This is a genomic window from Moorena sp. SIO3E8 (assembly GCF_010692445.1).
In the GTDB taxonomy this organism is placed as follows: domain Bacteria; phylum Cyanobacteriota; class Cyanobacteriia; order Cyanobacteriales; family Coleofasciculaceae; genus Moorena; species Moorena bouillonii.
The window spans coordinates 157,066-214,736 of sequence record NZ_JAAHHM010000018.1; the positions used below are offsets into that span (position 1 = coordinate 157,066).

The window sequence follows — 57,671 nt, forward strand, 5'->3', positions numbered from 1 at the left end:
TCAGCAGCACTTGACTCCAACAATTGGCCAGTATAGTCTTCAAGCTCCTCTTGGGTGAAGTCATAGCCAGCGCTTTGCACGATTTGGCGACATTCATCTTTACTGTTTACTCCTTGAATTTGGGCACGGAATGCTTGATCAGTGCCTAGCCTTTCGTAGAAGGCTTTAACATTTTCTAAAGACATAGTTTTCTCCTGAAATTACTGAAATACTGTTCGTAGCATCGGTAAAAAAACAGAGCTAAAAACTGGTGTTTTTTTGGCTACTCCCTTACCGACTAACTATCTGTAGCATCCATAAACTGAAATGCTATGATCTGTGTGTGTCGGAATCAACCTGAGCTTATTGCTCAAACTTCCTTAGATAGTATCGTCTATGACAACGCCATACATTGGCTGAGGCCACCAATCTTTAGGCGGCCAAAAAACCACTCCATACATTGGCTGAAAAATAGGTGGTTTTATGCCCATACCTGTAGTAGCTCCACCAAAAACAGCTTCTAGTTCTTGTTGATCAAGATCCCTCAGACCATCCTCAGCAGCACTTGACTCCAACAATTGGCCAGTATAGTCTTCAAGCTCCTCTTGGGTGAAGTCATAGCCAGCGCTTTGCACGATTTGGCGACATTCATCTTTACTGTTTACTCCTTGAATTTGGGCACGGAATGCTTGATCAGTGCCTAGCCTTTCGTAGAAGGCTTTAACATTTTCTAAAGACATAGTTTTCTCCTGAAATTACTGAAATACTGTTGGTAGCATCGGTTAAAAAACAGTACCGTAGCTAGGGCAGTATTTTCTGAAATAGATGAAGTTTTCATCGATAATAAAATTTTATTCAATATAAAAATTAATTAAGTAGGCTTTTAAAATTTTGTTGCGACAAAACTTTAAAATTATGTCCCAAACCTTGCTGTATGGGATAAGAAAATTATTTCCTTAGGGGGAGGATAGCAGCATCATTACTATGGCAGCAACACATGACGATAGTGATCAGGACTTACCCACAACTGCATCATCAATAATATATTAAGTAATAATACCCATTATTAAAAGTATAAGGACAGCTCCAGATGGGAAGATGGGCTGAGGGGGTGACAAGCAAGGTAAAACCGTTACTGGGTAATAATTTCAGGCCATCTGTAACAAAAAGATACATGCTGTTTTGGGCTGACGTTGGACGTAGTTATAAAGGTTTGAGCTTGCCATTAAATCATTCGTAGGGTCAATTTGGGAGTTTATCTTTACTGATATAATTGGCATCAAAGTCTTATATAGTAAGCTTTTCAGGGCTCATGTCACCCCCTCAGGAAGATGGGGAAGCTTTTTATTAAGGGGAATTATACGGAGATGAGATGACAATAAAAACAACTAAATTTCGAGATATAACTAAAACAATTATGTCCCTAAAATCTGTGGCAATCAAATTTTCGATTGGCGAGTTAGCCCCAGGGGGAAGCGATCGCGTAGCGTGGCCAAACGCGCCCCGCGTGGCCAATAGGCCAAGGCCAATCGCATTCGATATCTGTGTGGAAACTTCCACCTCTTCCGCTAAACTAGCTAATATAGCGTTTCTAAATGAAATCTAAACCTAGGAAGTCTTTTTTTCTTGTTCAAGAAAAGTCTGTATATCTTTCCCCTATTGCCTTTTGCCCGCCCCCCTTATTAAGGGATTCCTCTTGCCTTTTTCAGCAATTCGTGTGTTTACAACCCAGATACAAACGCCCTTATCATTGACCAGTGTTTCCTCCTGCACCTCTGACTCGTCTATCCCAAGGACAGCTGAACGTATTAGAAACCTGTCCCCGTAAGTTCCAACACATTTACTTTGACCAGCTGGGAACACCGGTGTCTCCCGAACAACAAGAGCGTCTTACTTGGGGAAGCCGCTTTCACCTATTAATGCAACAGCGCGAACTTGGGTTACCAGTGACATCCTTAGTAGAAGAGGATACCCAACTCGACTACTGGCTGACTGGTTTAGTCAATGCCGCACCAGAACTTTCCCACCCAGAGCCTGAAAGCTTCCGGGAAGCGGAACATTGCCGAACCCTGTATTTCCAAGGTTATCTACTTACAGTTATCTATGACTTATTGATTGCAGGGGAAGACTCAGCCCAAATTCTTGATTGGAAGACCTATCCTCAACCTAAAAATCGGGATTGGTTAACCCAAGACTGGCAAACACGCCTGTATCTCTACATCCTAGCGGAAACTAGCGATTATTGGCCAGAACAAATTTCCATGAGTTACTGGTTTGTGAAATCCCAACCCTCTGCCCAGAGTCTTAAATTTACTTACAATAGCGCACAACACCAGAAAACTAGGGAGGATTTGACTCAGTTGTTGACCCGGTTGGCTGGGTGGCTACAAGGGTACCAAGATCAAGGTTTAGGTTTTCCTCAAGTAGCAGCATCCCTTGGTCGATGTGGTGATTGTACCTTTGCAGTGCGTTGTCAGCGTTACGGGAATAGGTTGAGTAACGATAGTACGGAATTACTACCCAATTTAGCTGATATCCAAGAAGTTTCCCTTTGAGCTACCACCCCTGACTGGGTTTGCTAGTAGCACGAGTAAGAGTTACAAAGAGTTAAGCAGAGATCCCTGGGGAACCTCTGCTGTAGCTAGTGCGCTAACCAGCCCATAGGCTACAAAGTCTGGTCGAACTAGATTTAAGCAGGCTCAGTGCCGCTGGCTTCTTTGCGTTTCCTAAGGTTATAATAACACAAAATATCTAAATAACACAAAAAACTTAAAATACCTATTGAATTGTTTACCCCTTAGTAGGATAATTGGGAGGTCAAAGTTGTCAAAAGATGTGTCAGAAGAAAAACAAGTTAGCTATAAACTATTTTTGCCTGAATCCTTACGGGCAAAATTCAAATCTATGTGCGCTCTCAAGGGAGTCACCATGAATCATATCTTATTGGAGTTGATTGAAGAATGGATAGAGGAAAATAAACCTGCTTCATCCCCTAAGCAGAAGAAGAGTTAATCCGCTGATCTAGGTTGAACAGTGCTGAATGCGAAATGGTAAGTACTAAGTGCTGAGTTATTTATAACCAGCTCATAGTCTATTATGATAGCGCTGCTCTTCCTGACGGTCACACCGTAAGCCTATGCGCTACTTGAGGGGCTACTTGAGGTGCTATCAGCCTATGGGCGTAGCGCATAGGCTTACAGGAATAATTAATGCGATTGGCCGTAGGCCACGCTACGCGAACGCTAATGAAAGACAATTCTAAATTATTTGAGGAACTGAAAGATCAAGCCATTGATTCAGACCATGAGCAAGGGTTGATAGCCCTTAGTGAGGAATTGCTCAAAGAGTTTGATAGCGGTTCATCACAAGCGGTGACTGGTATGGCTCGTTATCGGTTGGAAAAACATCGAAGTGCTTACAAAAAAGCCTACACAAAACTGATGGCTACCATTGGTCTATGAGGAAGGGTTTCTATGGAAAACTATCGACTGGTATCAGTCAAGGTAAAGGGGTTTAGAGGCTTTCCTGAACAAGCCGGAGAACGGGAATTTCGGTTTGATCAAGCTTGCACATTAATTGTAGGAGCTCAGGGGGGAGGCAAAAGTAGTACCCTGAATGCCATTGAGTGGTGTCTATTTGGCAAAGATGTCGCTAATAAAAGTGCTACTAAAATTGAAGAGCGCAAGAATTGGTTAGTGAAAAACCAATCGTCAAGGGAGACTAGTGTCGAAGTTATCTTTGAAGGGAATGGGGAAATCCTAAAGGTATATCGGAGTGACCGCAAACGTCGTGGTAATCCCAAGTTTTACTATCAGATTAATAATGGCTCGTATCATGAAGATGAAGCTGAATTGCGGGTGCTGCTGGGTGTAGAATTGTCTGACTACATGAGTTGTGTGTATCTACATCAAGAAACTATCAGTGCGCTACTGATTCAGGAACCAAAAGAGCGCAAAAATGCTCTGGATCGCCTCATGGGGTTGACGGATTGGCGCAATCTATTGGATGGAATTAAGCGAGCTAAAGCCCAGGAAGAGTTTAAGAAAGTTGATCAAGAGTTTAGTCAGATTATCAGCAAAATTGAGACGGCAAAAGCGATTAAGGAAAATGACTTAGGTCTAGCAGAAGAAGAAGCTATCTTTCATGATATTCCCCTGAGCAAACTATCCCTCAATGGAGCAAAAGCTATTTGCCAAGGGGTTGAAAATGCAGTTGAAAATTTTGCCAAAGACTATGGATTGCTGGTGCCCTCTTTACCAAGATACCAAACTACTGATGATTTGGAACGATTTGTAGATGGTGGTAAGGAGGCGATTAAGCAATTACGTAATGCGCAGCCCGACTGGGAACGGCAGAAAGAATTGCTGAATCAGCAAAGTGAATTAAATCGTTTGAAAGCTAACGTTGAGACCAAGGTTATGGAACTCAACCAAAAAGAAAACGAAATTCAGCAACTCGAAGATCAATACGGAACGCTATCCGAAATTTTGGCAGAAAAAAATCAAATTGAACAAGAAGAGTTACCGGCAAAGCAAGGGAGTATAAACACTATCAACAATCGTGCCGGTATCATTATCGAAACCATAAAATTTCTGAAGTCAGTACAGGAAGATAAAGCCCAGAATTGTCCCGTTTGCTCTACACCAATTAATCCAGTTCAGTTGCGTCAAGAATTAGAATCCTGGCAGCAAGACATGGCGTTACAGCTAAAACCGATTCAGAAGGAGATTCGGGAATTAGAAATAGCAGTAGAGGAGTTCCAGAGACTGATTAAAACCTTGGAGCGGTTGCAACGGGAACGATTAGATAAGGATAAGGGATTACAACAAGCAAAAAATGCGATCGCAGTAGCTTTAGAAACAGAAATTAATGACTCTGCTCACGCTCTGGCTCTGCTCAATCAAGCCATTACTGACGTAGATCAGGAATTAGGTAGGATTCGCACCGCAGTTGAGCAAAGTAATCAGCGTATCGATAGCATTGATCAAGACTTAGAAAACATTAAACGGATTATTACTGTCCTCCGTTATCGCCAAGAAGTAGATAATTTGTTTGCGATTCAAGATTGCCCTGAATATAAAGAGGTTGAAGGAGCAAAAGCTGACTTGGAAGCCTTCTGTGACCGATTGTTGACTATTGGTGAAGCCGTGCAGGAGGTGCTAGGAAACTCAGCTAAAGAAAAAATCGATGCTACCAGAGCAGCAATTTCTAGTATCTATCGTCAGCTAGCCCATCGCAGTGACTTTCCAGATATTGAGATTGACCCAGACAAATATGAAGTGATGGCGGTGGGATATGGAGAGTCAGAAGTTGCATTACGACTGTTGAACAAGGGTGATATTAATTGTGCTGCTTTGAGTATATTTCTAGCCCTAGCAACTTCAGAGCAATTGACTCATAATATCGGTTTCATGGTGCTAGATGACCCGTCGCAAAATCTAGATCCAGTCCATAAAGAACGCTTGGCTGAGGTGTTGGATCAGGTATTGGATAAAAAGCAATTGATTATTGCCACTTCAGAAGATGATTTCGTCGAGCAGCTAAGTTTCAAGCTAACTAAGCCCAACACACTCTACCGATTGGGACAGTGGACACCAACTCGTGGACCAACTATCGAGGGTAATGGGTAATAGAATGTAGAATTAAGAATGTAGAATTAAGAATATGGATGCATCAACATTAAACCATTTAACCAGCATTAAACAACACCTGAATAGTCGCTCTAGAAAAGATAATGGGTTTGGTAAAACTTGCCAGATTTTCCTAGCGATTACCTTCTGTCGCTTGGGTTTTCAGGTAGAAAACTATTCCTCTCAAGGTGTAGATATTGATAGTTGGAATCACCCCTACTTTCCTAATCTTTCCATTGAAGTTAAGACCACCATTAAACATACGGTGACACTAGGACAGAAGGATGTGGATGGTTTGAAGAAAAAAGCGAGAGAAGGATATGAACCTATCTTTGCGGTTTTGAGATTAGAGTTATTGTCCAATTGGATTATTGCCAAAGCCAAGGGAATTAAGGCAGGTAATCATCCTGTAGGGAGACTACAAACCTCAGTAAGGGCAATGCCGGAACTGCAAGATCAGGTGAATCAGGAATTCTCTAGGGTTGTCAATGACTATGGCGCTATAGTATCAAGTATTCCAGCTGAGGAAATTCTCACTGATTTGGATAAGTATTTGGATAGGGAGAAACTAAAAGTAGTACCAAAAGGAAGTGGTATGGCACTGCGCGCAGGGTATAGGTTTTAGGGTTAGGGTGTGTTTTTTGCCCTAAGCATTCAGCTGATAGCTAATCACTGAATGCTTAGGGGTTTAGCACAAAATACCCTTCAACCTTTCTACGCTTCAATTGGACTCACTGAGCAACAACTGAGCAGGCAATCGCTGAAAGGAAAGCCGTTCATTGTTCACATCCACAAAGATAGTGTCCCCATCATTAAATTCACTCCTGAGAATTCCCTTAGCAATAGGAGTTTCCAACTCCCGCTGAATAGCTCGCTTCAGGGGTCGTGCTCCAAAAACTGGATCATACCCTAATTCTGCCAAAAAGTCAACAGCTGCATCGGAGAGTTTCAGGGACATCTTGCGCTCTGCTAACCGTTGCTCTAAGCGCAGGGTTTGCAGCTGGACAATATTGCGCAACTGATGTTTTTGCAAGGTATGGAAAATAATCACCTCATCAATCCGATTGAGGAATTCAGGACGGAAACTAGAGCGCATCGCTTCCATGACCCGACTCCGCATTTCCTCATACTTGGAGTCATCCCCAGCTACATCCAGAATATACTGGGAGCCAATATTGCTGGTCATGATAATAACGCTATTCTTGAAATCTACGGTATGCCCTTGAGCATCAGTAACTCGACCATCATCAAGGATTTGCAGCATGACATTAAAGACATCCGGGTGTGCTTTTTCGATTTCGTCAAATAGAATTACCGCATAGGGACGTCTACGGATGGATTCGGTTAACTGACCTCCTTCTTCGTAACCCACATAGCCTGGAGGAGCACCAATCAGTCGGGAAACGGTATGCTTTTCCATATACTCGGACATATCGATTCGCACCATAGCCTCTTCGGTGTCAAACAGATAGGCTGCTAAGGCTTTTGCCAATTCTGTCTTACCCACACCGGTAGGACCGAGGAAAATAAAGCTAGCGGTGGGACGATTGGGGTCAGCTAATCCAGCACGCGATCGCTGAATAGCATCGGCAACAGCAGTAACGGCTTCCTCTTGGCCAATCACCCGCTTGTGTAGTTCTTCTTCCAGGTGCAGTAGCTTCTCTTTCTGAGACTCTACCAGCTTACTAATCGGAATTCCAGTCCACTTAGAGATAATTTCCGCAATGTCAGCTTCTGTAACTTCTTCCCGCAGCAGGGATTGACTACTGGTTTGGTTCTCGGCTAGCTGTTGCTCAACAGTTTCCAGGGATTTTTGCAACTCGGCTAACTTGCCGTATTTTAGCTTAGCGGCTCGGTTGAGGTCATAATCCCGTTCTGCCTGTTGAATTTCTACATTAACTCGATCAATCTCTTCCTTAATCCCCTGAATCCGGTCAATCACATCTTTTTCTGATTGCCACTGGGCATTCAACGTACGCTGTTCTTCTTTTAGATCAGCCAGTTCTTTTTCCAGTCTTTCCAGTCTTTCGATGGAGGCGAGATCAGTTTCTTTTTGTAAAGACAACCGTTCCATTTCCAGCTGGATAATTTTGCGGTCAATTTCATCGAGTTCTTCTGGCTTGGAAGTAATTTCCATTTTTAGCCGTGCTGCCGCTTCATCCATTAAGTCAATGGCTTTGTCTGGTAAAAAGCGATCGCTAATATACCGAGTAGACAAGGTCGCTGCTGCCACTAAAGCACTATCGGCAATTTTAACCCCGTGGTGAACTTCATACCTTTCTTTGAGACCTCGTAGAATCGAGATAGTATCAGCTACACTAGGCTGGTCAACATAGACCTGCTGGAAGCGTCTTTCGAGTGCTGCATCTTTTTCAATGTACTTGCGGTACTCATCGAGAGTAGTAGCACCAATACAGCGCAATTCACCCCGAGATAACATTGGCTTGAGCAAATTTCCCGCATCCATTGCTCCTTGAGAAGCACCAGCACCGACGACGGTATGGATTTCATCAATGAACAGGATAATTTTGCCTTGGGAATCCGTAACTTCTTTTAGTACCGCTTTCAGGCGTTCTTCAAATTCTCCCCGAAACTTAGCCCCAGCAATCAATGCGCCCATATCCAGAGCAATCAATTGTCGGTCTTTGAGGGATTGAGGCACATCACCCGCTATAATCCGTTGTGCCAAGCCTTCAGCAATAGCAGTTTTCCCAACACCAGGTTCCCCCATCAGCACTGGGTTATTTTTAGTACGGCGCGAGAGAATTTGAATCGTGCGCCGAATTTCATCATCTCGGCCAATAACTGGGTCAAGCTTTCCCTCCCGCGCCGCCTCTGTCAGATCACGTCCATATTTTTCCAGTGCAAGATATTTGCCCTCTGGATTTTGGTCGGTCACTTTCTGATTCCCTCGAATGTCAGCAATGGTAAGTTTAAGCCTATTTTCATCTAGTTTAAACTCCTGGAATAATGACTTACCAAAGCGGTCATCTTTCAGATAAGCCAGGATCAGATGCTCAATGGAGATATAATCGTCTTGGTATTCTTTACGATAGGACTCTGCTCGGTCTAGCAAGCTATTCATGCTGCGTCCTAGGTAAACGGAGTCGCTATTACCAGAAACCTTAGGTTGTTTTTTGATAAAGGATTCCGTTGCTTCCCTTACCCCTGGCACAGAGACTTCCGCTTTGTTCAGAATACTGGTAGCGAGTCGATCTTGATCCAGCATCGCCTTCATCAAGTGTTCGGTTTCGATTTGTTGTTGCCGTGCGGCTTTAGCAACATCTTGGGTTTGTGCGATCGCTTCCCAGGCTTTTTCGGTAAACTGGTTAGGGTTACTTGGTTGCATCTCTAATCACTCATTCCTCTAACTGTTCACAATTCTAAAAAACCCAGTGCGATCGCATAGATCGGTCTTCACGTCTTCTTTTTGGGATATTGCCGTCCTCAAAGCCAGGTAATACCAATTCTTAAAAGTAGGACGTAAGCTATCAGCTATCAGCCATTAGCTGATAGCTGATAGCTTAACTTCCGGTTCATAGCTTAACTTCCGGTTAATTGTCTTCCAGTTAATTCTTAAGTGGTTAATCTTAAGTGGTTAATTGCCAATTTTACATTTTCCATTTTCAATCCTTGACTTTTTCAGCAAGCTTGGGATTGTCTGAATTCTGTTCAATCCAACAAAGCCTCAGCATGATGGCGGATATGGTCTTCTATAAAGGTGGCAATAAAATAGTAACTGTGGTTATAGCCGACCTGGAGACGGAAAGTCAGGGGCTGATCTGCCTTTTCACAAGCCTTCTCAAACACCTCAGGGAGCAACTGTTGCTTCTCGTAAAAGGGGTCAGCAGTGCCTTGGTCAATCAGAATTGTATGGTTATAGTTGGCTACCAACACCAGTTCGCTGGCATCGTAAGCTCGCCATTGCTCTTGGTCTGTCCCGAGGTAATTGGTGAATGCCTTCTGACCCCAGGCGCTGCGCATGGGAGCAGCAATGGGAGCAAAAGCAGAGACAGATAGGTACTGCTTTGGGTTTCTTAATGCACAAATTAATGCGCCATGACCACCCATAGAATGACCAAATATACCTTGTTTCTCAACTTGCGCGGGGAAATGTTGGGCAATTACCTCCGGTAACTCGTGGACAACGTAGCTATACATTTGGTAGTGAGCTGACCAAGGTTCAAGGGTGGCATCTACATAAAAACCGGCACCAGAACCCAAATCCCACTCATCGTCCTCACCTGGAATTCCTGTATTTCGAGGGCTGGTATCTGGAGCAACCAACATCAATCCATGCTTGGCAGCAAATCGCTGAGCAGCTGATTTTACCATAAAGTTCTCTTCTGTGCAAGTCAGACCTGACAGGTAATATAGAACTGGAACGGATTGGACTTTCGCCTGAGGGGGTTGGTATACGGAAAACCCCATCTGTGTCCTACAATTCTGAGAGTGATGAGTGTAAAAACCTACTGTACCGCCAAAGCAACGGTTTTCTGAGACGAGGCGAAGGTCTGTGGACATGGGGCTGGTTCAAATGGACGTACCATGAAGGCGAATGTAGCTGTCCAGCATTTTAGCGTTTCTTCAGGTATGTTTGCCGAAGCTGCTCTTAACTTTATTAAACTATCGTCTAAATTAACAATTTTCAACTAACTTGCCTGATGGAATTAATTCTTTACAGTAAACCCGGTTGCCATCTTTGTGAGGGATTACTTGAAAAGCTAGAGATGATTGAAGGCTTAAACTTTAAGCTAGAGGTTCGAGACATTACGAGTCGAGAGGATTGGTTCCAATCCTATCAGTATGAGGTGCCAGTACTATGTATTAACCACTGTAGTCAGGAAAAGCTCCTGCCTCGCCCCTCTCCTCGTGCTAGCGTTGAACAATTGCAGCGAATGTTACGGAAATATTTCCCTGTTAGTGAGTCAAAATAGGCGATACATCAGGTTGACGGTTTGACGGTTGACGGTTTGATGGTTGACAGTTGACTGGTGGCTGTGATGATTCGGTAGATCTTATAGTGTCGTTTGGTGCGATAAATATGAAGCTAAGGGAATTATTAGCCAAAATTGCCAATAGTGTGAAAATGCCTAGCTCCGAGGGTCTTGATTTGGTCGTTACAGGCATCTGTACCAATTCCCACGCCTGCCAACCGGGGGATTTATTCATCGGGATGCCAGGCACTAGGGTAGATGGTGGAGAGTTCTGGGAAAGTGCGATCGCATCTGGGGCAGTGGCAGCGATAATTTCTCCCCAAGCGGCTGCCAAACACCCCCCCAAGGAACTTTCACCAGAAACAGGAGTTTGTGTAATTGCCGCCGATGACATGACCACCGTGTCTGCTCAAACTGCAGCAGCCTTCTACGACTACCCAGCACAGCAGCTAAGACTGATTGGAGTCACTGGTACCAATGGCAAAACTACCACTACCCATCTGATTGAATTTCTGCTCGCTCGTAGCTCTAGTCCTATCCCCACAGCACTTTTGGGTACCCTCTATGCCCGTTGGCCAGGTTTTGAGCAAACAGCAAGCTACACTACACCATTTGCTGTTGAATTGCAACAACAGCTCCAGTTAGCGGTCAAAGCAGGTGCGCAAATGGCAGTGATGGAAGTTAGTTCACACGCCTTAGCCCAAGGTCGAATCCAGGGCTGTCCGTTTGAGGTGGCGGTGTTTACCAATCTCACCCAAGACCATTTGGACTACCACCAGAACATGGATGATTACTTCAGCGCTAAAGCTAAGCTGTTTAGTGCTGACTATCTCAAAGGTAGGGCAATTATTAATGCTGATGACTCCTATGGAGAGCGGTTAATCCAACAGTTACCAACTGAGCAAGTCTGGAGCTATAGTATCCAAAACCCATCCGCTGATTTCTGGACGAAGGACTTAAGCTATGAGCCAACAGGGGTTAGAGGAATTATGCATACTCCAGTAGGAGAGGTTAGCTTTAATTCGCCCCTAGTGGGTCAATACAATCTGTCTAACTTGCTCGCAGCAGTAGGAACAGTTTTAGAGCTGGGTTTGGATTTAGAATCAGTAGCAGCAGCCTTGGCTCAATTTCCAGGAGTGCCAGGGCGGATGGAACGGGTGCAAATTCAACCGGAACAGGATATTAGTGTAATTGTCGATTATGCCCACACCCCAGATAGTTTAGAAAACTTACTCAGGGCATCACGACCCTTTATTGAAGGCAAGATGATTTGTGTATTTGGCTGTGGTGGTGATCGCGATCGCACCAAGCGTCCTAAGATGGGTAAAATAGCGGCTGAGTTAGCTGATGTTGCTGTAGTAACTTCGGATAACCCTCGCACCGAAAACCCAGAAAGCATCTTAGAGGATGTTTTAGAGGGGATTCCTCAATCAGTGGAACCAATGGTAATTTGCGATCGCGCTACCGCCATTCGGACTGCCATCTTGCAAGCAAAACCGGGGGATGGAGTGTTAATTGCTGGTAAGGGTCACGAAGATTATCAAATTCTGGGTACTGAAAAAATCCACTTCGATGACCGAGAGCAAGCCCGAGATGCTTTGATGAGTAGGCTACAGGTTATAGGTTAGCTGTCCGGTAAAAGAAGCCCCACATCTCAATCCGTAAGGATGAGTGTGGGATGAATTTTACACAGAGTCTTCTGGGATAGGGAAGCGAGCTATCAAACTTCTTATTAATTCAGATGAGGTCATGCCCCGTTTATCTGCTTCTTGCTGTAACTGCCTTTTCTCGAAGTCTGTAATTCTAATCACTAGTTTTTTATCTTGTATTTTAGATTGACACTTGTTAATACACTTGCTATTATATTAATAGGTCGGTAAACAAGATGGCAACTATAAATGAGGACAGCGTACCAGTACAAAATTAAACCAACGAAAGCGCAGAAAGACGTGATAGATAATTGGCTGTCAATGCTCTGCGCCCAGTATAACTATTTGTTAGCAGATCGGTTTAACTGGTACGAAGCAAATCGTTGTCCTGTAAATGCCTGTCCACTTGTCTGTCACCTTCCAGAATTAAGAAATAATCCTAACTATTACAGCCAAAAAAAGACTTTACCAAACCTAAAGAAAGCTCGTCCCTGGTACAAGCAGATTCACTCTCAAGTACTTCAGGATGTTGTCAAGAGAGTAAAGCTGTCTTTTGATCGGTTTATAAAAGGAGACAGTAATGGAAGACGAAGTGGGCGACCTAGATTTAAAAAGCTGCACCGTTACCGTACTTTTACCTATCCTCAAATGAAAGAAGGATGCCTGGAGGGGGATTTAATCAATCTACCTAAAATAGGCAAGGTAAAGGTGGTACTCCATCGCCCTATACCTTCTGGGTTCAAGATAAAAACAGCCTCTATTACCAAAAAGTGTGATGGCTATTATCTGGTTTTATCCTTGGAGGACAAGACAGTCCCCGAAGTTAAACCAGATATCAATCCGAACTCAATAATTGGGATTGATGTTGGCCTTAAGGATTTCTTGACAACTTCTGAAGGTGAAACTGTCGAAATTCCTCAGTACTATCGCGCATGTCAAAAGCGCCTAAAGGTAATCCAAAAACGAGTATCTCGACGTAAAAAGGGAGGTAAGAATAGACTTAAGGCTATTAAGCAACTCGGTAAGCAACACAAAAAGGTAGCAGACAAGCGGAAAGATTTTCACTTCAAGACCGCAAATTATCTGTTATCAAAATACGATGTTGTTGCTCATGAGAAATTAAACGTAAAGGGACTGACTAAGTCCCGATTGGCTAAATCTGTGTTAGATGCGGGCTGGTCAAGCTTCCTTACAATTCTTACAAGCAAAGCCGTTCGCGTAGCGTGGCCTACGGCCTTAAATGCTGGTTTGTTGGCAGTTGCAGTAAGTCCCAATAATACTTCACAGAATTGCTCCAATTGTGGAAAAAAAGTTCCTAAAAAACTGCATATTCGCTGGCATGATTGCCCTCATTGCGGATGCAGTCTTGACCGCGATCATAATGCGGCAATAAATATAAAAAATAGAGCGGCAGGGTTTGAAGTTACCGTAAGATAGTGGAGCCTTAATCAAAAAGTTTTAACCCTTTTATGCATAGCCGACTAACCATAAAGGCTCCACTATCTAAGGTTTCGTCTCTCGGCAGTCCGTTCTTAAAGCCCAGCGCCTCCTAAGGGATGCCCGGATTGGCTGGGAAGCCTACACTGAACCCAACGGGTCAGTGTAGGAGCTGTCACCAAATTGACAGCTATTTCAGCGGGCAGGTTGTAGATTATCACATGGAAGGTCAACGTTTAAGCTTTAACCAAACCACCTTTAACGAAACCACCTCTAACCCTAAATGAACCTGCCACCTAATCCAGAATTGTCTCTCTACCAGCTGGTTTTAGAAACTCTTGCCTGTCCCGAGTCTCTGACAATCACTCCTGTCACCCTGAAATCCCTAGTCAGAGCAACCTTTGACCTGCTAATTGAGCAAAACATCTCAGCCACAATTTGGGTCAAGCCACAGGGTGAGGGCTGGCACAGAGAAATACAACGGTATCAACAACAAGTTGATGTACCAAAAAAAATTTATCTGTGCCACTGTTTAGGAGATAACTCGGAAGAGGTAGTTAACCTGAACAGAGATTCTCAACTGTTTTCCCTACCATTGGAGACTGAAACTCAAATAAAACAAGAGTATTTCTTACTTATTCTCTGTAAGAACTATAGTAGTTTAATTGTGGCTTGCCAGCCTGAGCTATCGGAATCAGAAAATTTAGCTGATAGTGAACTCAGTCAAACATTATTAGCTGTTTTTACCCTTGAGCAATCAGTAATTCGGCAGTTCTTAGAGGGGTTAAGCAAAGTTATTGGAACCACTACAGCAAAGCAACGCAGCCATTGGGAAACCCTTTTACCTGCCCCTCAAAGCTATAATCATACACTACTAACCCAGTTGTTGGTTAAACAAGTACAACGTACAGAAGAAATTGTTCAGGATACCCTGGCAACACAGCCAATCGGGGAGACTAACCCATCTCCCCCATCCCTGCCAGGGGTTACTGATCCGGTTGTGGTAGGGAAGAATTCCTTATCAAGGGTCGAGCCTTATATGAGTAATGAGATACTTCAGCGAGTGGCTCAGGAATTACGAACACCGATAACGAACATGAAAACTGCCCTGAAGCTGCTGGATGCCTCACACATGAAGCTCGCCCAACGCCAACGCTATATTGGGCTTCTTTATAAAGAATGCGATCGCTTAAATTCCTTAGTGGCTGGATTACTAGAACTGGTTCAGCTAGAGGGTGACCCCCAAACTGATCAAACTTGGCCGTTGCAGCTAGCAGAGATTGTTCCTGGTATTGTCAGCACCTATCAACCCCTTGCCCAAGAAAAAGGCATCCAGCTCGGCTACACCATTCCTGCCAATCTCCCCTCAGTCTTGTTTTCAGAGGTTGGCTTGAGGCATATCGTGATTAATCTATTGCACAACAGTTTAAAGTTTACTCCCGCTGGCGGTAAGGTTAGAGTACAGGCAACTCGTAAGGGCAAGTATGTTCAGCTGATATTTAGTGATACAGGTATTGGCATTGCTGAAAGTGACATACCTAAGATTTTTGACAGTTTTTATCGGGGTAGGTCAACACCTAGGGAAGACCTTGGTGCAGGGATAGGTTTAACCATTGTGCAACAATTATTACAACGGGGTGGTGGTTCGATTTCAGTAGTTAGTCGATTTGGGCAAGGCTCCCAATTTAAAGTCTTGCTACCAATTGCCTCTGAAACGTAAAAATCTGAAACCTAAAAAATCGTTGAGGTAATGGTCAACCAATCCCAGGGAGGGGTGTCTTAGCCAGGTCAGCTAACGGTAAAAATACTGTCATCACCTCACCCTGTTGGGGTCGTTGCTTAACAATTAGTTTACCACCCAACGCCTGGAATAGATTTTTGGTCACATTCAAATTCAAACTGATACTACCCGTTTCTGGCTGGAAAGTCAGCAGCTGACCAAGGGACTTCAATGTCGGGCAATGGTCGTCAGCGATTGTTTCCCGATTAATCTGAGACTGGAATTGTAACTTCAGCTGGTTTCCAGCAGGTGTAACCTGTAACTTGATATGACCCCCTGTTGGAATAGACCGGGTGAAATTTTCCATCAAGCCAGTTAGTACCTGATCTAACAAGGCGGGATGGCTGACCACTGTTGGCAACTGTTGCGGTAAGACTACATCTAGGGTTAAATTACGCCGCTGTGCTTGTTTTTGCCAGCGGGGGATGCTGTTGTGAAAAACCCGAGCCAGAGATATACAGGTCAGGCTAACAGGGGTTTGCTTGGCTGCTGTGGTTTCTAATTCTACTGCCCGGAAAATCAACTCCATGCGGTTGATTTGTTCGCTACACTCATGGTCAATAATTTCTATACGCCGCATGACTTCTGGAGGCAAGTCACGACGTCTAAGCAGTAGTTTAGTCAGGGTGTGAATTGTAGTTAGGGGTGTCCGAATTTCATGGGTCAGAGCTCGGAGCAGCTCAACGTCAGGTGTAGCTTCAGAATTTTCTTTTGGGTGAACAGCAGAGATTCTAGGAAAGCCTCGCGCTTCATTTTTCACCAATCGTTGCCAGTTAGGCTCGCTTCCTTTCTGTTTCTTGGCAAAGGGTGTACTAGAAGACCCATTTTGTGAGTGACTACCAGTTTTGACCGTATCCCTCTGATGCTGAGGTTGTCTTGGCTGAACCATTGTTGACTCGGATATTGTAACCGGTATAGTATGGCTCAGTTCTACTGAAGGCAGTTCTGGTAAATTTTTCAGAAGCCCACGACCAAAGTTCATTACAATGCGGTAATCGGGGGGCTTTGGCACAAATTTTTCCATTAAAGCTTCCAACTGCTTGAGATGATGAGAACTGCTCAGTAATAGTCTACGGTGCAGTGATGTCCAAACACGTTGGATATCTTCTGGGTCAAAGGAGAATTGAAAGCCTGGAACCCCAAAGTGGTCTTCTCCAGAGACCATGACTAAGCTAAAGTCTTTGGTAAACACTAAACAAAACTGCTCGTTAGCTAAGGGGTCTCCTGGAAACAGGGGTAACCTGTAGGTCGTATTTTCTACAAATGGAGTAGTCTCAGGTTGAGCCGGAGGTAGCTGGAAGGGCATAAAAGCCCAAGCATTCAAGGCGTCGTTCGTAAAAATCCCAGTCTCGAAACTTGCCAGTAGCTCTCGATCACTTAAGACTGGAGCAGGACCAGCTAGAATTAATCCTTGCTTCGACGAGTGTTCGGGATTATGGCTTGTTGATCGGTTGCCTGAAACCCCTGGCAACAGCAACTGTTCCAAGGTAGCGATCGCACTTTGCCATTCCCGTTGAGCTTTAGCTGCTGCTGCCCTATGCTTAGGGCTAGCCCCTTCTCTTGTCCTGTGACTGCTAGCACCTATTGAACAAGTTTCAATCACAGTTGCTTGCTCTGAGGAAAGAGCAACCTTGTCATCGCTTCCAATTAGTTCCTTTTGGGATAAAATTTCACTTATACTTGGTAATAACCACCTTGGAACCACAATCCACCCCCGATGCACAGCTAGTGCAGTAATTCAAACTATCAACTCCTTTGATAAAGATGGTAATGTGATTGCTGATAGTTTAAGGATCGTAGAACCGAACTTCTACGTAGCAATTCCCGTTAACCTAAGCATTGGAAACAAGGAGCTTAAACAGCAATTAACAGTTTGAATTAAGAATATCAAATTTTTCTGGCATTGTTAGAGTTAACAAGATACACCACCTATCTGCCTCTGTTTTGGTAAGCTAATAGCTAGCGGCTAAGAGCTAGCAGCTAACAGTTGGGGCAATTAATCAAAATATGGCAAAGATCGAGACCAGAACCGAACCCATGGTGATCAACATGGGTCCCCACCATCCCTCCATGCATGGCGTTCTCCGCTTAATTGTCACCCTGGATGGGGAGGATGTGATAGATTGCGAGCCGGTGATTGGCTACCTGCACCGAGGCATGGAGAAAATTGCCGAGAATCGCACTAACATTATGTATGTCCCTTACGTGAGCCGATGGGACTATGCAGCAGGGATGTTCAACGAGGCAATTACAGTCAATGCCCCAGAGAAATTAGCAGATATTCCGGTACCCAAACGTGCCAGCTACATCCGCGTGATCATGCTGGAGTTGAATCGGATTGCCAATCACCTGCTGTGGCTTGGACCATTCCTAGCAGATGTGGGTGCCCAAACCCCATTCTTCTACATCTTCCGGGAACGGGAGATGATTTATGACCTATGGGAAGCTGCCAGTGGACAACGGTTAATTAACAACAACTACTTCCGTATTGGTGGAGTTGCTGTTGACCTACCCTATGGATGGATAGATAAGTGCGAAGACTTCTGTGACTACTTTGACCCTAAAGTTGATGAGTACGAACGGTTAATCACCAACAACCCTATCTTCCGCCGCCGAGTTGAAGGTATCGGTACCATTAGTAGGGAAGAAGCGATTAACTGGGGACTTTCTGGCCCGATGCTACGAGGTTCTGGAGTCAAGTGGGACTTACGCAAAGTTGACCACTACGAATGCTATGACGACTTCGATTGGGAAGTACACTGGGAAACCGGGGGTGATTGTTTTGCCCGGTATGTGGTGCGGATTAGGGAAATGCGGGAGTCCGTTAAGATTATCCGTCAAGCCTTAAAAGGACTTCCCGGTGGTCCTTACGAAAACCTAGAAGCCAAGCGGATGGCAGAGGGTCGCAAATCCCAGTGGAACGACTTCGATTATCAGTTCATGGGCAAGAAAATTGCCCCTACTTTCAAGATTCCCAAGGGTGAACACTATGTCCGTCTTGAGTCTGGTAAAGGAGAACTAGGAATTTTCATTATTGGTGATGATAATGTCTTTCCTTGGCGTTGGAAGATTCGTCCACCCGATTTCAATAACTTACAGATTCTGCCCCATATCCTCACAGGAGTCAAAGTTGCCGATATTATGGCCATTCTCGGTAGTATTGACATTATTATGGGGTCAGTAGACCGTTAAAGTGGGTTAATGGTTCTAGGTAATAGGCTCAATGGCTCTAGGTTTTAAACTAACGGGGTTCTGGCAACGTTAGTTAGCTCCGCCTCAAGCACGGAAGCTCTCAACTAGCCGTCTTTTAGTATTAGCCGTCAGCTATCAGCCGTGAGCTTTTGGCTCACGCTACGCGAACAGCTATCAGCCGTCAGCCTTTAGTTTTGGTATTTGGTTGATAGCTGATAGCTTACCATTAGCCTCATATCTAGAAGTTAGGCAGCTAAGATTATCGGCTATTCCTCCTATTCTTTGCTAGACTAGGAGGAATTTTTGATTTGTTGTAAAACTGTGATGTTAAGACAGCATTTAGGGAATTCTAGGAATGTAGCTTCAAAGACTGAAGAGTAAATTTGCTGTCTATGAGTGAAAATCCCCCACCTATTAAAATATTACGTCAGCGCCATGTAGGCTGGGATAAGCCTACCGAGGAAAATCTCAAAACTATTAAAACTATTGAGTTGTTATGGCGGAATTTGTTCGAGGCAATTTTTGATCCCATTGAAGATAACTGGTTAGAGCATTGGCAAAAGCTATACACAACCATTCTAGAGGTTTGTTCTGATAACGAAGAGCGCCGCATTACTCTAGTCTACCTGGGCAATGTTAAGGATTTGACAAAAGAAGCTAGGGAATGGAAAATGTTGGTGACTTACCTTGAGAATACTAAAGACTGGGCTAGAAAATCGATTATTAGAGGCTCGTGAACTGTTAAATAAAATGGTAGAAATGATGCCGCTTCGCGTAAGCCACAGGCCCCGTCAAAATTATCTTTGATAAAGTAAAACCTGTAAAGTTCATCACAGCAAGACGCCTATCCCTTCTAAAAACGCTTTCGGGAATACTTTTGTGATCATATTGAGCGCTCCATTATGCGCTACCAGTAGCCAAGCTTGAGCTTAGTTATTGCTGCGTTCGCGTAGCGGCTCTTTCAGAGCATCGCAATCCTAATTAATTTGTGAACAAAAACCGGTTGTGATATTCTTCCCCCAACGCCGATCACCCCATCACCCTGTCTAAGCCTCTGGGTAAATTGTTAAGAAGAGTAAACTAAAGAAATAGTATCAAGTCCGGTTAATTACTTCCGAAATAGTCCCCGGATTTTTGGCTGTTCGCGCTTTGGCTTACAGGTAATTGTCAATTACCCATCAGCCAAAGCGCAAATAGTCATTACCCGATCAGGACTATGATGATTAGTCAACCGGATTTTATCTAACTATCTCAAGTGCTAGTTTTGTCAGGATTATAGAGCGCGTGAAAGTTTTTCAGACCCTGGAAGGGCAGCAACGCCAAAGTTTGCTGATTTTATTTACTGTTGCTCTGCTATTTTGGTCAAGCTTAACGTCTTTGTTGCCAACCCTGCCGCAATATATTGAAGACTTGGGTGGGACTAAGCAACAGGTCGGGCTAGTAATGGGTTGCTTTGCCATTGGTCTGTTGCTGTTTAGAAACCCACTGGGGCGTATGGCAGACCTGCGCAGTCGCAAGTTGGTAGTAATTATTGGTACTAGCGCTGTAGCTCTAGCGCCTTTGGGCTATCTATTTACCCAGTCGATTAGCCTGTTGATGGTGGTTCGAATGTTTCATGGCATCAGTATTGCAGCCTTTACCATCGGTTATCTGGCTCTAGTCACCGATTTGTCTCCTGTTGACAAGCGGGGTGAGTTAATTGGTTACATGAGTTTGGCAACATCGATTGGTTTAGGTCTCGGACCAGCGCTGGGGGGTTTTCTACAACAAGAGGTTAGCTACACTGTTTTATTCTTAGTGTCTGCAGCTCTAGGTGGGCTGGGTGTGCTGTTAGGGAGTCAGATTCGTGAACCAATTAGGCATGTTAGACCTGAGCAGGAACAATCAAAATCTTGGTTAAACTCGATTTGGCAGCTATGGGTCAAACTATGGCAGTTGTTAACCAGCCCTCCTCTTGGAATTCCAGCTTTGGTAATGCTGTTGTTCGGTATAGTATTTGGAACAAAAGTTAGCTTTGTCTCTCTGTTTATTCGAGAGACTGGTATTAATCTCAATCCAGGATTGTTTTTCACAGCTGCTGCGATCGCTAGTTTTGTGATTCGTGCATTAACTGGTCAGGCATCTGATCGGTATGGACGAGGACTTTTTATCACCGTTAGTGTGGTTTGCTATATCATCTCAATGTTGATGATTTCCCAGGCTGATACGGAAGTTGGATTTTTACTAGCTGGTTTATTAGAAGGAGCTGGCACTGGATTATTCATACCGATGATGACTGCTTTGATGACTGACCGCTCCTCTGCTGACGAACGGGGTCAGGTATTCGCTGTCTGCATTAGTGGGTTTGATTTAGGGATTGGCCTAGCTGGGCCGATCTTTGGTTATCTCGCCGACCTGTTAGGATATCAAGGAATTTTCTCCTGTGGTGCTGGTATAGCATTTTTGGCACTGATTATCTTTATGACCCAGTCCAACAAAAATCTATCCCGTTCCCTCAGATTTGCCATCGGTCGTGAACGGGATTTATATGCTATAGACACTAGGATGCCTTAGCTTAATGAACGGGCTAGGAGGGATTCGAACCCCCGACACCGTGGTCCGTAGCCACGTGCTCTAGTCCACTGAGCTACAAGCCCTTAACTTCTGCCACTTTTCTGTGGCTCAACAGTTACTTATCATAACACATAGATCAAAAATTTTGCAATACTCTTGTGGAAATCAATCGCTCTCTATCCCATCTCGATAGTCAAGGTCAAGCTCAGATGGTCGATGTTTCTGGCAAAGCGCTTACCAAACGTCAGGCACTAGCCGCTGCTCAGGTACGGATGAAAACCGCAACCTTCAACACCATCCAATCTGGTAATGCCCCCAAGGGTGATGTCTTAGGAACTGCTAGGCTGGCTGGGATTATGGCAGCAAAGCAAACTTCTCAACTGATTCCTCTGTGTCATCCCTTGCCCCTACACAAGATCGAAGTTCAAGTGGAACCTGACTCCCAACTACCGGGATACCAGATTCAGGCATCTGTGACTACTAAAGCTGAAACTGGTGTCGAAATGGAAGCACTAACAGCAGTTTCTGTTGCGGCTTTGACCCTTTACGATATGGCCAAAGCGTTGGAAAAGTCTATCGCGATTGAATCGATTCGCCTGTTGAGTAAAACCGGAGGTAAATCCGGGGATTACCAAATATCAGGCGATTGCTAAGTTAAGGAATGATCTCAAGTTAAGTTGGATCAGCACTTAGCACTGATCCACTCAGGCACTTAGTTACCCATTACCCTTTCAACAGGAAATCTATGGCTAAGATTAGGTTTCTCGCAAACGTGGCATCAGTTCCACGAGATTACAGGGGGAATTGCCCAAATCGAGTTGGTCTTTGATAATCTGCTCCCAACCTGTCCGACAAGCTCCAGAAGATCCTGGCAGACAAAAGATGTATGTTCCGTTAGCCACACCAGCCAGGGCACGAGATTGGATAGTAGAAGTCTTAATCTCTTGGTAGGAAATCATGCGGAAAATTTCACCAAAGCCCTGGATTTCCTTATCCAGGAGGGGTTGAATCGCTTCTGGTGTACCATCTCGACCTGTAACACCAGTTCCTCCTGTAGTCAACACTACCTGTACCGATTCATCAGCAATCCATCGGGAAACCACCTCACGGATTTTGTAGATGTTGTCTGGAACAATAACCTTTTCCGCTAAATGATGCCCCGCCTGGGTTAAACTCTCAACCAGCAACTTACCCGACTTATCCGTGGCTTCGGTACGGGAATCGGACACCGTCATCACTGCAATATTTAAAGGAACAAACTGTTTGGTTCGGATCATGTTCAATCCAACATTAGGTTCTAAAATTAAATTAACTGACTAGGGTTGGTATCAGACCAAGCCGTTACACAACTAAAAACTGACAAATATCTATGCCTCCTCGTTGGCCTCGTAAACCTGACCGACGTGATCCAGCCTACCGTCGTTTAGATGACCGCATGAACTTTGCTGTACATGTGGCAATTTTTGCTGCTTGTAATTCAGGAGTGTGGTTTTTCAGAACTATACAGTATGCTCAATGGACTTGGGCATACTGGTTTACTGGTCTGTGGGGATTGATTTTAGTAGGGCATGGGGTTTATATATTTGCGATCGCAAACTATACCCCCCTGCCTACTCAAGAACCTCCAACCGAATCCCCTCAAGGATGAAATCACCGAAGATAATTGTAGTAATTGATTTTCGGTTAACTGTTGACGGTTAACTGTTGACGGTTAACTGTTGACAGTTAACAGAAAGCCAGCAAATAAACTCCAGTCTTTTAATACAAGGTGATAAGCAAACTTTTTTGAGGGAAACTTTAAACTTTAAACCTTTAACTTTAAACCTTGGCCAAAGGCCACGCTACGCGAACAACTTTAAACCTTCCTTAGATATCCCAAAATGCAATTAATTAGAAACAGCTAATTACCATGGCTAATCCAACTTCTACAGAAGCAATTGAAACTCTCGCTGCTGAAATTGGCGACAAAGTATACATTGATGTAGCCAAGTGGCATCTTTACCTCAGGGATGCCCATCTACATACCACTTTGGCTGAACAATTTTATCCCCTACTAATCGGTAACACTAATACAATCACAGAAGACCAGATGATGCCAATCCTGCAAAGCATTTCTGTGAAGCTAGGTGGTGGTAAACGGCAAGTTCCCCTAGCAGATTTGCTACCCATGCAGTGTCAGATGGATCTAATCGATATTCTGGAAGAGTATCAAAGACAGCTGTAAGTATCTGAAAATAGGCAATTTTCAAATAACTAATCACTAACAACAAAAAATTGGGTAACTTTAACAGCTACCCAAATAATTCTGCTTGTTCTTGGTTCACCAAAACAGCAATGATTTTCCTGTTAAGCGTTAAAAACTAGGCAGTTACAGCTTTTTTCGCCACAGCACTTAACTCACCGTTGGCATACTTAGTTGCAAAAACATCGATAGTCGCTTGCTTGATCTTGCTAGCATTACCAGCAGTACCAAAGGCTTCGTAACGCTTCAAGCAAACCTGCTTCATATATTTGATAGAAGGCTTGAGGAAGTGACGGGGGTCAAAGTTAGAAGGATCTTTGGCAGCAGCTTCTCGGATAGCAGCAGTGATAGCCAAGCGGTTGTCGGTGTCAATGTTAACCTTACGAACACCGCTCTTAATACCCTTTTGAATTTCTTCAAGGGGTACACCATAGGTTTCAGGAATAGAACCACCGTACTGGTTGATCATGTCAAGCCACTCTTGAGGCACAGAGGAAGAACCGTGCATCACCAAGTGAGTGTTAGGCAAACGCTTATGAATTTCTTCAATGCGACTAATGGCAAGAATTTCTCCAGTCGGCTTGCGGGTGAACTTGTAAGCACCGTGGCTAGTACCAATAGCTACAGCTAGAGCATCAACTTGGGTGCGCTCAACAAATTCAACTGCTTCGTCGGGGTCGGTCAATAGTTGGTCGCGACTCAGAGTTCCTTCAAATCCGTGACCATCTTCTTTGTCACCTTTACCGGTTTCCAGTGAACCTAGGCAACCCAGTTCCCCTTCAACACTAACACCGATAGCATGGGCAACTTTTACTACTTCGGCAGTAACACTGACGTTGTAATCGAAGCTGGCTGGAGTCTTAGCATCAGCTTCCAAGGAGCCATCCATCATCACACTGGTGAAGCCGTTACGAATTGCCGAATAGCAGGTGGCTGGGCTATTGCCATGGTCTTGGTGCATGGCAATGGGAATATGAGGGTAGGATTCCACCGCTGCTGTGACCAGATGGCGGAGGAAGTTCTCACCTGCATATTTGCGGGCACCACGAGAAGCTTGTAAGATTACCGGACTATCCGCTTCTTCAGCAGCCTGCATGATAGACAGGATTTGTTCCATGTTGTTAACGTTGTATGCTGGAATCCCGTAGCCGTTCTCAGCTGCGTGATCCAACAGTAGCCGCATGGGTACAAGTGCCATATTATATTCCTCCTAACTTTGTTTGTTAGCTATTCCGGCGAGAAGCCTCACGTCTGACACTCCCTAGTGACTCGTGAACAGAATCGCCAGTCCAGACATGTCAATCTAGTTGCTTCTAGACAGCGATGCAGCGAGGTAGCGCGGTCTTGGGGGGAACCCCCATGAGCGACTACCAGTGCGGTCTTGGGGGGAACCCCCATGAGCGACTGCATCAAGACAGGTTAATTCTTTAGATAATCTTAAGATATTTTGCAGCTTTTATTCAAATTTCTTGATTAGATCATCTAGACAAAGCTGAGTCTATAAAACTGGACAAAAATTACCAAATCTATAAAATAATCCCCAAGTACCCCTGGGAAAAATCTGGATAAACAGTAAAGTATAGGTAGTTTTGCCAAGAGTTTTTAGAACAGGTCCTAACCTTTCTGATTGGAGCAATAATTTAAGGTTCCTTGGCGCAAGCGGGTTCTGACAAGCCCAGGAAGTATCCCTCTTAAAACACAGAGGTGCTCAAGTATCCCTGTTGTATCTAGTACCTCATAGTTACCTAGTACTTATTTAATAGTTACCTAGTACCTAATACCATTAGCCTCATATCTAGACGTATCAATAGATAAATAAGGCTAACTAACAGTTAGCTAACAATGGGTCGCCCGGGACTCGAACCCGGAACTAATCGGTTAAAAGCCGAGTACTCTACCATTGAGTTAGCGACCCGGTAAGCTTTTCTCAAACATACCTTTACTAAGAATATCACATTGATAAGGAAATGTCTAGGGAAATTTAGAAAAATTTCGCCGTTAGCCTCACCGATGTCTCACTACTCTCTCCGGGAGCTAAGTGAGTTAAATTTTCCCCAGTGTTAAGAGCGTTACGGGGAGCACTCCAAGGTTCAAGGCAATAAAAGTCCTTGCCTTGAACTGTCCAAAATACCAAGGTCGAGAAAACATCAGTGTAGGTCAATGCGATCGCTAATCCCCGTTCGGGATCAGTAACACTGGCCGTATTATTACTCAGTTGCCCAAACGCTACATCAATTTCATCACAGCTAAAATCAAAACTGCCAGTGAAAGGATGTACTGCTTGAGTTTGCTTCTCCTGATACTCCGATGCAGGAATATCAAACTCGAGTTTAGTTTTGTCAGACGTCAAGAAGTAGGGATGGAAACCTGTGGAAAAGGGCATCGGTTCAGCGGAATGATTAGTATAGCGCTGGTCAATGTCTAGGGTGTTGCCCTTTAATCGATAGGTAAAGGTAACTTCGAAGTCAAAGGGATAGACAGAGCGAGTTTGGTCATTACTCTTGAGGGTGAGAGTCAACACTGCCATGTCATTGGTTGCACTATCAGTCACCTGCCAAGGCAAATTACGGGCAAAGCCGTGTTGTTTGAGAGTATAGTCTTTGCCAAGGTATGTATAAGTATCATTAACTAAGTTTCCACAGATGGGGAAGAGGATGGGAATGCCACCCCGTACACTCAGATTGGGATCTTTAAAGCGTTCCGCATCAAGATAAAAAATCTCCTGACCTTGGATATTCCACCGAGTGACAATGCCACCCCGTTCAGGAACCACTTCTAATCGAGACTGGGCATTGTGGTCAGTGAGAATGTAAGTTTCGTATTGGTCTTGACTGCGTACGATCTCAAACACTGGCTTTTCTCCCTTACGATTTAAAATCAGCTTTATCTATTGAGCGCCTGACCACTTTTAGTCACAGCAAGAGGCTATTTTTGAGTGACTCTGACTGCGACCGATGGCAGGTTGGCAGGTTGGCAGTTTTTTTTCCCAAATTCATGCTTAGTGCCAAGCACGTACAGGGATTAGTATGTCACAATGATGGGTATGTGGAACCTGTAGACACCTACCAAAATGCTTGCTCCTTGAACCAGAAGGCTTTAGCCGAGCCGACGTTTATCAGCAGTAGGGTTTCTCCTGCTGTATCCTATAAATAGCCAAGTCGGTGACAAACCTGACAGCTAAGAAGACTAAGGGGAACGGCACAGCTCTTTTTGAGCCAAGTTCGTTAGTAGTGTGTTTAAAGCGCCACAAAGCGTGTGAGTAAAATCCTACTGTCAACGTTGCTAGTACCCGGTTTTTAACCCCATGAGCAACATTCGCTCACAATCCCCTATTTTTAACTTGGGGGGGTTTTCGGATTCTTACTCCATTGCCGTCGATAGCAATACTAGTGGAATCTAAGTTTCCAAATAACTATATAGTAACCATACCCCCAAACACCATCTCTGAAAGACTACAGCACCATTGCTGGCAAGCAGCAGAAATGGGCCCGCGGAGGTATAGGATACTGAATTAAATCAATTAAGGGATGTAGCGCCGACCTGAGGGGGTTTCCCAAATTCGCGTTCTGCATCAAGACAATGCATAAAAACAATCCATAAAAAACTAATCAATCACACGAGCAGGGTTGATAAACTCAAACTCGCTTCTAATGCATGCCTTACTCTCAAGCAATGAACATAAAAGACTATTAAGCTATTTTAATCTTTAACAAGGAATAGACAAACCCGCTTAATTCCATGTTAAGTTAACCAAACATGATTTCAAGCCAACCCCTACCCTTTAGGGCTGGGGATACGAGGAGTGAGCTACAATTATTGCTAATCCTTTAAATACTTGGAATCTATTTTTGCTGCTGATGGCGGCTCGACTACTCAAGTAAATGGTATTTCAGTCGCCAAAGCCAACAAAAAAAAGATCTGGAGTATTCCTACTCTGGTGGCTCAGGTTTATTTTAGCCTTCAATTCTATCTCATCATCCCAATGATGGAGAGAATCCCGCCAATTCTATTCGTGGGAAGTATGTCAAAATAAAGTTGTTTCTAGAGAAACCCAACCGCTTACTTCACCAGTAAAACCAAGAGTTATCTGCAACAGGAGAAGCCGAATATGCTACACCGCAAGATTTATCAACTCTGCTGCGATGGTCGTGAGGTCTGCGTTTTCTTGCGGGATCAGCAACGTTGGATTGAACACGCCCGCATTGTTGATATCGAGGGAGATTTAGTCACAATTCGTTATGAAACAGACGAAGAGGATGAGATCAGTTCCTGGGAAGAAATGGTCCGCTTGGAAAGCATAGGCTCTGTCAGTCACAAGCTAGCTTCTGTTTTCCGAGGTAATGTTGATCCGATAGTCTCTGATGATTGTCCGGAGGCTGAACAAATTCACCCCCGCTCCCAAGACTTAAATCAGGACTAGATTATTCATTGTTAATGGACAACCAACCGTTAAGGGTGAGTAAAAGCTAATCGAAAATGTCGCAGAGTCTACCAAAAACTCTTATTATTTGTTAGACTTAAATTAGGGTAACACCGAAAGCGATTATTATGTAACTTAAATTAAAGCCGAAAACCAAGGGTTTAATAGTTGCGCTTAGATCCCGGTGTTATAACTTTTTTGACATTTTTATGGCGCTCGCGGGATATTCCTGAGAGCTTTGGGAGATACCCCCTGGATGCGAAAGCATCTTGCCTTGGCGGACGAGGGTCTATCTTGGTAGACTTTGGTAGCTAAAAAGTATCGGAAAATTGATAACTCACAACTAGCTAGCAATTTTCCCTTAACTATTCGTTACTCAAGGGGTTCTATCCGTTCAAAAACTGGACAGTACCCCTCCAGTGTTACTTTAAAACCATAGAGAGCTGAGGCTGGATTCCAGCAGCGCTGCCCTCTTTGGTACAGACAATTACCACAACACTCGATATTAATTGGTATCTTGGCTCTGCCCCCTTGTTTGAGTAGTTCTCGTTGTGACAATCCCCGCAAGACCAGTTCTTCTCCTTGCCAGCGGGCTTCTACTAAACCAGTATCAGCGAAATTTTGCCAACGAGGATCCGTTGCGATCGCCCTTGAAAGAGTGATATAGACAAGTGTATCTAATTCATGCAACTCTCCTTCATAGTTTGTTTCCGTTGGTAGAGCTGGTCTGATAAAGGTCTCACCAATGGGAAGTTCTACCAGTGTTCCTGCTGCTGGCGTATGGAGGTGATATCGATTTTGTAACTCTTCCAAACCAGCAAGATCAGCTAGGTAGGTAGGAGAACCGTGAACAAAAATCACATGTTGAGGTCGAAGATTATGAATCAACTGGGTGGTGCCCAGACAATCCCCATGTTGAGCCAGCAGATAAGTTTCAACCTTAAGCCATCCGTAGTCATCCATTAGATCCTCCAAAGATTTAAGATGTTCCGGTTGCAGGACAACCCAAGAACGGTTCTCTTGCTGCGAGTACTCCCTCCAATCTATGTTTAAGTCAGTGAGGATAATACAGGGAGATTTACCGATAGCATCTCGCTGCTGGGGATCTAACCGCCGCACCCGAGGACGTACCCGCTCATCCCAAAACAAGGCTTGATGTCTGGCAAAATTTTGTACTGAGCTGGGAAAGTGAGACAGCAGTTCTAAGTAAGCATTACAACCATCAGCCACGGTTCCATTGACCCAAATATCAAGGTCGCGTCCTGTAAAGTTGTGATGAGAGCGCAGGAGCATCAGGATTTCTTGACCTAGGCCTAAGGTAGGCACTGGCAAGACAACTGAGTTATTGGTAGCAATGGCCTGCTCAATACGCTCTACTAGTTGATTTTCTTGTTGCCGCCGATGGGGATGTCGAGCAGTGCCATAACTGCCTTCTACAATTACCACATCCGGCTGTGTCCCCCTGAGCGATTCAAGGGATAATCCCTCCACCAGCCGTGAGTTAGACAGGAAAAAGTCACCGGTGTAAAGCAGTCGGTAAGTTCGATGGCGAGTTGTGTAAGTGAGTAAAAATGCTGCTGCTCCTGGCAAGTGTCCAGCTGGGAACAATTGAGCAGTGAGTCCCTCACAGAATTCTACAGGGGTAGCCCACGGGAGAGCTTGACAAAATGGGAGAATATCCTCAGGAGGCAGTTCTGGCCAGTTGAGTAGTAATAGTTGAGTCGTTACCTCACTGGCGTAGATTGGTAATTGTGGAAAAGTTTGGTGAAGAGCCAGCAATCCCTGACTATGGTCTGAGTGAGCGTGGCTACACAGGACTAAATCTGCTGGTGGTATCCCATCGATCTGTAGGGGGGAAATGTCTTCTAATCCACAATCAAGGAGAATGCGGTGTGGCCCCATCTGCACCAACAAACAAACCCCTTCTGCACCATGACCAACACCGTAAGGAAAGCAGGTTAATCGGTCATCCTGATCAGAGGATGCTACTGGGCGTTGATTGCTCATGAGCTTCAACTTAAATTTTAGCTAATCTGGCTCCGTTAACCCACGTCTTACTAATCAGGGAAGGGTGAATGATTAAGCCTTGGAAGAGGCAGACAGCATCGGCGATCGCCAACGGAAAATAAGGTGGAACTATTTTTACTAAGGCTGCATCTTCCTTGAACGGAAAATTCAACGGATTCTTCCCCAGTCAAAACAAACGTGGTAGAGTTGTCACTCCGTAGCAATTTAGAGGGGTTTGTATGCTGGATATACCCTATAGGTCACTCTGGAGTCTATGAAAATCCCACACCCTACCCCTTAGGGTGGGTGTGGGTAGTTCTCAACTAGTTTCCCTTCTTTCGAGGTCAGAGTCAAGAGAGAGGGGATAAGGGCTGCCAACAACATCACCACAGTAGGGAGTTAAGTAGGCATGGACTGGCAAAGTCCCTCTAAGTGAGGATTTTAATTTTTTGACACTCCCCATCCCTAGAAGGCAGGGGCTTGGGAAAACCCCCGTGAGCCCCCTTACACTCCCCGCTCTAAGGCCTTTGGCCACGCTTCGCGATCGGTCAGCATCTAGCCTTTAGCCTCTGCTGTGATGCTAGATGCATGGGTTTTTCCAAGGCTAAACGATGAAGGCTTTTTTAAAGCTCAGCAGCTGACAGCTAAAGTAAATACTGGAAGCTTAGTGTGCAGAGCCGTTGCCGTGATAATCGTCTGAATCATAAAATCCGTTCTTAGTCCCAAAAAACAGGCACAAAGCAGTAAAAGCAATTGTTAGTACCACTAAAACCAGTTTTACTTCCATTTTCTTAATAACTCCTCATGGCTGTCAGAAAAAACCGTCAGGTTCATTGTAACTCCCTCTTTCGTCGAGAAACTACCTCAATCCCCTGCCTAAGCTGTCACGTACTTAATTTTTGGGTTGAGGCTGATGGGGAGATGGGGAAATGGAGGTGGGGAGAGGGTTTCATGGTTTGTTTGATGAACAGATTCAATTTAGATGCGTGTTAGCTTAAAAGCCATGGCTACTGTAATCTTATTATATTGCTATATGATTATATTTAATTAATTAGAGCGAGTATGGTATTATTTCTATCGGTGTGTTTGTTGGGGTTTAAACGCCAAAGTAATAGTCAGCTTAGAAAAAATGGCAAGTACAAAGTACCAGCTTAGTGAGTACAGCTTAGTGAGTACAGCTTAGGGAGTAGCAGCTTAGTGCGATCGCTATCGGTAGTAACTTAGGTAAATTACGCACTATCTTAGAAGCTGCTAATCGCGAACCTATACCAAATTCAAGGTTTTTCCCTACCAGACCGTTCTAGTTTGCCTAAAGCTGCACCATTTCAAACCACCACAACCAGATCATCTCAATTACTGCTCTAGCCGGTTGAAGTTTTATATGAAAGAAATCTATAAAATTAAGCGTCGCCAATTACTTAAACTTAGCTCGATAACTCTTGGTAGTAGTGTTTTGGCAGCTTGTAATAATCAAACCTCTACACCATTAACTACAGAAAAAAAAGGTAAATTAGATAAAATAAAATTTGCTTTGGGGTGGAAAGCTGAAGCAGAATACGGTGGTTTTTATCAGGCTGCCGCTACTGGAATTTATCAAAACTATGACCTAGATGTTATTATACAACCAACAGGTCCTCAGAGCAATCCTACCCAATTATTACTGGGAGGAGTAGTTGATTTAAGTATGGGACAGGCTGTTGATGCTATTAGAGCAGTGCAACAAGGTATTCCCAAAATTACTGTAGCAAGTATCTTCCAAAAAGCAATACGAATTCTCTTGGCTCATCCAGGGGTAGGCAATGACTCTCTAGCACAATTAAAAGGTAAACCGATTTTTGTTGCTCCTGGAGCCATCACAACCTATTGGCCCCTACTCAAGGCAAAATACGGTTTTACAGATGACCAGAAACGCCCCTATAACTTTAATGTTAGCCCTTTCTTAGTAGATAAAAATTCAGCCCAACAGGGAATTTTGACCTCTGAACCTTACATTATAGAAAAACAAGGAGGCTTTAAGCCCAATATATTACCCTTAGCAGAGGCTGGTTATAATCCCTATAGTTTCACCATTGAAACCACGAAGAAACTCGTTGAAACTAACCCCGACCTGGTTCAGCGATTTGTTGATGCCTCAATCAAAGGATGGTATAGCTATCTAGAGAATCCCGAACCAGCCAATGAGCTGATCAAAAAAGATAATCCAGAGATGAAGGATGACCTCATTGCCTATGGTCTGGATAAGCTTAAAGACTATGGTATTATCATCTCTGGCGATGCCGAAAAACTTGGCATTGGGGCAATGACCGATGAACGTTGGGAAAGTTTGTTCAATGAGTTAGTTACGGTTGGTGTACTTGATGCAAAGACTGATTACAAACAAGCCTACACCTTGGAATTTGTCAATAAAGGAGTAGATTTTTATACAAAAAATTAGTTAACATTATATATTAGTTATATACATGTTAATATCCAAGTTAATTAGATATTGTTATTATAGATTAATTTATATCTAGTCTTGCCAAGCCAGATTGATAAGTTCAAATATTAACCGATTCTTAAGCAATGATTATACCTCTTGCAAAAGTAGTTTTATGATACTGTTTTTATAAATTTTTTTCCGCTGTTACCTGTTACCGACTTCTGCAAGAAGTCTATTGCTAATAACTGACAATAGATGAACCAAAAACCAGCTATTTCTCTTACCCATGTCAACAAAACTTTTGACAATGGTACTGTAGCCCTAAAAGACCTAAATCTCAACATCAATAAGTCCGAATTCATCAGTCTGGTAGGACCATCGGGATGTGGTAAGAGTACCCTGCTACGCATCATTGCTGGACTAAGCACTATGAGTTCGGGAAACATAGAATGGAGCGATCGCGCCCACCAAAAGGAGATAGCTTTTGTCTTCCAAGAAGCAGCACTAATGCCTTGGGCAACGGTAATGGGAAATGTTCGTTTGCCTCTTAAATTGGCTAGGGTCTCTAAAAAAGTTGCTGATAATGCTATCAAAGAAGCGCTCCAATTAGTTGGACTGGAAAGTTTTGCCCAATCCTATCCCCGTCAACTCTCCGGTGGCATGAAAATGCGAGTCTCTATTGCCAGAGCTCTGGTTACTTCTCCCAAGGTATTGCTGATGGATGAGCCGTTTGGAGCTTTGGATGATATAACTCGTACTAAGCTTAACCTGGAGTTACTTGATTTGTGGAGTAAGAAACACTGGACTGTGGTTTTTGTGACTCACAATATTTATGAAGCCGTATATCTATCCAATCGGGTGGTAGTAATGGCAGCTCGTCCAGGTCGAGTAGTGGCGGATATAACTATTGATGAACCATCACCACGTAACGAACAGTTTCGTACATCCTTAGTTTATACAAAATATTGTCAGAAGGTGGCTGAGCAGTTGTCAAAAGGGATGAATTATGAGTGATAATTTATAAATTATTATTTAGACATAACTGATAAATTATGATTATCAAAAATATGACTATAAATTTTACAGCTATAATTTTACAGCTATATTAAACGGTATATAATAATTTTATTTATGAAAAAAAATAAAGCATTCGTTCTGGCAAAGCTAAAATTGAAACGTTTGCTATCTATCGATATTATAGCCCCTGTGGCAGTGGGAATCCTGGTGTTGATGGTGTGGGATATCTCTGTTCGAGTGACTAGTACGCCCTCCTATATATTACCAGGTCCTTTGCTGATTATCAAGGTATTAATTAGGGACTGGAACAGTTTATTTCAGCCATTGCTGATCACCATAAAAATCACTGTAGCGGCCTTTATAACAGCAGCAGTTTCAGGATTGCTAATTGCCATGTTAATGGCTCAGAGTAAGTGGATTGAAAAAAGCTTATATCCCTATGCAGTCGTTCTGCAAACAATGCCTATTGCTGCGATCGCGCCTTTAATTATTATTTGGCTGAGGAACAATACCTTTGCTGCTTTGGTAATTTGTGCTTGGATTGTAGCATTCTTCCCGATTATTTCTAATACGACTTTTGGTTTAAATAGTATCGATTCCAACTTAAGTGACCTGTTCCGGCTTTACAAAGCATCTCGCTGGCAGACAATGCTGTATCTGCGATTACCAAGTGCTTTACCCTATTTTTTAGCTGCATTACGTATTAGTGGTGGATTAGCCTTAATCGGAGCAGTAGTAGCTGAGTTTGTTGCCGGTACAGGCGGTGCTAATTCAGGAATTGCTTATCAAATGCTAATTGCTGGCTACAATCTCGAAATTCCCCGGATGTTTGCTGCTTTGTTTATGATTAGTAGTCTAGGTATCTTGATTTTTGTAATCTTGACCACCTTATCCAACTTGGTTCTGGGGCAATGGCATGAAAGTTCTATCACCAGAGATAATTGATCTGATAATTAATAGTGATAATTAATAGGCAACCAGCTATGAACCTGAATCTTTTCAGTGATTTAATTTCGATAGAGTCAGAAAACTATGCCTGAGAAAAATAAACCCCTAGTCAGCATTATTATTCCAGCATACCAAGCCGAAAATACAATCGCGCAAGCTATCAAAAGCCTTATAGGACAGACCTATTCAAACTGGGAGGTGGCGATCGGTTCCGACGATGGAGTAGACTATTTATCCTTGCTATCTTGCCAAGGTATTAACGATCCACGATTGAAACAAGCATTTACAGGAGGGTGTGGCAGTGGAGACGGTCTCGCCCGCAACACAGCGGTAGCAATTTCTACTGGGGAGGTGATTGCCAACCTAGATGCTGATGATGCCTATGAACCAAACCGTCTAGCAGAAATGGTTCCTCTGGCCATGACCTATGGTGCTGCAATCGACAACACTGGCGTGTACAACACTGACCTAATTATGTACAAGTGTCCCTTCCGCGATCGCACCACGGTTACCTTTGCTACGGCGGACGACATCCTCAAACCTCGTGTGCCTTTTTTCCCAGTTTTCCGCCGGAAATTTTTGGGTCGAGGTTGGACTAAAGTTCCCTTTGCTGCGGACGTTATGTTCAATCTTGAGCTGTTAAGCCGAGTTGGAAAGATAGCAATCCATCCTCAGCCCCTTTACCAATACTACAAGCGTGAGAATTCTATGACGCAATCAGCGACAGCTTTTGAAAGTGCCGAACTAGCCTATCATAAAATTTTGGCACTGCTGGATGCTGGGGAACTTGATCTTACTGAAGATATCCGCAGCGCAGCCATAGAGGAGTTCTCCCAAAATCTACGCCTCAATCGTGTGTTCCGTCAGTATATGCAGTCGGGACGCTGCCAAAATCTTGAGGAATTTCTCGATATGACTGAGAACGGACATGCTGACTGGCTCAAGTCTGAATTGGAAATGGAACAATTGTAATTTATCAATTCCTAATTCTCAATGCAATGGGGAAGCTTGACAAACCCAGACGCAATCGCGAAAAATATCCTATCTTTTAATATGATTTTATAGTTAAGATGGTTCAGGAATTTTTCCATAACTTTATCAGTAATTGTATCAGTCATTATGGATAAAACGGAATCATCTATTTTCCCGATAAAGTTCAGGTGCCATCCCCTTAAAAATTTCTGCCACCCCAACTCACTGAGAAAGTGACTATGGTGAAAAATACGGTTAAAAATACAGAGGCGATCGCCCCGCCAGCTATTTAAGTAAATATACTAAATATATTGACCACCATCCAGCGTAATCGTGCTACCCGTTAGAAAATCTTGTTCGAGTAAAAACAGGGCGCTGTCCGTCACTACTTTGGTATTTCCAGGGATTTTTAATGGAATAAACTTACGGGCATAATTTTCCATAAAGGCTTGAGGGTCTGGGTCACCTGGAGGTTCGAGAATTTGTCCCAGCGCTAAACCATTTACTGTAATGCGGGGGGCTAATTCCAATGCCATAATTTTTGTCATATCCCACAAGCCCCGTTTGGTAATTCGATAGGCAAAATGGTTAGTATCTGGCTTGGCAATACCAGCATCGTTAATATTAATAATTTTGCCATTCCTATTTTGGGGAAGTTGCTTGGCAAACCCTTGACTGAGTTGGAAGGGGGCACGAAGGTTAATGGCAAAAATTTTATCCCACAGAGCGACATCAGTCTGGGCAAATAGATCTTCTTCTGGGAAGATAGAAGCGCTATTAATCAGGATGTCGATTTTTCCAAAGGTTTCAACTGCTTGAGGGATAATAGTGTCTGTGGCCACGGGGTCGGCGAGATTAGCGGAGTAGGTAATAGCTCGCACTCCCAAGGACTCTGCTTCGGCTTTGACTTCAGCAGCTGCACCAGCAGAGCGTCCGTAATGAATAAAGACATCGCACCCAGCTTTAGCAAGAGCGATAACAAGAGCACGCCCTACCCGAATGCCCCCCCCAGTTATAAGGGCCACTTTTCCCCTTAAGTCCATTGTGTTACTTAGATGATTTCTATTATCAAACCAGAAAACAAGCTTTCTGACCAAAAACAGGAGACCACAAGCCCCAAGTTTCTAATTTACCTTCCGCACTGTGAAGTGCATAAGGTATATCATGAGTAAGTTAACACAAACAAGGAGGTAAAGCAAGCATGTTGGTACTGGCATACAAGGCTGTAGTCAAAAAAACTCAAGCTAAAGCAATAGATGAAGCTATTCGGACATCTCAATTTGTGCGCAATAAAGTACTTAGATACTGGCTCGACCATCCCGGTGTTCCTAAGAAAAAGCAACACCGCGTACAATACTCGATTAGGTAGTGAATATGGGTTTTCCAAATACCTGAACAGTCATAATACAGCCGAGAAAGATATTAAAGGCTCCCAACGCAAAATTTACAAAAAGAAGAAGGGGTTATCGGGTACGAAAAAAGCTCGTGAAGTTTATGCTCCCAAGCATGATTGAGTAACAATAAAAAGGAATGAACACACCAAGAGACGCTTCCCGTAACGGCGTTGCCAGAAACGTGCTTGAAACTAGAATCCCCAGCCTTCTAGGCATGGGGAGTCTCAAAAACCCCCATACAATAGAACAGGTAATGGGTTAACCCACTTTGGGAAGGGTGAATCTTCTCGTCAATGCAACATAAGTGATAATCAGTCCCATTGAGGCGTGGTCTAAAGCTGCTGTGTCAACCGATGAAGGTCGATGGTCTATAACTCTGGAAAATTGGTAACCACAAAGCTTTCATTGAGCGCGATCGCTCTTGGCAGTAACCTGGGTGACTCTCGTGCCATCCTAGAAGCTGCCCTCAGAAAACTCGACCAAACCCTAGGCGTTACCGTAAAATTGTGCTCTAGTTGGTATAAAACTGCACCAGTTGGACCGCCACAACCTGATTATCTCAATGGTTGTGCCCTTTTGGAGGTGCAACTAAGTCCCCAGAAATTGCTAGAGACTCTGCTAGGAATTGAACAAGAGTTTGGTAGAGTCCGTCAGGAACATTGGGGACCACGAACCCTAGACCTAGATTTACTTTTATTTGATGATTTGATTCTACAGACACCTGAGCTCCAAATCCCTCACCCGCGTATGAGACAGAGAGCTTTTGTGCTAGTGCCCTTGGTAGAAATTGCTCCTGATTGGGTAGAACCAGTCTCGGGACAGAGTATTTTTCAACTGGTTCAAAAGCTAGACTGTTCTGGAGTTAAGTTGTTGTCTGATACTTCGCTAGTAGGTTTTACCAAGTAATTGCCGCTCTGAGAAACCTACAAAAATCAGTAAAATCTATCTAGGATTAATTGAGGCAATATTGCCAAATAAAAATTCTATATGTGGCAGACTTAATCAATTTGCCTTTGCAGATAATCCTCAATCAACACGCGAGTATAGGTATTGAGGGGATACTCCATTGCCTGTTGGGGAGTCACCCATACCCATTCCTCAATTTCTTCGTTGGGGGTTATCGTTTCCCTAGCAGAGAATGCATAGTAGTTGACCATAATGAAATGGGCTTCTCGGACAAAGTTAGAGTCTAGCACCGCTTCTTGTAACAACCCAAAGCTCACTTGGGTTAACTCTAGACCAACTTCTTCTCGAAACTCCCTTAGAAGTGCCGATTCTAGGGTTTCGCCCCATTCTACTTTACCTCCCGGTACACCCCATAAACCCTTCCACTTAGTAGTTTTTACAATTAACACTCTTCTACTAGGATTCACAACAAGTGCCCCTACAGTAGTCAAGGGAAACTGCTTCTGCACGGATACTGGTTTGATTGTGGTTTTATTTGGTGTGCTTTTATTTGGCATCGCTTTGCTTAGCTGATCCTTCCCCAGTCTTATGTAACACATCGATAGATTTTAAATTAGTCTCCTATTACCAGAAAACCAATATTGCTTATGGCTAAAATTGTCTCATACTTTTAACTATTCAACGTGATTTCGATAGAACTCAGGTGTCGGTATATTTAATGATATTCGAGCCATAAGCCATGAGTTATTATCATTGATAAAATCAATTTTTTCGATAATATAATACAGAATTTAACGACGTTAAATTCTGTATTATAACCAATAATTATGAATTCTTATCCTGACTCCTGACTACTGTCTCATGGATTGGAGTCAAAACTTCTTAATTTCTGTCATCGAACTCAGGTTAAGATCATATTCATCACACCAATACCGCCAACTAGTAGGGAAATACCAGCAATCGCTGCCAACATCAGCGCTGCCAAAATAAGCGTCAATGCTCCTGTGAGGGTATTGACAATTTCCAAGACATCTTTCTGGCTCTGGACACCAAAATTATCTTCACCATTAATTTTGTGCCTAAGCCGCAATAGATTTTCAATCGCTCACCAACCGATTGTTCTACTTCAGGTCTAGTTCCGAAATAAATTGCCCCTTGGCTACCTCAAAGCTACGAACTGAAAGAAACTCCCGAGTAGTTCCCATAAGCTGGGAATTACTATTTCGGTTACGGTAGGTGATTAACTGCCGATTGTTAATTTCGGGAGTCACTTCAGTAATAGTCCGGACTTGGTTAGCGATCGCTTTAGCATCTCCCCAAACTAACGTCTTAGTTGACACTCCCCGTCTATGGGCGAGCAGGGAGTGTCAACTAAGACATTATTGTGTTGGGAGAGGGGTTGCTATGGGACGTCGCTCAATGACCTGGTCGATTAAACCATAGTCCTTAGCCTCAGTCGCTGACATAAAGAAATCCCGCTCGGTATCCTCCTGAATCTTTTCCAGTGGCTGACCGGTATGTTCTGCTAAATAATTGTTTAGCTGCTGCTTGTGGTACAGGATTTCTTTTGCTTGGATTTCTATATCGCTTGCCTGTCCCTGTGCTCCTCCCAGTGGCTGATGAATCATAATCCGGGAGTGAGGCAAGCTCATGCGTTTACCCTTAGCACCAGCACTGAGTAAGAAAGCCCCCATACTAGCTGCTAGTCCAACACAGATAGTGCATACGTCCGGAGCAACTTGATTCATCGTATCGAAAATGCCCATGCCCGCAGTCACTGAACCGCCAGGAGAGTTGATGTACAGGTAAATATCTTTTTCCTGGTCATCGGCTTCTAGAAAGAGTAATTGGGCAACCACTAAGTTAGCTAAGTCAGAATCAACCTGTTGTCCGAGGAATACAATGCGCTCTCGCAACAAACGAGAGTAAATGTCAAAGGCACGTTCGCCACGACCGGATTGCTCGATAACTGTAGGAATCATAAAAAATAAGCGTGAAATTTGCAAACCCCGTGTATGGGCGACTGGGGAGGAAAAACAAAGGACAAGGGCGGTTAAAACCGTCTTGGATCAATGTGGGGAGAACAGATGCAGTTCATACCCGTTCCTGTTAACAGCCTTCATAGCCTATCGAAGCAGAACCTCATGTTTGCCTCGCGGCTTGTTATCGGTAGGTACTATCCTGTCAGAATGTAGAATGCGCGAATTTAGAATGCGCGAATTTAGAATTTAAAATTCTTCATTCTTCAGATGGCACTGTCTGACCCCTTGTAGGACTGTTTAACGATCTGGTTAATCAGCTTCGGACTGGCATTCCATCCTAAGGTAGGAACTTTCACCCTTGCCGATAACGTAGACTTCCCATAACGTACAGCAGGTCTTAGGCTGGTCAGCTATCTTGCTTGACATGGCTAGGGAGTGCTGTCTAGGCAAGAGTGGGGGGCTGACCCAAGGTGGCTGCTAGATTGGTTTTTCTTTACATTGTAGCGACTAGCAAACTCTTGCTTTGGTTCTAATCTCGGCTACCCCTAATCTATTAAATTACACAGAATGATTTAGGATCAACCCTTTGCACTGTGCCAGTCACTGAGGCGGAACATATAACTTGGCACTTATATGGTTGCTTAAATAAACTGGTAGAGTTAATTCCCTTCACGGGTGTATCAATTTTTAGAAAGTTCGTATCTCAGTCAAGTAGCATCGTTTCCGATTGTTTCACCAAGACTAAATATTAGGAATGAGGAGTGTGGCTCGTGTTTAAGAAAGTTTTTCAGGCGCTTACTATCACAATATTGCTTAACTTACTAGTTAGTATTAGTCCACCAGATCCTCAACAGTCTGATGGTTTACCACAGTTACAGGAAACCCCAAAAGTTTTATCAACTTTACTATAGCACCACCAGACATGATTGATTAGTCATTAGTCATTAAACTTTCGAGGTCTTAATTAGTTCCATCTATGGATGGAACTAAGAAACTTGTAGACTAATGACTCAATCATCCAAGGGCAATCGGAGTCATGGAATAAGTTAATCCCCAGGAAAACCCAATCTAACTAAGGCATTGTGAATCCCATTTGACACTCCCCGCCCGCTTATGGACGGGGATTCTTGCTTCACTGAGGGGACTTGTTTAACCAGGCCGGAGCCAGGAAAAATAGGGGTCCCCTCTCCACAAGCGTATTTGGTCTCTAACCTAGGTTTCGGTGTGCCCCACCGTACCTTTACTTTTTTTTTAGAGATAGATACTTTTTTATATCTAAATTTTTCATAGACGTTATAGTCGTTAGACCAAATTACGCAATACGTATCTAATACATATTTTTTACGTTGTCTACTTATGATTAGATCATACCTATCTACATATTAGTTTATTACTTATACTTTTATTATAGCACACAAAAGGAAAAGCCGTCGTTCGCGTAGCGTGGCCAAAGGCCAACGAAGGACGGGGCTTTAAACCCAAATCTTTTGGTAACTAACTCAATAGCAATGGCCGTTAGTCACCAATTTATCCTATCATTCCAGATGTGAAATTCCACACCCACCCATTGCTGAGCCATGAAATTTAGTCTTTTAATAGAACACCTGGGTAGTACAGGGTCTTTGTGCCATAGCCTGAATAGCGATACAGAGCTTAACCCTGAAATTACCGGAGTTGCTCCCATCGATAAAGCCACCCCAGGCACTCTCAGTTATATTGAGGGACCCAAGTTTGCCCACATGGTAGAAAAAACCCAGGCGAGTGCCTTAATTTTGTCTCTGGATGAAGCATTACAGGCAAAAGCGACAGAAAGAGGTATTGCTTGGGTAGGGACATCTGAACCGAGATTGCTATTTGCTCATGCGATCGCATGTTTCTATCAACCCTTTCAACCAGCACGAGTCATCCACCCCAGTGCAGTGATTGACCCAGATGCTCAGTTAGGAAAAGATGTCTATATTGGACCTTTCGTCGTAATTTTAGCAGGGGTAAAGATTGGCAATCAGGTTTGTATCCATCCTAATGTAGTAATATATCCTGAAGTAGACATAGGCGATCGCACTGTTCTACATGCCAACTGCACTATTCATGAACGAAGCCGCATTGGTAACGATTGTGTAATTCATAGTGGTGCAGTCATTGGTGCTGAAGGGTTTGGCTTTGTGCCAACCCCCCAAGGGTGGTATAAAATGCAACAGTCTGGCTACACGGTCTTAGAAGATGGGGTGGAAGTTGGCTGTAACAGCACTATTGACCGTCCAGCGGTTGGGGAAACCCGCATTGGACGCAACACTAAATTAGATAATTTGGTACATATTGGTCACGGCTCCGAGGTGGGACAAAACTGTGCCTTGGCAGCCCAAGTCGGATTATCTGGAGGAGTCAAAGTGGGTAATCAAGTGCTGCTGGCGGGTCAGGTAGGAATTGCGAATCAAGTGAAAGTTGGGGATGGAGCAATTGTGACCGCTAAATCCGGAATCCACAAAGATGTAGAACCCGGAAGTGTAGTGTCTGGCTATCCTGCTATTTCCAACAAACTCTGGCTAAAAATATCTGCCATCTACAATCGGCTTCCAGAAATGTATAAAATATTAAAACAACTTGAGCGAAACTTTAAATATAAAAAATAAATAGGAAAACTTTAAAAAAGCTGAACAATCTTTGCTGTTCCTTTTGCTCTGATTTGGTAACAGTAAGGAATTAAACTGAATTGAACAGATTCCTTTACAAAATATTTACATTGGAAGCTTAGTGACAAATCAAAACTCTAATTTTAATTTTTAAAGGTTATAGTTAATCGTTTCTTCTCGGAAACTTAATGAATAAATATCCAAATATAAATATCTTGTAAAGATTACCTAGATACATTGACTTTTCATGAAACAACCGTGTAAAAATTTACACAATACGTTGATGATTCATTAGACGATCATCAAACTGATCAGATTAATCAGGGTGTTAATACGGTTGGTGCTCATGTCAAAAGTTAAGATTGCCTCTGATTTTTCTGGAATCATCGTCGTTTCAACTTTTAGCGTTCTAGAAAAATTAATTTTATGTCCACGTCTCAAATGCCAAAACAGTCCACCTTAAGAAAAGAAATCAACTATCTGGTTGATTCGTCTAGTTTTTATAGTGCTGAGCAACCAGTTAAACTAGTTAATGGTGGCTTTGAAGAAGGACTCAAAGGGTGGCAAAAGCTAGGACCAGGTGGGATCAAAAGAGCCAGTTTTGGCATTACTCCAACAGAGGGAGAAAAGCAACTTTTACTCAGAACTAGCAATACCGAAGTCACCAGAACAGGTCAGCCAAAAGCCCCATCAGTCTCTAAACTGGAAGAGTTTTTATACCTGTCCACAGGAACTCTCGATTGTATTGCCCAGAAAATTTTAGACACCGTTGGCATATGTGGTACTTCTAGCAAGGTAGTCAGAGGTGCTGCTATCCAACAAATTATTACCCCTGGTCTTGGTGATACCTTAAGCTTTGATTGGAATTTTCTCACCAATGAAGACGTGGGAGATGAGGCTATTGTTGCCGACTTCGCTTTCGTTTGCCTTAGTTCTCCCAAGTCCCAAATTGTCTATGAATTGGCTAACCCCATCTTAGGAGTTTTTAGTCAAGCACCGAACAACTTTTACCACCAAACTGGATTTAAAACATTTACTCATACCTTCACTACACCTGGAACCTACAGCCTAGGCTTTGGTGTTGTGAATGAATTGAGTCATCAAACTCAGTCTGGACTAATCATTGACAATGTTAAGCTAACCAGCGCTACTGTTGATGATCCGGCTTCAGTACTCAGTCTGCTTTCAGTAGCCTCTTTTAAGGAAGCTTAAATAGGAATTAGGCACTCAAGCTATATGTAGAGCTATATCTAGAAATGAGTTGATTTGGTTAAACTCTATCTATAGATATTAGACCAGAGATATTAGACCAGAGATATTAGACCAGAGATTAGACCTCCTCAGGGCATAAATCTTGTTAAAGCTTAATCCTTAGTAGCAAATCAACCCACCAAGGAGTAGAAATTAACTCATCCAGGCTAGCCAGTACTTCGGTGCTATGAATTGCTGGTCTTACACCAAGGAATATTTTCCGTAGAATGCCTTCTGGATCAATGATATAGGTATGGCGTAGGGACATAATACCTAACCAAGAACCATAAGCCTTGCTGACAGAGCCATCGGTGTCAGCTAAAAGTGGGAACTGTAAACCCTCTGAGTCACAAAACTCGGCGTGAGAATCGACATCATCCACGCTCACCCCTAGGATCTGCACATTTCTCTTTATGTATTTGGGCAAATCTTGCTGAAATCGCTGAGCTTCCAAGGTGCAACCACTAGTAAAGTCTTTGGGATAGAAATAAAGTACAACCCAATGACCTTGATAATCCGAGAGGGACACCTGACCCTTACCAGTATTAGTTGGTAGGGTGAACTCGGGTGCGGGTTTATTGAGAGGAAGTTGTTTGCCACCGAGAGCATGGGCAGGGTTGGGAAAATTTATCCAAGCTAGCAAAACGATAAAGCTAGCCAACAGACTGCTGAGAAATGCGCGACGAGAGATCATGATGAAAACAGGAAATTATGCTTCACATAAGTTTACATCATTGATGAACTAAGACTTTATACACAATTCATCCCGGTTGGCTATGCAGATAATTGACATTTAGCCAATAATTTGTTACATTTTTTAATATAAACGGGCTACACAGAGTAAATTAGCGGAGCAAAGAACAATGTCCAATCAAGAGTCTAACGAAGCCAAATTCGGTTTCACCTCTAAAGCAGAAAACTTAAATGGTCGTCTAGCTATGATCGGTTTCATCGCTGCTTTAGTCACAGAATATATTACTGGTCAAGGTGTACTACACTTTTTGGGCTTAATGTAGTTCCCAATAGTTAGTTAAATTTGTCAATCTCAATAAATAGCTGGAGTTCAACACTAGAACTCCAGCTTTCTTATGTGTTTTTAGCTGATTCCATAGTTTGTTCTACGGAATGTCAGCTAAAATATCAAAACGGTGCGACCCCGTAATTTAATTCTTCAAACGGAAAGCGCACCGGAACTGATTTCTGGATAGGAATTGGGGTAAGGAATGTGATACAATGCCTGTTTGAATACTTATCATGTTTGGTTGATAGCCAAGTGAAAATTGAAAATTAAAAGTTGTTAGGTGTCAATTGACAATTAACATGCATGGCACCAACCGTATTATATGTGATTAACCAGACTTCATAGTGACTCCCTATTCCCCACCCAGTAGATACAGCGATAACAGAAAACCCTGATTGCTATCAAGCAGCAGGGTTTTCTATCGGATATATTCCTTGAGAATGCTATTGCGATTTGGATGGCGTAGTTTGCGAAGGGCTTTAGCTTCAATTTGTCGAATCCGTTCCCGCGTCACGTTAAAGATTTGGCCAATTTCTTCCAAAGTCTTCATCCGTCCATCATCTAATCCATAGCGTAGACGCAGTACGTCACGTTCCCGGGGACTAAGGGTATCAAGGACACTTTCTAGATCTTCCCGGAGTAGATTTTTGGAAACCTGATCTTCTGGGGTTTCACCATCGGCTTCAATAAAGTCTCCCAAGCGAGAGTCTTCTTCTTTACCAATAGGTGTTTCTAAGGAGATGGGAAGTTGAGCTGATTTGGCAATGAATCGCAACTTCTCGATGGTCATTTCCATCCGATCTGCAATTTCCTCTTCTGTGGGCTTGCGACCCATTTCTTGAGAAAGAAGTTTAGTGGTTTTCTTAATCCGCGAGATGGTTTCATAAAGGTGAACGGGTAAGCGGATAGTCCGGGACTGGTCAGCAATAGCACGAGTAATAGCTTGACGAATCCACCAGGTAGCATAGGTGGAAAACTTGTAGCCTTTTTCGTGGTCAAATTTTTCCGCAGCCCGGATTAAACCTAGAGAACCTTCTTGAATCAAGTCTTGGAATGAGAGTCCTCGATTCATGTATTTTTTGGCAATGGAAACCACCAAACGGAGGTTAGACTGCACCATTTTTTCCTTAGCCCGCCGACCGACGTGTAAGCGGTAACGGAAAGCTGGCAGCTCCATATCGACCTCTGTTGCCCATTCCCGATCTCCAGGTTCCCGCTCTAACTCATCAGACAAGCGCTCCCGCACTCGTTCTAATTCCAATAAATCAGCTATTTTACGGGCTAATTCAATTTCTTCATCAGCTCTGAGTAGACGAATCCTGCCAATTTCCTGCAAATAGAGGCGAATTGAATCTTCTGTATAGTGCTTCTTTTTGCTTTGGGTTCGGCGACGGTTAGATCGCCCCTTACCAGGCTTAGTATTTTCCTCGTCCGGTTGAGCGTCCACCAAATCATCTCGGTTCACGTCATCCTCAATCAAGACTTCTAAATCGCTCTGAGGTTGAGCGATTGTTGCGAGTAATTCATTTGCCTGGGTCATGTTTTTTCCTCATGCTCCTTCAGTTTCAGACCAGTAGATGATGTCCGTTGATCTACTTAAGATAGCTTAGTCAGTGAGAACCTTGTTTGTTGCACCCTATGGTGGGTCGAATCGCTTCAGCCGTAGGAATTAGATCGACTCTATTTCCTTGGACTTAACTTGCAGTGAATCTACTATCCATTTAAGTGTTAATACTGAATTTTGGGAAGACTTTTTGATTGTAGCCTTATTTACAAAATTTTGCCCTAGTGTTTATCTGAAAAATTTAGCTTATTTATCTGGTCAAAAGCTTTGAGAAAGTGTAGCAATAACTACCCACTTTCCCTTATGCCTAGAATATAGTCACTATTTTAGTACTAATGTTCTATAAAACCCGACAGTTGGACTTCACTACGTTAATTAACTTGTCCTGTATGATAACCATTGACAAGCTCTGGGTCTAGGTAATGATTATTTTGCATTACTCTTGTAACACATAAACCTAACCAATGTAGTAAGACCCTAAGTGAAAGTACTGCCAAGTAAGTTCATTTAACCAGCTCCTAATTCCCTATTCCTGCGTAACAGAATGGTGAACCAGGGCATCGGAAATACTCCAGAGAAAGACGATCTCAACATTGGGTAGGGGAAGCAACTCTCCTCGTCCGATAGAGCTAGTGGTTGATCATTATTTTAATTTCTAATTTCAATTTTTACGTTTTGCTCATTCTTTTTAAAATTTATCAGATTAGCTGAGCACTACATATAGCGTCAAGCTCGATATTCTACTCTATATGAAGTATATAGAGTAGGTAATTGAACCCGAGTAGTTCACTACAGGAGTTCCGGAGATGGAAAACCGGAAGCGTCTAGCAAAGCAGTTTTTCTAGGAGTTTACGGTGCAGTGAGCGAGAAAACCGTAAGTCAATTAACAAAACTACTAATTTTCCTGCCATAGCTGGTTAATACTAACAAAGTTGTAACCTTGGTGCAATAGCTGAGGAATTAACTCACCCGTAGTTTCAACCACATCTTGTCCTCCATAATAACCATCATGTAAGACGATCAGGGAACCGTTTTGAACCTGCTTTAGGACTCGCTCCACGATTATACTGACACCAGGACGTTTCCAGTCTTCTGGGACAACACTCCACATTACTGATCTATAGTTCCACTGGTGCAGTATATTCAAGGTTCGGGGCGTAAATAATCCGTTAGGGGGACGAACATCTTTTACCTTGTCTGGGTGAATCTGACAAGCTTGAGCGATCGCGTCTTGGGTAAGGAGCAAACTCTGCTTAAGGGCATCCCGTTTTAGAAAGGGAAAAGACTGATGGTAATATCCATGGAGTCCCAACCAGTGACCTTGTTGGTAAACCTCTCTGGCGACACTGGGTGCTTGGTTTACGCAAACGCCCAACCAGAAAAAACTTGCTCTGACTTGGTAGCGGTTTAAGACTTGCAGTAACTTGGGAGTGTAGTGTGGATGGGGTCCATCATCGAAGGTCAGTGCGATCGCAGGTGAATCCCTTGGTCCTGACCACAGGCAATTGGGAAAGGCAGGTTTGAGAATTTGGTACAGAATAGGGTATAGGGGAGCAAATTGCATTTAGTCGTAAGTTTGGATGGGGTGGAGTGAATTTGACTAGTTTCCATGTCCTACTTGATCGCATTTTGCGGCGTCGCCAGATGATCTTGATGTTGATCGGCTTTTGTGTAGCAGTAGCGCTTAGCAGTTGTAACACTGTGATTATTACTGAGTATGAAGCTACAGCACTTACCACCTTAACCTGGCGAGTTGAGTATTCTATTAATTCAACAACTGATAGAGATCCCGATGTTGAGGAGTTTGCTTCCAAGTCCGTAGTCAACCGCAATGGTGAGAAACCAGAAGGTGCTGTAACAGGACCTGATGACAAGGGCTTATGGTGGCCAGTTGTCCCACCAAAACCAACCATTGATGAGGTAGAACAGCGTCAGCCACTTCATCATAAGCCTAGCAAGCCAGAGCTGTTGCGTACAGTTAAATACAATATCACCTATAAAGAGGGGGCACAGACAGTTACACTACCTACTAACTATGACGTTTACCGGCAAGTTGCTAGAGCCTATCCTTACCGGAAACCTCTAAGGCTTACCCTGGGAATCAATGATGCTTCGGTGGAAAAAGCTGATACTAAGTGAGGTCAACAAATGATGACAATGGCTCCCTTGCGTGTGCGCGATGGTGGGGTGTATGGCATCAATTCTTAGTTCAATTCACCCCATCACTCGTGATTAATTTACTCTGACATTAATCACACTGGCGTTGAAGTTATAATCTCTACCTTCTAACTCTACTGGGGTACCAATTTTAATCTTGCTATTGCCCAGGACTACTCCATCTTTAGTGATTGTTGCTTTACCACCTAAGGTTAATAACATATTAATCCCATAAAAGCTAGGTCTGGGATCTGGTAGTTCTTTGATAGAGCCATCTGGTTGTGGCACCAGGACACTTCTACGCAGAATTTTGACGGATTTGACGTCAACCTGACCATAGGGTTGCTTACGAATCACAATATTAGTCTTCTTGGTCTCCTCCAACTGATTGACCAACACCTCTGGTTCAAGCAAGCTTAACCCCCGGACAATAACATCTACTTCTACTGGTTTGGTGCTATTGAGTTGGGCAACGGAACCAGACTCACCAGGAAAGAAGAAAATTCCTACAACTACCAACAAAATCACCAAGGCAGCACCGAAGTCGATAATGCTCACCTTGCCAAACAAACGTCCTTTAGAATCTACAATAGCCATAAACTTGGTTAGGTGTTGTTGTGAAAATTGTATAGTGTAAAGATAACTGCTTAAGGTTCGCTCGCTATAGCTTGAATGGCTAAGGGGGTTCTAACCTAGTTATAAAGCGCTCCTCTTAAAGCAGGTCGGCTGTAAACTGCTTTTGATGTAGCTAATACCTCATAACTAATACCTATAATTAAAGTTATCCATAACTGGTGAGTGAGAATAACAAACACCAGGTTCGTCTGTGGAACATATTACCCTATTTGGGGTTCAACCATAACGAGGAATGCTACTGGTCAGTAATTATGGCAGACAACTCCTAGTAGAGAGTTGACTTATGATGTTAAAGACAAGGCTCCTCTACAGCAAGCCATGGCTGCAAACCCTTTTTCCACTGGAACAAGGGATAATAGCTAAAATAATCTCTTTTCGCTTTAATAATTTATAATTTTGCTATGTTCAGCAATATATTATCGATTTACTCCCGTTATCGACGTCGTTTGTTGTATCCGTTAATCAGCATCCTTCTATCCCTGACTCTGGTGGTGGGAACAGCTCAGGTTGCCCAAGGGGTTCCCTGGTTAGAGCTGCTGTTGCGTGGTATTCAGATTATCCAGTTATCTAATATGTCTGATCAACAGGAAGTCCAAATTGGTCAGCAAATTAATCAGCAACTTGTTGGAAAGCAATTTAAGCTCTATCGCAATCGGGAAATTAATCGCTATGTTGATCAAATTGGTCAGCGACTAGCTAAAAGCAGCGAACGCCCAAATATTAACTATACATTCCAGGTGGTCGATGATGCTAATATTAATGCCTTCGCTACTATGGGAGGATTTGTTTATATTAACACGGGTTTAATCGCAGCAGCAGACAATGAAGCTCAACTGGCAAGTGTAATGGCTCATGAGATTGGTCATATCGTAGGTCGTCATAGTATCCAGCAAATTAAGCAAGCCGCGATCGCTAGAGGTTTAGCAGAAGCGGCTGGAGTTGATAGCAACACGATGGTTAATCTGGGTGTGGAATTAGCACTACGTCGTCCCAACAGTCGTCAGCATGAATTTGAAGCGGATCAACTAGGTATCAAGAACTTAAAACAAGCAGGCTATGCTCCGATAGGATCAGTAGACTTTATGAAAAAACTCCTCAAGCAAAGAGGCTTTATTCCAGGGTTTTTGAGTACTCATCCGTCAACAGCAGACCGAATTGATTCCTTGGAGCAGTCTATCGATTCAAATCGTGCTTATGTTGGTGATGGATTAAACAATCGGGCTTACAAAAACAAAACTCGTGTAGTCGTCCGCAACCAGAAAAAAGCTGCCCTCAAAAGGACAACAGGTCGTGGAGGGCGAGTGCTCAGATAAGCACAGCTAGCTCAAGAGCAGAAAGCTTGCTCAATAGTCTTTTTGTTAACCTATATCACCGTTAAGAGGTACTCAACACTTGACGTCGGCATATTTTACTAGGCTCTATCTTGGTCACGGCTTCTTCCAAGGGGAATTGGCGAACATCACCCCGAAAGACGTTAACTTGATAAACAAGATTATTGGTAATGTCTAGACCCGTCATCCAACCACTTTTGGGATGATAAGCACCAGTGTCTATATCTAGCCAACCACAACCTTGGGCTATCGTACCGGGAGCCACTCCTGGTAAGGTAAAAGTCATGGTATGACCCGTGATGATCAGCTTGTCGAGAAAGTAAGGTTCACGCATGCTGTGAAATTCATCCCGAATCCAACAAAATTGCTCAACGGTTTGCTCCTCGATGCTCATGCGAGGATTAACCCCGGCATGAACTAGCCAGGTATCTCCTAAATCAATGTAGGTTGGCAGTGTTTTGATCCAATCTAGATGATCTTGAGAGACTTTTCCGCCATAGCTGTTGATAGTAGTTTCACCACCACTATATAGCCAGGCTTGTCGTGTTGAGTTAGGGACTGAATTGTTACCGATAATTTCTAGTAACATCAGCTCATGATTACCTAATAAACAGGGGTGAGCGTTTTGCTTGACAAATTCCAGAACCTGAGAACTCATCGGTCCTCGATCAATCAAGTCTCCGAGAAAATAAACGGTGTCGTCACTAGTGGGTGCGATCGCATCCAATAAGGCCATAAGAGGATTATAGTGACCATGAACGTCACCGATAACAATACGACGGTGGGTCATTACTTTACTTATCCAAATTTAATTGCGTTAAATATCAGGTAGACCCCTTCATATAAAATTTAAGGTTAATGGCTTTAGGCATCAGAGTTCTAGCTTATATGGCTAAGGGGTTTATGACCAGCCTATGAAGCACCCCTCCTCAAGCACAGACGCTATCAACTGCTTTTGTTGTACCTAATACCTAATACCATGAGCCTCATACCTATTTATAGATTGATGCACCGATTCTTTCAGAGTGGTCTTCCTTTTAAGAGATTTGCTATTCCTGAATAGAGTCGTTAAGTGTAATAGTTTGAGGAATAGGCTCAAGTAGTTAGTTTAACTTGTCTTCTAAGTGTCTATGTGTAGTATCTATGTAAATTTATCATGAACTACCCGGATTGGCTACGGGTAAGTCGGGGTTTCCGACACAACTTGTTGCTACAAAAGCGGCTATTGAACCCAGTTTTTGAAGGGATTACACCTGCCCCTTAACAAGACGGGGATTGACACAATTCAGTTAAAATTAATAGCATCGCCTACCGATACCAAAGCCTGTATGCAATGAACCAGGCAACTACTTTGATGTGAGCAAAAAGCGTGTCTTCTTCTGGTCTGCCTTTGATTAATACCCTCAAACAACCTACTAGCCAGGCTTGGATCGAGCAAGCCCTTGCAAACCTTGATGTTATTTTACTTGACCATTCCCATTGTGAACGTAAAGCGGCTGGAGTAGCACTGAATTTAATGTTTCGCTACCCATCCTACAGTAAACTGGTGCGTCAGCTGACAGTCATTGCCCGTGAGGAACTAGAACATTTCGAGCAAGTTAACCAGTGGCTAGAAAGACGTAGCATTCCCTTAGGTCCGCTTTCTTCACCACCCTATGGAGCTGGATTGAAAGCTCAGATTCGCCGAAACGAACCAGAACGGTTTTTGGATTCTTTACTAGTTGCTGGACTGATCGAAGCTCGTTCTCACGAACGTTTGGCATTACTAGCAACTCACTGTTGTGATCCATCTTTAGCAAAATTTTATCGTAGCTTGATGGCATCTGAGGCTCGTCACTATGGTGTTTACTGGGTACTGGCTGATACCTATTTTGAGCGAGTACTGGTAGCTCAGCGGTTGGATGAGTTAGCAGTTAAAGAAAGTGAGTTGCTGGTTACCCTTTACCCAGAACCAAGAATTCACAGTTAGCAGCCAATATGCTCAAAGAAGCAGCCAAACTATACCAGAGCAGCGGCGATCAACCAGAAACTGGTGTGGAAACCAATCGGTGCGTTCGCGTAGCGGCGACCTAGGAGCATCGCGTTTAAGTTAAGTCATTGGTTTGCGCTTGATCAAAAATGCTCTCAAGCCAGCTGCCTGAGCACCCTGATAGTCTTCTTTAAAACTATCACCAATATGAAAAGCCTCCTGAGCACTACAGTGATGTTTTTGTAAAGCAGCAGCAAAAATCTGTGGATCAGGCTTGGCAAAGCCAGTTTGGGTAGAAATTGTGATGGAGGAGAAAAATTCTTCTAATTTTAGAGCTTTTAAGACAAGATGGAGACGGGAATCAAAATTTGAGACGACACCCAACTCAATACCAATATGCCGCCATGCTTTCAGCGCTGGGATAACATCCGGATAGATGAACCAAGGTTTAGCAGTAGCAAAGTGGGCATAGAGTTCATCAAAAAAATCAATGAAGTCGGTGAACTGGTCAAGTACACCAACTTGTTCAAAGGTACGGGAGGCAATCACCCACCACCATTCAAATTCTCGCTGGGGAATTTCTTCAGGATCTGTTTCTGGAAAAACCGCTGGTTCTGCTGAGGCGAAGGCTTTGACAAAGGCTTCGTTCAAAGCTGAAGCAGGTACTGTAACACCAAATTGATTAGCGATCGCACTATAAACTTCCCCTACACTCCCTTGAACACCAAATAGTGTACCGACAGCATCTAGAAAAATTACTCGCGGTTTTTCCATGGTTAATGGTTAATTGTTAATGGTTAATTGTTCATTTAATTTCAATTTTCCATTTTCCTGTATGTATGTCTTTATGTTCCAGACAGCAGATCAGTTAATGGTCGAGTCATCCAGTTCATGCCAACTTTCAGTTGGTGCTCTATAGTTGGCATCCGATAAAGATAGGCAAGTCGGCGCACTATGTGGGCTAAAGGACCATCCAGCTTCACACCTAAACCAGTAAGAGTTGCATTGTCTTTCCCCAAAGTCATCATCTCTCCCAACTGCTGGTAACGGAAGGGCAGCAGGGGACGCCCAGTTAAAGAAGCCCAGACATTCCAACCCACATAATCGGCTTGCTGAAAAGCGGATTGAGCTGTATTGGGAACTGGTTGATTATCAGCATCTTGGCAATCGGCTAGATCACCTAGGGCAAAAATTTCGGGATGGTCAACCACTTGTAACCTTTGGCTGGTGATCAGCTGACCACGGTGGTTTTGTTTGAGCGGAAGCGATCGCACAACTGGTGTGACTCTTGTCCCTACTGTCCACAGCACCAAATCTACCGGAATAGTATCCACCTGTCCTTTATACAACAGAGAAATGGTTTCAGGTCCAATGGACTCAACACTGGTTTCCAAATCAATCCAGACCTTCTGTTCATTCAAAGCTTTGCGTGCTGCTTCCCGGTTAAAGTCCGTTGATGTTCTTAGAATCACATCACCGAGTTCAATCAACCGCAACCTTCCGCGCTCTCCCAACCGTTCGGCTAGATGGCAAGCTAGTTCCACACCAGAGTAACCTGCACCAACTATAGCGATCCGGATTTTATCTGTATCGGATTCTTCCAAAATCCGTAACCGTTCTTCCAGGTGATAGGCATCAGTAATAGTTCGGAACGGGATAGCATACTCAGCCACCCCAGGCACCTGCTCTAGAGGGGTTTCTCCACCTAGGGCTAACACCAGGCGATCATACTGAAATTCCGCTCCAGTCTGTAGCTGTACCTGCTGCTGTTCTACATCAATGCCTGCTACCGCTGCCTGAGTAAACCGTACACCTGTGTTTGCTAACAATTCTTCATAGGGTGGAGCAATTTCCCAGGTTTGTAGTTCGCTGGTGATCAGTTCATACAACAGCGGTGAAAATAAGAACCGATCATTTTGATCAACTAAGACAATTTCTGGTTGTTGGGGCTTTTCCCAAGGCAGCTGGCTTAAGCGTAGGGCTGTATAGAGACCCCCAAAGCCTCCACCGAGAAGGCAGATTCGGGCTGGTTGTTTAGTCATGGTTGATTGAATCGGGGATGTCCTATTAGGGGAACTTCTTTTAGCATAGCAAGGCGATTACAACAGGGTAGCTGGGTTTCACCTCCCCCAAAGTTAATACCAATTCTTCAAAGTAGGACTACAGATGCAGATGGAGAGATCGGGAGTGTCGGGAGTGTCGAGAGTGTTGCGAATGTCGGTAGATGGCAAGATTAAATTGATCTATAGCCCTAATGCGCCAGAATTGGGATATAAGCGTGAAAATGATTTCAATTTTTATTTTCTAGTTTCTATTTTTTAACTGTTTTATCCTGATCAACCACGCTCTACCTTGAATATTGATTGATGTAACTGTTGCTTTAGACAACAGCTAGAAGCATTGTTTTGAGCGAAGCCAAATGAAAAGTTTTCAACACTATCTAGCTCCTGTTGCGATTGCAGCAATTGTCGTTGGTTTCAGTAGCTATGGTTTGGTGAGTGATAACAATCCTGGTTCCCAGAAAACTCCTGTAGGGAATCTATCTCCTGAACCAGCCACCGAGGCTAGCTCTAGCACTGGTGTAGTACCCACTAATACTAGTCTACCTAACATTACTCTACCTACGGAAACAATTCAACCAGAAACCAAGGATGCTAAGGTCGGGCTTGAGGCTACACTCAGCCAAGGGAGTAATAATAGCAATCAAGCTAACCCAGTAATTCTTAATGTCTATCGGGCTGACAGTCAGTGTCAGTCTCTGGTGTCTGAACAGGTAAGTGTACCAGTAGGAAATTCAGTAAATACAGTTATAGGAAAAGTTTTAGAGACTGGTAACTCCAGTGACTTTAATGTATCGGGATACCGTGTCAAGGTCAATGCCAATACTGGCGTGGCTACCGTCGATTTGCGCCTATCACCAGATTCCCAGCGGCAGTTTGTCTCCCTCTCCACTTGTGAGCAATTTGCCCTTTTCGGTAGTTTGCGTAAAACTCTTACTGCTAACTCTCAGTTGAATATTAAAGATGTTCGCTTCACAGAGCAAGGAGAAGATATTTATCTTTGAACTGTTCGATAAAACTTACACAAAACGTCAGTTTATGACGCTTTCAGAGGCAAACCCCATCTAAATACCAAAACCCTTATCCAGTAAGGATTTCATCAATTGATAAAAACCCGGACTCGATTCTCTTGGTGCGCGTTCACCCTTGTCGGGAAACCCAACCGGGGTCGCACCGCCGCTGAAATCCTCACCCCGCCAGCATGTACAAAAATAAGATTGGTTTGCCCTGCCCTGTGTGCTCATCCGACGCCGAAGCTACTGCTTTCGGATCTCGGATGAATTGCGGCGGAAGCTCAGGAATGGATATTTTTGTTTGTCGAGAGCAATCTGGTTTTGTTTAGATTTGTCCAAGTTTTTATGAGAAGTATCCTTCAACAAAGGTCTTGCTTGTGCAAGACCCACTGTGATTAGCCTAAACGCAATCTGCTGTACTTGTTCTACTGGTAGTTTCAGCTGCTTTGCGATCGCTTTGAGAGAAACTTTGCCTGTTGTATAATTCCACACTTTGCATTCTAAAACGTTGAGTCGATAATGGGATTGGGGTGGATCGCAGATGGTACTGACTAAACCCCAATCAGGGTCAGGCAATTGCTCAGCCAAAGCCTCCCAGTGCTGCAGTTCCCTTAACCCGATCAATGTTGCTTCTGTTGCTGGTATACTTAAACCGGTCATTTCCAGGGTTGGGATCGGCACGTTCTGCTCGAATTTAAATCGACCATCTTTGAGTTCAAACAAAGGACACACTTGCCGTTGTATTTGAATCTGAAACAACCATTTTAGTTGTGCAGTTTGTAAAATACCTTGACTTTGGAGGTATAAACCCAGTGGCTGATTGGGAGTACATGACTGAGCGAGTTTATTGACTATACTGTGTTTAACCCACTGATGTTGAGCAATCAGGACAATTAAACCCTGATGGTCTAATCGATTAGCTGCTGCCACAATCCGACCCTGATACACCCAAATGTGATGAACTGGTCGCCGGTATCCAGAAACTCTGGGTAAGGCAGTAATTCTCAGAGGTTGTCTGAGAAGTCTCATTTGCTACATATAAGCCCCCGTGGGTCCCCCAATTTTGGGGGACTTTTACCAGCAAATAGATTCTTGTTCCCCCCAGAATTGGGGGGCTAGGGGGGCAAAATTCAGTATCAAAAAACTTTTCAGATATCCTCTCAGCCAACCAGTTTTCTTTCCTTTCTCTAAAAACTGAAAAAGTTCTGGCAAGTATAAGTCGCTTAGGTAACCATTAAGGGACATGTCGGGTAATTAAAACCAAGAGAGCACCTTGAGAGTGTCAACTATGAGTGACAATAAATTATATAGTGTTAGATGGTTTGTGCGGCAAAATCCAAGTTTTAGCTCAACCGCGATCAGCCCCACGTGTCACCTTGGGCGTTGGCTTTTGTTGACTAAAGCCGAGAGTTCTTAGGACAAGGATAAGAGGTAGGTTAGCCATCGCTCCGGGCTTTCCAGGTAGGGAAACAACCTTTGATCACTCAGCCCCTCATAAATCCCAGACAAAGGTTGTTTTTTTTATCGGAGCAAAGATGTTGTACTATAATAGTATGGGTTTGACCATTTCGACAAAGAGCTAAGTTGGAATTAGATAAATTCAATCCTGGATTGAGGCTAGATTATTAGAATAGTTGTTTTCAATACTTGGAAACATACCTCAAAAAGCAGGAGCTGTTGAGTTTAAATAGAACTCTTCCTCTACGTCTGAAATCATTTCTTATCGAGATAAGTTCCAAAGAAATGATTTTAGTATTCAAGACTAGTTTTATATTGCATTATTCTAGACTAGTTTGATTAATAATTCCAGCTTTGGATTAACGGTGATATCAACTGAGCAATCAACTAAAGCGCGAGCAATTCTGAAAATTTTACCAACTCTAAAACGCGCTCTGAGGGAATACAGTTGTGTTGACCTCCATAATTAAGAGTACCTTTAAGTAGTACCTTTAAGTAGTACCTTTAAGGAAGTTTTGATCCCGTTTAAAAAGGGATCATAAGACGACACTTGACCGTCAGTTCAATGTAGATAGGTCACATAAGTTGCTAACCAATAAGGGCACTTCTTATACTAAACCGGTTGTAATTAGTCTAAAAGCAACTTGTTGCACTTTTTCTACTGGTACTCTCAGTTGCCTTGCAATTCTCTTGAGAGAAACATTGCCATTGGTGTACTCCCAAACTTGCCACTCTATAGAGTCCAAACTGTATTTAGGTTGACCACCGTTGATACTGACCAAACCGCCATTCGGGTCAGGTAATTTATCTGCCAGAGCTTCCCAGTTGCGGAGCGATCGCAATCCCTTCAACATAGCTATTTTTGTTGGCATACTCAAACCCGTCATTTCTCGTGTTGGTATGGGTACATTCTGTTCAAATTTAAACTGACCATCTCGGAGCTGAAACAAAGCACAAACATGCTGTAGAATTTGCATTCGAAATAGCTGTTTTAATTGGTCACCCTGTAAAGCACCCTGAGTTTTAAGACATAAACCCAGAGGTTTATCTATGGCACACAGCTGAGCTAACTTAGCAATTACCCGTTCGCTAACCCCGCAGTGTTTAACAATCAGCG

58 protein-coding genes and 2 tRNA genes (1 of these 60 running past the window's edge) are annotated in these 57,671 nt (G+C 43.4%); 31 read left to right on the forward strand and 29 right to left on the reverse strand.

The features are described from left to right. The 3 genes from F6K46_RS10195 to F6K46_RS10205 form a co-directional block, all read right to left on the reverse strand. On the reverse strand, positions 1 to 185 hold a 185-nt coding region (locus F6K46_RS10195), incomplete at its 3' end, for a Nif11-like leader peptide family natural product precursor (protein ID WP_293116985.1). A gap of 174 nt (positions 186 to 359) precedes the next feature. Beyond that, entirely contained in the window at positions 360 to 719 is a 360-nt protein-coding gene (locus F6K46_RS10200; protein ID WP_075896114.1) for a Nif11-like leader peptide family natural product precursor, read from the reverse strand. A 607-nt stretch (positions 720 to 1,326) separates the two neighbouring features. Next, complete coding sequence (locus F6K46_RS10205) at positions 1,327 to 1,539, reverse strand: hypothetical protein (RefSeq protein ID WP_143727429.1); 213 nt, start codon at positions 1,537 to 1,539, stop codon at positions 1,327 to 1,329. A gap of 197 nt (positions 1,540 to 1,736) precedes the next feature. Here F6K46_RS10205 and F6K46_RS10210 point away from each other — a divergent pair, with 197 nt between their 5' ends. The 5 genes from F6K46_RS10210 (at position 1,737) to F6K46_RS10230 (ending at position 6,234) form a co-directional block, all read left to right on the forward strand. Continuing rightward, complete coding sequence (locus F6K46_RS10210; protein WP_293051649.1) at positions 1,737 to 2,534, forward strand: PD-(D/E)XK nuclease family protein; 798 nt, start codon at positions 1,737 to 1,739, stop codon at positions 2,532 to 2,534. Positions 2,535 to 2,802: 268 nt separating this feature from the next. After that, positions 2,803 to 2,991, forward strand: coding sequence for a hypothetical protein (locus tag F6K46_RS10215; protein WP_075896118.1), 189 nt, complete (start codon positions 2,803 to 2,805; stop codon positions 2,989 to 2,991). A 197-nt stretch (positions 2,992 to 3,188) separates the two neighbouring features. Continuing rightward, entirely contained in the window at positions 3,189 to 3,440 is a 252-nt protein-coding gene (locus F6K46_RS10220) for a hypothetical protein (protein ID WP_143727430.1), read from the forward strand. 12 nt (positions 3,441 to 3,452) lie between these two features. Beyond that, complete coding sequence (locus tag F6K46_RS10225; protein WP_293051647.1) at positions 3,453 to 5,609, forward strand: AAA family ATPase; 2,157 nt, start codon at positions 3,453 to 3,455, stop codon at positions 5,607 to 5,609. Positions 5,610 to 5,643: 34 nt separating this feature from the next. After that, positions 5,644 to 6,234 carry a hypothetical protein gene (locus F6K46_RS10230; protein WP_293051644.1) on the forward strand — a complete coding sequence of 197 codons (591 nt, stop codon included), beginning with the start codon at positions 5,644 to 5,646 and terminating at the stop codon, positions 6,232 to 6,234. Positions 6,235 to 6,330: 96 nt separating this feature from the next. On the opposite strand, the gene clpB is transcribed toward F6K46_RS10230, so the two are convergent. Further along, entirely contained in the window at positions 6,331 to 8,958 is a 2,628-nt protein-coding gene (gene clpB / locus F6K46_RS10235; protein ID WP_293051641.1) for an ATP-dependent chaperone ClpB, read from the reverse strand. A gap of 323 nt (positions 8,959 to 9,281) precedes the next feature. Further along, positions 9,282 to 10,133, reverse strand: coding sequence for an S-formylglutathione hydrolase (gene fghA / locus F6K46_RS10240; RefSeq protein ID WP_293051638.1), 852 nt, complete (start codon positions 10,131 to 10,133; stop codon positions 9,282 to 9,284). Between the two features lie 140 nt (positions 10,134 to 10,273). Here fghA and F6K46_RS10245 point away from each other — a divergent pair, with 140 nt between their 5' ends. Beyond that, positions 10,274 to 10,546: a glutaredoxin family protein gene (locus tag F6K46_RS10245; protein WP_293046936.1), complete on the forward strand. Its 273-nt coding sequence runs from the start codon at positions 10,274 to 10,276 to the stop codon at positions 10,544 to 10,546. Between the two features lie 107 nt (positions 10,547 to 10,653). Further along, positions 10,654 to 12,174 (forward strand): UDP-N-acetylmuramoyl-L-alanyl-D-glutamate--2,6-diaminopimelate ligase, encoded by a 1,521-nt coding sequence (locus F6K46_RS10250; RefSeq protein ID WP_293051635.1) that lies wholly within the window; start codon positions 10,654 to 10,656, stop codon positions 12,172 to 12,174. Between the two features lie 57 nt (positions 12,175 to 12,231). Here the strand turns inward: F6K46_RS10250 and F6K46_RS10255 are convergent, their stop codons facing one another. After that, positions 12,232 to 12,357, reverse strand: a complete 126-nt coding sequence (locus tag F6K46_RS10255) for a ribbon-helix-helix protein, CopG family (protein ID WP_293046929.1) — start codon at positions 12,355 to 12,357, stop codon at positions 12,232 to 12,234. 87 nt (positions 12,358 to 12,444) lie between these two features. Between F6K46_RS10255 and F6K46_RS10260 the strand changes: the two genes are divergently transcribed. Further along, positions 12,445 to 13,632, forward strand: coding sequence for a transposase (locus F6K46_RS10260; RefSeq protein WP_293046926.1), 1,188 nt, complete (start codon positions 12,445 to 12,447; stop codon positions 13,630 to 13,632). Between the two features lie 283 nt (positions 13,633 to 13,915). Next, positions 13,916 to 15,352, forward strand: coding sequence for a DICT sensory domain-containing protein (locus tag F6K46_RS10265; RefSeq protein WP_293046390.1), 1,437 nt, complete (start codon positions 13,916 to 13,918; stop codon positions 15,350 to 15,352). 34 nt (positions 15,353 to 15,386) lie between these two features. Here the strand turns inward: F6K46_RS10265 and F6K46_RS10270 are convergent, their stop codons facing one another. Beyond that, positions 15,387 to 17,117, reverse strand: coding sequence for a HAMP domain-containing sensor histidine kinase (locus F6K46_RS10270; protein WP_293051632.1), 1,731 nt, complete (start codon positions 17,115 to 17,117; stop codon positions 15,387 to 15,389). A 302-nt stretch (positions 17,118 to 17,419) separates the two neighbouring features. Between F6K46_RS10270 and F6K46_RS10275 the strand changes: the two genes are divergently transcribed. From F6K46_RS10275 to F6K46_RS10285, 3 genes are all read left to right on the forward strand, one after another. Further along, positions 17,420 to 18,604 (forward strand): NAD(P)H-quinone oxidoreductase subunit H, encoded by a 1,185-nt coding sequence (locus F6K46_RS10275; protein ID WP_075896136.1) that lies wholly within the window; start codon positions 17,420 to 17,422, stop codon positions 18,602 to 18,604. 392 nt (positions 18,605 to 18,996) lie between these two features. Continuing rightward, on the forward strand, positions 18,997 to 19,341 hold the full coding sequence (locus F6K46_RS10280) for a hypothetical protein (protein WP_075896138.1): 345 nt from the start codon (positions 18,997 to 18,999) through the stop codon (positions 19,339 to 19,341). A 547-nt stretch (positions 19,342 to 19,888) separates the two neighbouring features. Next, positions 19,889 to 21,157, forward strand: coding sequence for an MFS transporter (locus tag F6K46_RS10285; protein ID WP_293051625.1), 1,269 nt, complete (start codon positions 19,889 to 19,891; stop codon positions 21,155 to 21,157). Positions 21,158 to 21,166: 9 nt separating this feature from the next. On the opposite strand, the gene F6K46_RS10290 is transcribed toward F6K46_RS10285, so the two are convergent. Then, positions 21,167 to 21,240: transfer RNA gene (locus F6K46_RS10290), tRNA-Arg, on the reverse strand. 75 nt (positions 21,241 to 21,315) lie between these two features. Here F6K46_RS10290 and moaC point away from each other — a divergent pair. Continuing rightward, a complete protein-coding gene (gene moaC / locus F6K46_RS10295) occupies positions 21,316 to 21,810 on the forward strand; it encodes a cyclic pyranopterin monophosphate synthase MoaC (protein ID WP_293051622.1) in 495 nt (164 codons plus the stop codon). Between the two features lie 102 nt (positions 21,811 to 21,912). Here moaC and moaB read toward each other — a convergent pair whose 3' ends face one another. Then, complete coding sequence (gene moaB, locus F6K46_RS10300; RefSeq protein ID WP_075896144.1) at positions 21,913 to 22,434, reverse strand: molybdenum cofactor biosynthesis protein B; 522 nt, start codon at positions 22,432 to 22,434, stop codon at positions 21,913 to 21,915. A 92-nt stretch (positions 22,435 to 22,526) separates the two neighbouring features. Here moaB and F6K46_RS10305 point away from each other — a divergent pair, with 92 nt between their 5' ends. Together F6K46_RS10305 and F6K46_RS10310 are read left to right on the forward strand one after the other, a co-directional pair. Continuing rightward, the gene (locus F6K46_RS10305) at positions 22,527 to 22,805 is read left to right on the forward strand and encodes a 2TM domain-containing protein (RefSeq protein WP_070390954.1); all 279 of its coding nucleotides are present in this window, start codon (positions 22,527 to 22,529) and stop codon (positions 22,803 to 22,805) included. 261 nt (positions 22,806 to 23,066) lie between these two features. Beyond that, positions 23,067 to 23,381 (forward strand): DUF3181 family protein, encoded by a 315-nt coding sequence (locus F6K46_RS10310; RefSeq protein ID WP_075896146.1) that lies wholly within the window; start codon positions 23,067 to 23,069, stop codon positions 23,379 to 23,381. A gap of 136 nt (positions 23,382 to 23,517) precedes the next feature. On the opposite strand, the gene fba is transcribed toward F6K46_RS10310, so the two are convergent. The 4 genes from fba to F6K46_RS10330 form a co-directional block, all read right to left on the reverse strand. Next, positions 23,518 to 24,597, reverse strand: coding sequence for a class II fructose-bisphosphate aldolase (fba, locus tag F6K46_RS10315; RefSeq protein WP_070390956.1), 1,080 nt, complete (start codon positions 24,595 to 24,597; stop codon positions 23,518 to 23,520). Positions 24,598 to 24,644: 47 nt separating this feature from the next. Continuing rightward, positions 24,645 to 24,809: a hypothetical protein gene (locus F6K46_RS10320; RefSeq protein ID WP_158069360.1), complete on the reverse strand. Its 165-nt coding sequence runs from the start codon at positions 24,807 to 24,809 to the stop codon at positions 24,645 to 24,647. Between the two features lie 433 nt (positions 24,810 to 25,242). Then, positions 25,243 to 25,314, reverse strand: a tRNA-Lys gene (locus tag F6K46_RS10325). 66 nt (positions 25,315 to 25,380) lie between these two features. Then, positions 25,381 to 26,250 carry an aldose epimerase gene (locus F6K46_RS10330; protein WP_293051615.1) on the reverse strand — a complete coding sequence of 290 codons (870 nt, stop codon included), beginning with the start codon at positions 26,248 to 26,250 and terminating at the stop codon, positions 25,381 to 25,383. Positions 26,251 to 26,330: 80 nt separating this feature from the next. Between F6K46_RS10330 and F6K46_RS10335 the strand changes: the two genes are divergently transcribed. Both F6K46_RS10335 and F6K46_RS10340 read left to right on the forward strand, forming a co-directional pair. Next, positions 26,331 to 26,552 carry a hypothetical protein gene (locus tag F6K46_RS10335; protein ID WP_293051612.1) on the forward strand — a complete coding sequence of 74 codons (222 nt, stop codon included), beginning with the start codon at positions 26,331 to 26,333 and terminating at the stop codon, positions 26,550 to 26,552. Positions 26,553 to 27,507: 955 nt separating this feature from the next. Continuing rightward, positions 27,508 to 27,819 carry a DUF6679 family protein gene (locus tag F6K46_RS10340; RefSeq protein ID WP_008182036.1) on the forward strand — a complete coding sequence of 104 codons (312 nt, stop codon included), beginning with the start codon at positions 27,508 to 27,510 and terminating at the stop codon, positions 27,817 to 27,819. A gap of 372 nt (positions 27,820 to 28,191) precedes the next feature. Here F6K46_RS10340 and F6K46_RS10345 read toward each other — a convergent pair whose 3' ends face one another. Next, the gene (locus F6K46_RS10345; protein WP_293051609.1) at positions 28,192 to 29,826 is read right to left on the reverse strand and encodes an MBL fold metallo-hydrolase; all 1,635 of its coding nucleotides are present in this window, start codon (positions 29,824 to 29,826) and stop codon (positions 28,192 to 28,194) included. A gap of 10 nt (positions 29,827 to 29,836) precedes the next feature. Continuing rightward, positions 29,837 to 29,998, reverse strand: a complete 162-nt coding sequence (locus F6K46_RS10350; protein WP_158516950.1) for a hypothetical protein — start codon at positions 29,996 to 29,998, stop codon at positions 29,837 to 29,839. Between the two features lie 1,209 nt (positions 29,999 to 31,207). Here F6K46_RS10350 and F6K46_RS10355 point away from each other — a divergent pair. The 4 genes from F6K46_RS10355 (at position 31,208) to F6K46_RS10370 (ending at position 35,182) form a co-directional block, all read left to right on the forward strand. Next, the gene (locus F6K46_RS10355; protein ID WP_293051606.1) at positions 31,208 to 32,260 is read left to right on the forward strand and encodes an ABC transporter substrate-binding protein; all 1,053 of its coding nucleotides are present in this window, start codon (positions 31,208 to 31,210) and stop codon (positions 32,258 to 32,260) included. Positions 32,261 to 32,500: 240 nt separating this feature from the next. Then, positions 32,501 to 33,259, forward strand: coding sequence for an ABC transporter ATP-binding protein (locus F6K46_RS10360; RefSeq protein ID WP_293051604.1), 759 nt, complete (start codon positions 32,501 to 32,503; stop codon positions 33,257 to 33,259). 117 nt (positions 33,260 to 33,376) lie between these two features. Then, the gene (locus F6K46_RS10365) at positions 33,377 to 34,207 is read left to right on the forward strand and encodes an ABC transporter permease (protein ID WP_293051602.1); all 831 of its coding nucleotides are present in this window, start codon (positions 33,377 to 33,379) and stop codon (positions 34,205 to 34,207) included. Between the two features lie 87 nt (positions 34,208 to 34,294). Continuing rightward, positions 34,295 to 35,182 (forward strand): glycosyltransferase family 2 protein, encoded by an 888-nt coding sequence (locus F6K46_RS10370; protein ID WP_293051600.1) that lies wholly within the window; start codon positions 34,295 to 34,297, stop codon positions 35,180 to 35,182. Between the two features lie 302 nt (positions 35,183 to 35,484). On the opposite strand, the gene F6K46_RS10375 is transcribed toward F6K46_RS10370, so the two are convergent. Further along, entirely contained in the window at positions 35,485 to 36,207 is a 723-nt protein-coding gene (locus tag F6K46_RS10375) for an SDR family NAD(P)-dependent oxidoreductase (RefSeq protein ID WP_293116988.1), read from the reverse strand. A 176-nt stretch (positions 36,208 to 36,383) separates the two neighbouring features. On the opposite strand from F6K46_RS10375, the gene F6K46_RS10380 reads away from it, so the two are divergent. The 3 genes from F6K46_RS10380 (at position 36,384) to folK (ending at position 37,482) form a co-directional block, all read left to right on the forward strand. Then, entirely contained in the window at positions 36,384 to 36,551 is a 168-nt protein-coding gene (locus F6K46_RS10380; RefSeq protein WP_293051594.1) for a transposase, read from the forward strand. 161 nt (positions 36,552 to 36,712) lie between these two features. Then, positions 36,713 to 36,838: a hypothetical protein gene (locus tag F6K46_RS10385; protein ID WP_293051591.1), complete on the forward strand. Its 126-nt coding sequence runs from the start codon at positions 36,713 to 36,715 to the stop codon at positions 36,836 to 36,838. A gap of 101 nt (positions 36,839 to 36,939) precedes the next feature. Next, positions 36,940 to 37,482 carry a 2-amino-4-hydroxy-6-hydroxymethyldihydropteridine diphosphokinase gene (gene folK / locus F6K46_RS10390; RefSeq protein ID WP_293020399.1) on the forward strand — a complete coding sequence of 181 codons (543 nt, stop codon included), beginning with the start codon at positions 36,940 to 36,942 and terminating at the stop codon, positions 37,480 to 37,482. 92 nt (positions 37,483 to 37,574) lie between these two features. On the opposite strand, the gene F6K46_RS10395 is transcribed toward folK, so the two are convergent. The 4 genes from F6K46_RS10395 to clpP all read right to left on the reverse strand — a co-directional run bounded on the left by F6K46_RS10395 (position 37,575) and on the right by clpP (position 39,464). Continuing rightward, on the reverse strand, positions 37,575 to 38,039 hold the full coding sequence (locus F6K46_RS10395; protein WP_293020400.1) for an NUDIX domain-containing protein: 465 nt from the start codon (positions 38,037 to 38,039) through the stop codon (positions 37,575 to 37,577). Between the two features lie 344 nt (positions 38,040 to 38,383). Next, entirely contained in the window at positions 38,384 to 38,572 is a 189-nt protein-coding gene (locus F6K46_RS10400; RefSeq protein WP_293051589.1) for a hypothetical protein, read from the reverse strand. 31 nt (positions 38,573 to 38,603) lie between these two features. After that, complete coding sequence (locus F6K46_RS10405) at positions 38,604 to 38,822, reverse strand: ABC transporter permease (RefSeq protein ID WP_293051586.1); 219 nt, start codon at positions 38,820 to 38,822, stop codon at positions 38,604 to 38,606. Positions 38,823 to 38,861: 39 nt separating this feature from the next. Continuing rightward, positions 38,862 to 39,464 (reverse strand): ATP-dependent Clp endopeptidase proteolytic subunit ClpP, encoded by a 603-nt coding sequence (gene clpP, locus F6K46_RS10410; protein WP_070390968.1) that lies wholly within the window; start codon positions 39,462 to 39,464, stop codon positions 38,862 to 38,864. A gap of 1,577 nt (positions 39,465 to 41,041) precedes the next feature. Here clpP and lpxD point away from each other — a divergent pair. After that, complete coding sequence (gene lpxD / locus F6K46_RS10415; protein WP_293051583.1) at positions 41,042 to 42,094, forward strand: UDP-3-O-(3-hydroxymyristoyl)glucosamine N-acyltransferase; 1,053 nt, start codon at positions 41,042 to 41,044, stop codon at positions 42,092 to 42,094. 426 nt (positions 42,095 to 42,520) lie between these two features. Continuing rightward, complete coding sequence (locus tag F6K46_RS10420) at positions 42,521 to 43,306, forward strand: hypothetical protein (protein ID WP_293051580.1); 786 nt, start codon at positions 42,521 to 42,523, stop codon at positions 43,304 to 43,306. A 145-nt stretch (positions 43,307 to 43,451) separates the two neighbouring features. On the opposite strand, the gene F6K46_RS10425 is transcribed toward F6K46_RS10420, so the two are convergent. After that, complete coding sequence (locus tag F6K46_RS10425) at positions 43,452 to 44,039, reverse strand: peroxiredoxin (RefSeq protein WP_075896166.1); 588 nt, start codon at positions 44,037 to 44,039, stop codon at positions 43,452 to 43,454. Positions 44,040 to 44,208: 169 nt separating this feature from the next. On the opposite strand from F6K46_RS10425, the gene F6K46_RS10430 reads away from it, so the two are divergent. Next, entirely contained in the window at positions 44,209 to 44,361 is a 153-nt protein-coding gene (locus tag F6K46_RS10430) for a chlorophyll a/b-binding protein (protein WP_070390973.1), read from the forward strand. A 423-nt stretch (positions 44,362 to 44,784) separates the two neighbouring features. Here the strand turns inward: F6K46_RS10430 and rpoD are convergent, their stop codons facing one another. Together rpoD and F6K46_RS10440 are read right to left on the reverse strand one after the other, a co-directional pair. Beyond that, positions 44,785 to 45,906, reverse strand: a complete 1,122-nt coding sequence (rpoD, locus tag F6K46_RS10435; RefSeq protein WP_070390974.1) for an RNA polymerase sigma factor RpoD — start codon at positions 45,904 to 45,906, stop codon at positions 44,785 to 44,787. Between the two features lie 919 nt (positions 45,907 to 46,825). Beyond that, a complete protein-coding gene (locus F6K46_RS10440; RefSeq protein ID WP_293051570.1) occupies positions 46,826 to 47,494 on the reverse strand; it encodes a polysaccharide deacetylase family protein in 669 nt (222 codons plus the stop codon). A 26-nt stretch (positions 47,495 to 47,520) separates the two neighbouring features. Between F6K46_RS10440 and F6K46_RS10445 the strand changes: the two genes are divergently transcribed. Beyond that, entirely contained in the window at positions 47,521 to 48,069 is a 549-nt protein-coding gene (locus F6K46_RS10445; RefSeq protein WP_293051567.1) for a hypothetical protein, read from the forward strand. Positions 48,070 to 48,162: 93 nt separating this feature from the next. Here the strand turns inward: F6K46_RS10445 and F6K46_RS10450 are convergent, their stop codons facing one another. Then, on the reverse strand, positions 48,163 to 48,684 hold the full coding sequence (locus F6K46_RS10450) for a DUF4330 domain-containing protein (RefSeq protein ID WP_293051564.1): 522 nt from the start codon (positions 48,682 to 48,684) through the stop codon (positions 48,163 to 48,165). Between the two features lie 440 nt (positions 48,685 to 49,124). Between F6K46_RS10450 and F6K46_RS10455 the strand changes: the two genes are divergently transcribed. After that, positions 49,125 to 50,036: a M48 family metallopeptidase gene (locus F6K46_RS10455; protein WP_293051561.1), complete on the forward strand. Its 912-nt coding sequence runs from the start codon at positions 49,125 to 49,127 to the stop codon at positions 50,034 to 50,036. A gap of 61 nt (positions 50,037 to 50,097) precedes the next feature. On the opposite strand, the gene F6K46_RS10460 is transcribed toward F6K46_RS10455, so the two are convergent. Beyond that, on the reverse strand, positions 50,098 to 50,844 hold the full coding sequence (locus F6K46_RS10460) for a metallophosphoesterase family protein (RefSeq protein WP_293051558.1): 747 nt from the start codon (positions 50,842 to 50,844) through the stop codon (positions 50,098 to 50,100). A gap of 579 nt (positions 50,845 to 51,423) precedes the next feature. Here F6K46_RS10460 and miaE point away from each other — a divergent pair. Beyond that, positions 51,424 to 52,023 (forward strand): tRNA isopentenyl-2-thiomethyl-A-37 hydroxylase MiaE, encoded by a 600-nt coding sequence (gene miaE, locus F6K46_RS10465; protein ID WP_293051555.1) that lies wholly within the window; start codon positions 51,424 to 51,426, stop codon positions 52,021 to 52,023. A 120-nt stretch (positions 52,024 to 52,143) separates the two neighbouring features. Here miaE and F6K46_RS10470 read toward each other — a convergent pair whose 3' ends face one another. Together F6K46_RS10470 and F6K46_RS10475 are read right to left on the reverse strand one after the other, a co-directional pair. Continuing rightward, positions 52,144 to 52,797 (reverse strand): HAD family hydrolase, encoded by a 654-nt coding sequence (locus tag F6K46_RS10470; RefSeq protein WP_293051552.1) that lies wholly within the window; start codon positions 52,795 to 52,797, stop codon positions 52,144 to 52,146. Positions 52,798 to 52,868: 71 nt separating this feature from the next. Beyond that, positions 52,869 to 54,065, reverse strand: coding sequence for an NAD(P)/FAD-dependent oxidoreductase (locus F6K46_RS10475; RefSeq protein ID WP_293051549.1), 1,197 nt, complete (start codon positions 54,063 to 54,065; stop codon positions 52,869 to 52,871). Between the two features lie 377 nt (positions 54,066 to 54,442). Here F6K46_RS10475 and F6K46_RS10480 point away from each other — a divergent pair, with 377 nt between their 5' ends. Further along, entirely contained in the window at positions 54,443 to 55,087 is a 645-nt protein-coding gene (locus F6K46_RS10480; RefSeq protein ID WP_293051546.1) for a sporulation/spore germination protein, read from the forward strand. Positions 55,088 to 55,339: 252 nt separating this feature from the next. Here F6K46_RS10480 and F6K46_RS10485 read toward each other — a convergent pair whose 3' ends face one another. Both F6K46_RS10485 and F6K46_RS10490 read right to left on the reverse strand, forming a co-directional pair. Further along, positions 55,340 to 56,125 (reverse strand): DUF4388 domain-containing protein, encoded by a 786-nt coding sequence (locus F6K46_RS10485; RefSeq protein WP_293051543.1) that lies wholly within the window; start codon positions 56,123 to 56,125, stop codon positions 55,340 to 55,342. A gap of 1,037 nt (positions 56,126 to 57,162) precedes the next feature. Beyond that, on the reverse strand, positions 57,163 to 57,671 hold the 3' portion of the coding sequence (locus tag F6K46_RS10490; RefSeq protein WP_293051540.1) for a DUF4388 domain-containing protein. The gene runs 199 nt beyond the window's last position; only the last 509 of its 708 coding nucleotides appear in the window; the start codon falls outside the window, past its right edge; the stop codon is at positions 57,163 to 57,165.

Coding starts and splice junctions, on each gene's coding strand:
- F6K46_RS10200 (WP_075896114.1), bottom strand. CDS start 719: ATGTCTTTAGAAAATGTTAAAGCCTTCTACGAAAGGCTAGGCACTGAT.
- F6K46_RS10220 (WP_143727430.1), top strand. CDS start 3,189: ATGCGATTGGCCGTAGGCCACGCTACGCGAACGCTAATGAAAGACAAT.
- F6K46_RS10225 (WP_293051647.1), top strand. CDS start 3,453: ATGGAAAACTATCGACTGGTATCAGTCAAGGTAAAGGGGTTTAGAGGC.
- F6K46_RS10230 (WP_293051644.1), top strand. CDS start 5,644: ATGGATGCATCAACATTAAACCATTTAACCAGCATTAAACAACACCTG.
- clpB (WP_293051641.1), bottom strand. CDS start 8,958: ATGCAACCAAGTAACCCTAACCAGTTTACCGAAAAAGCCTGGGAAGCG.
- fghA (WP_293051638.1), bottom strand. CDS start 10,133: ATGTCCACAGACCTTCGCCTCGTCTCAGAAAACCGTTGCTTTGGCGGT.
- F6K46_RS10245 (WP_293046936.1), top strand. CDS start 10,274: ATGGAATTAATTCTTTACAGTAAACCCGGTTGCCATCTTTGTGAGGGA.
- F6K46_RS10250 (WP_293051635.1), top strand. CDS start 10,654: ATGAAGCTAAGGGAATTATTAGCCAAAATTGCCAATAGTGTGAAAATG.
- F6K46_RS10260 (WP_293046926.1), top strand. CDS start 12,445: ATGAGGACAGCGTACCAGTACAAAATTAAACCAACGAAAGCGCAGAAA.
- F6K46_RS10265 (WP_293046390.1), top strand. CDS start 13,916: ATGAACCTGCCACCTAATCCAGAATTGTCTCTCTACCAGCTGGTTTTA.
- F6K46_RS10275 (WP_075896136.1), top strand. CDS start 17,420: ATGGCAAAGATCGAGACCAGAACCGAACCCATGGTGATCAACATGGGT.
- F6K46_RS10280 (WP_075896138.1), top strand. CDS start 18,997: ATGAGTGAAAATCCCCCACCTATTAAAATATTACGTCAGCGCCATGTA.
- moaB (WP_075896144.1), bottom strand. CDS start 22,434: ATGATCCGAACCAAACAGTTTGTTCCTTTAAATATTGCAGTGATGACG.
- F6K46_RS10305 (WP_070390954.1), top strand. CDS start 22,527: ATGCCTCCTCGTTGGCCTCGTAAACCTGACCGACGTGATCCAGCCTAC.
- F6K46_RS10310 (WP_075896146.1), top strand. CDS start 23,067: ATGGCTAATCCAACTTCTACAGAAGCAATTGAAACTCTCGCTGCTGAA.
- fba (WP_070390956.1), bottom strand. CDS start 24,597: ATGGCACTTGTACCCATGCGGCTACTGTTGGATCACGCAGCTGAGAAC.
- F6K46_RS10320 (WP_158069360.1), bottom strand. CDS start 24,809: ATGCAGTCGCTCATGGGGGTTCCCCCCAAGACCGCACTGGTAGTCGCT.
- F6K46_RS10340 (WP_008182036.1), top strand. CDS start 27,508: ATGCTACACCGCAAGATTTATCAACTCTGCTGCGATGGTCGTGAGGTC.
- F6K46_RS10345 (WP_293051609.1), bottom strand. CDS start 29,826: ATGAGCAATCAACGCCCAGTAGCATCCTCTGATCAGGATGACCGATTA.
- F6K46_RS10355 (WP_293051606.1), top strand. CDS start 31,208: ATGAAAGAAATCTATAAAATTAAGCGTCGCCAATTACTTAAACTTAGC.
- F6K46_RS10360 (WP_293051604.1), top strand. CDS start 32,501: ATGAACCAAAAACCAGCTATTTCTCTTACCCATGTCAACAAAACTTTT.
- F6K46_RS10365 (WP_293051602.1), top strand. CDS start 33,377: ATGAAAAAAAATAAAGCATTCGTTCTGGCAAAGCTAAAATTGAAACGT.
- F6K46_RS10370 (WP_293051600.1), top strand. CDS start 34,295: ATGCCTGAGAAAAATAAACCCCTAGTCAGCATTATTATTCCAGCATAC.
- F6K46_RS10380 (WP_293051594.1), top strand. CDS start 36,384: ATGTTGGTACTGGCATACAAGGCTGTAGTCAAAAAAACTCAAGCTAAA.
- F6K46_RS10385 (WP_293051591.1), top strand. CDS start 36,713: ATGAACACACCAAGAGACGCTTCCCGTAACGGCGTTGCCAGAAACGTG.
- folK (WP_293020399.1), top strand. CDS start 36,940: ATGGTCTATAACTCTGGAAAATTGGTAACCACAAAGCTTTCATTGAGC.
- F6K46_RS10395 (WP_293020400.1), bottom strand. CDS start 38,039: ATGCCAAATAAAAGCACACCAAATAAAACCACAATCAAACCAGTATCC.
- clpP (WP_070390968.1), bottom strand. CDS start 39,464: ATGATTCCTACAGTTATCGAGCAATCCGGTCGTGGCGAACGTGCCTTT.
- lpxD (WP_293051583.1), top strand. CDS start 41,042: ATGAAATTTAGTCTTTTAATAGAACACCTGGGTAGTACAGGGTCTTTG.
- F6K46_RS10420 (WP_293051580.1), top strand. CDS start 42,521: ATGTCCACGTCTCAAATGCCAAAACAGTCCACCTTAAGAAAAGAAATC.
- F6K46_RS10425 (WP_075896166.1), bottom strand. CDS start 44,039: ATGATCTCTCGTCGCGCATTTCTCAGCAGTCTGTTGGCTAGCTTTATC.
- F6K46_RS10430 (WP_070390973.1), top strand. CDS start 44,209: ATGTCCAATCAAGAGTCTAACGAAGCCAAATTCGGTTTCACCTCTAAA.
- rpoD (WP_070390974.1), bottom strand. CDS start 45,906: ATGACCCAGGCAAATGAATTACTCGCAACAATCGCTCAACCTCAGAGC.
- F6K46_RS10440 (WP_293051570.1), bottom strand. CDS start 47,494: ATGCAATTTGCTCCCCTATACCCTATTCTGTACCAAATTCTCAAACCT.
- F6K46_RS10450 (WP_293051564.1), bottom strand. CDS start 48,684: ATGGCTATTGTAGATTCTAAAGGACGTTTGTTTGGCAAGGTGAGCATT.
- F6K46_RS10455 (WP_293051561.1), top strand. CDS start 49,125: ATGTTCAGCAATATATTATCGATTTACTCCCGTTATCGACGTCGTTTG.
- F6K46_RS10460 (WP_293051558.1), bottom strand. CDS start 50,844: ATGACCCACCGTCGTATTGTTATCGGTGACGTTCATGGTCACTATAAT.
- F6K46_RS10470 (WP_293051552.1), bottom strand. CDS start 52,797: ATGGAAAAACCGCGAGTAATTTTTCTAGATGCTGTCGGTACACTATTT.
- F6K46_RS10475 (WP_293051549.1), bottom strand. CDS start 54,065: ATGACTAAACAACCAGCCCGAATCTGCCTTCTCGGTGGAGGCTTTGGG.
- F6K46_RS10480 (WP_293051546.1), top strand. CDS start 54,443: ATGAAAAGTTTTCAACACTATCTAGCTCCTGTTGCGATTGCAGCAATT.
- F6K46_RS10485 (WP_293051543.1), bottom strand. CDS start 56,125: ATGAGACTTCTCAGACAACCTCTGAGAATTACTGCCTTACCCAGAGTT.